This is a genomic window from Streptomyces sp. NPDC002577 (genome assembly GCF_053594815.1).
The window spans coordinates 1-55,492 of sequence record NZ_JBSFWK010000042.1 but is presented as its reverse complement, the minus strand read 5'-3'; the positions used below and the strand labels follow the sequence as shown (position 1 = coordinate 55,492).

51 protein-coding genes and 8 pseudogenes (1 of these 59 cut by a window edge) are annotated in these 55,492 nt (G+C 70.6%); 27 read left to right on the top strand and 32 right to left on the bottom strand.

Features of this window, described 5'->3' with window-relative positions:
- From ACWD4J_RS34875 to ACWD4J_RS34860, 4 genes and pseudogenes are all read right to left on the bottom strand, one after another.
- Positions 1-1,093 carry the 5' portion of a family 78 glycoside hydrolase catalytic domain gene (locus ACWD4J_RS34875; RefSeq protein WP_451399496.1) on the bottom strand. 611 nt of this gene lie to the left of the window's left edge, so only the first 1,093 of its 1,704 coding nucleotides appear in the window; its start codon is at positions 1,091-1,093; its stop codon lies beyond the left edge, outside the window.
- 101 nt (positions 1,094-1,194) lie between these two features.
- Positions 1,195-1,715 (bottom strand): annotated as a pseudogene (locus ACWD4J_RS34870) (dihydrofolate reductase family protein).
- A gap of 129 nt (positions 1,716-1,844) precedes the next feature.
- Positions 1,845-2,105, bottom strand: a pseudogene (locus ACWD4J_RS34865) (hypothetical protein); the annotation flags it as partial.
- Between the two features lie 209 nt (positions 2,106-2,314).
- Positions 2,315-3,106 carry an SDR family NAD(P)-dependent oxidoreductase gene (locus tag ACWD4J_RS34860; RefSeq protein ID WP_451399495.1) on the bottom strand — a complete coding sequence of 264 codons (792 nt, stop codon included), beginning with the start codon at positions 3,104-3,106 and terminating at the stop codon, positions 2,315-2,317.
- Between the two features lie 85 nt (positions 3,107-3,191).
- Here ACWD4J_RS34860 and ACWD4J_RS34855 point away from each other — a divergent pair, with 85 nt between their 5' ends.
- A complete protein-coding gene (locus ACWD4J_RS34855; protein WP_451399494.1) occupies positions 3,192-4,043 on the top strand; it encodes a helix-turn-helix transcriptional regulator in 852 nt (283 codons plus the stop codon).
- 905 nt (positions 4,044-4,948) lie between these two features.
- Positions 4,949-5,107: a hypothetical protein gene (locus tag ACWD4J_RS34850; protein ID WP_451399493.1), complete on the top strand. Its 159-nt coding sequence runs from the start codon at positions 4,949-4,951 to the stop codon at positions 5,105-5,107.
- On the opposite strand, the gene ACWD4J_RS34845 is transcribed toward ACWD4J_RS34850, so the two are convergent.
- Positions 5,097-5,780, bottom strand: coding sequence for a TetR/AcrR family transcriptional regulator (locus ACWD4J_RS34845; protein ID WP_451399492.1), 684 nt, complete (start codon positions 5,778-5,780; stop codon positions 5,097-5,099). The genes ACWD4J_RS34850 and ACWD4J_RS34845 overlap by 11 nt on opposite strands.
- 157 nt (positions 5,781-5,937) lie before the next feature.
- Here ACWD4J_RS34845 and ACWD4J_RS34840 point away from each other — a divergent pair, with 157 nt between their 5' ends.
- Together ACWD4J_RS34840 and ACWD4J_RS34835 are read left to right on the top strand one after the other, a co-directional pair.
- A complete protein-coding gene (locus ACWD4J_RS34840; protein ID WP_451399491.1) occupies positions 5,938-7,290 on the top strand; it encodes a serine hydrolase domain-containing protein in 1,353 nt (450 codons plus the stop codon).
- Positions 7,291-7,371: 81 nt separating this feature from the next.
- Positions 7,372-7,617 (top strand): annotated as a pseudogene (locus tag ACWD4J_RS34835) (restriction endonuclease); the annotation flags it as partial.
- A gap of 292 nt (positions 7,618-7,909) precedes the next feature.
- Here the strand turns inward: ACWD4J_RS34835 and ACWD4J_RS34830 are convergent.
- On the bottom strand, positions 7,910-8,971 hold the full coding sequence (locus ACWD4J_RS34830) for a CU044_5270 family protein (RefSeq protein WP_451399490.1): 1,062 nt from the start codon (positions 8,969-8,971) through the stop codon (positions 7,910-7,912).
- Complete coding sequence (locus tag ACWD4J_RS34825) at positions 8,968-9,573, bottom strand: RNA polymerase sigma factor (protein ID WP_451399526.1); 606 nt, start codon at positions 9,571-9,573, stop codon at positions 8,968-8,970. Before ACWD4J_RS34825 ends, ACWD4J_RS34830 begins: the two co-directional genes overlap by 4 nt.
- A gap of 305 nt (positions 9,574-9,878) precedes the next feature.
- Here ACWD4J_RS34825 and ACWD4J_RS34820 point away from each other — a divergent pair, with 305 nt between their 5' ends.
- Positions 9,879-10,211 carry a hypothetical protein gene (locus ACWD4J_RS34820; protein ID WP_451399489.1) on the top strand — a complete coding sequence of 111 codons (333 nt, stop codon included), beginning with the start codon at positions 9,879-9,881 and terminating at the stop codon, positions 10,209-10,211.
- Between the two features lie 10 nt (positions 10,212-10,221).
- On the opposite strand, the gene ACWD4J_RS34815 is transcribed toward ACWD4J_RS34820, so the two are convergent.
- A complete protein-coding gene (locus ACWD4J_RS34815; RefSeq protein ID WP_451399525.1) occupies positions 10,222-11,229 on the bottom strand; it encodes a S66 peptidase family protein in 1,008 nt (335 codons plus the stop codon).
- Positions 11,230-11,835: 606 nt separating this feature from the next.
- On the opposite strand from ACWD4J_RS34815, the pseudogene ACWD4J_RS34810 reads away from it, so the two are divergent.
- Positions 11,836-13,023: pseudogene (locus ACWD4J_RS34810) on the top strand (MFS transporter); the annotation flags it as partial.
- A gap of 602 nt (positions 13,024-13,625) precedes the next feature.
- Here ACWD4J_RS34810 and ACWD4J_RS34805 read toward each other — a convergent pair.
- The 3 genes and pseudogenes from ACWD4J_RS34805 to ACWD4J_RS34795 form a co-directional block, all read right to left on the bottom strand.
- Positions 13,626-13,805, bottom strand: a pseudogene (locus tag ACWD4J_RS34805) (thioredoxin-disulfide reductase); the annotation flags it as partial.
- Positions 13,802-14,221 carry an arsenate reductase ArsC gene (locus tag ACWD4J_RS34800; RefSeq protein WP_451399488.1) on the bottom strand — a complete coding sequence of 140 codons (420 nt, stop codon included), beginning with the start codon at positions 14,219-14,221 and terminating at the stop codon, positions 13,802-13,804. The gene ACWD4J_RS34800 and the pseudogene ACWD4J_RS34805, both read right to left, overlap by 4 nt.
- Before the next feature lie 57 nt (positions 14,222-14,278).
- Positions 14,279-14,890, bottom strand: a complete 612-nt coding sequence (locus tag ACWD4J_RS34795) for an arsenate-mycothiol transferase ArsC (RefSeq protein ID WP_451399524.1) — start codon at positions 14,888-14,890, stop codon at positions 14,279-14,281.
- 126 nt (positions 14,891-15,016) lie between these two features.
- Between ACWD4J_RS34795 and ACWD4J_RS34790 the strand changes: the two genes are divergently transcribed.
- The 3 genes and pseudogenes from ACWD4J_RS34790 to ACWD4J_RS34780 form a co-directional block, all read left to right on the top strand.
- Positions 15,017-15,325, top strand: a complete 309-nt coding sequence (locus ACWD4J_RS34790; RefSeq protein ID WP_451399487.1) for an ArsR/SmtB family transcription factor — start codon at positions 15,017-15,019, stop codon at positions 15,323-15,325.
- Positions 15,322-16,413, top strand: a complete 1,092-nt coding sequence (gene arsB, locus ACWD4J_RS34785) for an ACR3 family arsenite efflux transporter (RefSeq protein WP_451399486.1) — start codon at positions 15,322-15,324, stop codon at positions 16,411-16,413. Before ACWD4J_RS34790 ends, arsB begins: the two co-directional genes overlap by 4 nt.
- Positions 16,410-16,532 (top strand): annotated as a pseudogene (locus ACWD4J_RS34780) (FAD-dependent oxidoreductase); the annotation flags it as partial. The gene arsB and the pseudogene ACWD4J_RS34780, both read left to right, overlap by 4 nt.
- 32 nt (positions 16,533-16,564) lie before the next feature.
- Here ACWD4J_RS34780 and ACWD4J_RS34775 read toward each other — a convergent pair.
- Together ACWD4J_RS34775 and ACWD4J_RS34770 are read right to left on the bottom strand one after the other, a co-directional pair.
- A complete protein-coding gene (locus ACWD4J_RS34775) occupies positions 16,565-17,071 on the bottom strand; it encodes an N-acetyltransferase family protein (RefSeq protein WP_451399485.1) in 507 nt (168 codons plus the stop codon).
- Between the two features lie 27 nt (positions 17,072-17,098).
- Positions 17,099-17,470, bottom strand: a complete 372-nt coding sequence (locus tag ACWD4J_RS34770; RefSeq protein ID WP_451399484.1) for an ArsR/SmtB family transcription factor — start codon at positions 17,468-17,470, stop codon at positions 17,099-17,101.
- Positions 17,471-17,549: 79 nt separating this feature from the next.
- Here ACWD4J_RS34770 and ACWD4J_RS34765 point away from each other — a divergent pair, with 79 nt between their 5' ends.
- Positions 17,550-17,948: a Tn3 family transposase gene (locus tag ACWD4J_RS34765; RefSeq protein ID WP_451399523.1), complete on the top strand. Its 399-nt coding sequence runs from the start codon at positions 17,550-17,552 to the stop codon at positions 17,946-17,948.
- Between the two features lie 3 nt (positions 17,949-17,951).
- On the opposite strand, the gene ACWD4J_RS34760 is transcribed toward ACWD4J_RS34765, so the two are convergent.
- The 3 genes from ACWD4J_RS34760 to ACWD4J_RS34750 are packed head-to-tail and all read right to left on the bottom strand — an operon-like array spanning position 17,952 to position 19,282.
- On the bottom strand, positions 17,952-18,560 hold the full coding sequence (locus ACWD4J_RS34760; RefSeq protein ID WP_451399483.1) for a sulfocyanin-like copper-binding protein: 609 nt from the start codon (positions 18,558-18,560) through the stop codon (positions 17,952-17,954).
- Positions 18,557-18,835, bottom strand: a complete 279-nt coding sequence (locus ACWD4J_RS34755) for an SHOCT domain-containing protein (RefSeq protein WP_451399482.1) — start codon at positions 18,833-18,835, stop codon at positions 18,557-18,559. Before ACWD4J_RS34755 ends, ACWD4J_RS34760 begins: the two co-directional genes overlap by 4 nt.
- 33 nt (positions 18,836-18,868) lie before the next feature.
- A complete protein-coding gene (locus ACWD4J_RS34750; protein WP_451399522.1) occupies positions 18,869-19,282 on the bottom strand; it encodes an FAD-dependent oxidoreductase in 414 nt (137 codons plus the stop codon).
- Positions 19,283-19,392: 110 nt separating this feature from the next.
- Here ACWD4J_RS34750 and ACWD4J_RS34745 point away from each other — a divergent pair, with 110 nt between their 5' ends.
- The 4 genes and pseudogenes from ACWD4J_RS34745 (at position 19,393) to ACWD4J_RS34730 (ending at position 23,353) form a co-directional block, all read left to right on the top strand.
- Positions 19,393-20,766: an NAD(P)-binding domain-containing protein gene (locus ACWD4J_RS34745; protein ID WP_451399481.1), complete on the top strand. Its 1,374-nt coding sequence runs from the start codon at positions 19,393-19,395 to the stop codon at positions 20,764-20,766.
- 28 nt (positions 20,767-20,794) lie between these two features.
- Positions 20,795-21,253 carry an ArsI/CadI family heavy metal resistance metalloenzyme gene (locus ACWD4J_RS34740; protein WP_451399480.1) on the top strand — a complete coding sequence of 153 codons (459 nt, stop codon included), beginning with the start codon at positions 20,795-20,797 and terminating at the stop codon, positions 21,251-21,253.
- Between the two features lie 123 nt (positions 21,254-21,376).
- A pseudogene (locus ACWD4J_RS34735) lies at positions 21,377-21,730 on the top strand (MFS transporter); the annotation flags it as partial.
- 525 nt (positions 21,731-22,255) lie between these two features.
- On the top strand, positions 22,256-23,353 hold the full coding sequence (locus ACWD4J_RS34730; RefSeq protein ID WP_451399521.1) for a MerR family transcriptional regulator: 1,098 nt from the start codon (positions 22,256-22,258) through the stop codon (positions 23,351-23,353).
- A 426-nt stretch (positions 23,354-23,779) separates the two neighbouring features.
- Here ACWD4J_RS34730 and ACWD4J_RS34725 read toward each other — a convergent pair whose 3' ends face one another.
- Positions 23,780-25,288, bottom strand: a complete 1,509-nt coding sequence (locus ACWD4J_RS34725; protein WP_451399479.1) for a hypothetical protein — start codon at positions 25,286-25,288, stop codon at positions 23,780-23,782.
- Positions 25,289-25,469: 181 nt separating this feature from the next.
- On the opposite strand from ACWD4J_RS34725, the gene ACWD4J_RS34720 reads away from it, so the two are divergent.
- Together ACWD4J_RS34720 and ACWD4J_RS34715 are read left to right on the top strand one after the other, a co-directional pair.
- Complete coding sequence (locus ACWD4J_RS34720; protein ID WP_451399478.1) at positions 25,470-26,486, top strand: MsnO8 family LLM class oxidoreductase; 1,017 nt, start codon at positions 25,470-25,472, stop codon at positions 26,484-26,486.
- Between the two features lie 110 nt (positions 26,487-26,596).
- Positions 26,597-28,969, top strand: coding sequence for an ATP-binding cassette domain-containing protein (locus ACWD4J_RS34715; RefSeq protein ID WP_451399477.1), 2,373 nt, complete (start codon positions 26,597-26,599; stop codon positions 28,967-28,969).
- 230 nt (positions 28,970-29,199) lie between these two features.
- Here the strand turns inward: ACWD4J_RS34715 and ACWD4J_RS34710 are convergent, their stop codons facing one another.
- The 5 genes from ACWD4J_RS34710 to ACWD4J_RS34690 form a co-directional block, all read right to left on the bottom strand.
- Complete coding sequence (locus tag ACWD4J_RS34710; RefSeq protein WP_451399476.1) at positions 29,200-30,129, bottom strand: lysophospholipid acyltransferase family protein; 930 nt, start codon at positions 30,127-30,129, stop codon at positions 29,200-29,202.
- Positions 30,126-30,914: a GNAT family N-acetyltransferase gene (locus tag ACWD4J_RS34705; protein ID WP_451399475.1), complete on the bottom strand. Its 789-nt coding sequence runs from the start codon at positions 30,912-30,914 to the stop codon at positions 30,126-30,128. The genes ACWD4J_RS34710 and ACWD4J_RS34705 overlap by 4 nt, the downstream gene beginning before the upstream one ends.
- A gap of 277 nt (positions 30,915-31,191) precedes the next feature.
- On the bottom strand, positions 31,192-31,941 hold the full coding sequence (locus ACWD4J_RS34700) for a succinate dehydrogenase/fumarate reductase iron-sulfur subunit (RefSeq protein WP_451399474.1): 750 nt from the start codon (positions 31,939-31,941) through the stop codon (positions 31,192-31,194).
- Positions 31,938-33,896, bottom strand: a complete 1,959-nt coding sequence (locus tag ACWD4J_RS34695) for a fumarate reductase/succinate dehydrogenase flavoprotein subunit (RefSeq protein ID WP_451399473.1) — start codon at positions 33,894-33,896, stop codon at positions 31,938-31,940. The genes ACWD4J_RS34700 and ACWD4J_RS34695 overlap by 4 nt, the downstream gene beginning before the upstream one ends.
- 2 nt (positions 33,897-33,898) lie before the next feature.
- Positions 33,899-34,570 carry a succinate dehydrogenase gene (locus ACWD4J_RS34690; protein WP_451399472.1) on the bottom strand — a complete coding sequence of 224 codons (672 nt, stop codon included), beginning with the start codon at positions 34,568-34,570 and terminating at the stop codon, positions 33,899-33,901.
- A 131-nt stretch (positions 34,571-34,701) separates the two neighbouring features.
- Between ACWD4J_RS34690 and ACWD4J_RS34685 the strand changes: the two genes are divergently transcribed.
- A complete protein-coding gene (locus ACWD4J_RS34685) occupies positions 34,702-35,577 on the top strand; it encodes a LysR family transcriptional regulator (protein WP_451399471.1) in 876 nt (291 codons plus the stop codon).
- Between the two features lie 72 nt (positions 35,578-35,649).
- Here ACWD4J_RS34685 and ACWD4J_RS34680 read toward each other — a convergent pair whose 3' ends face one another.
- From ACWD4J_RS34680 to ACWD4J_RS34670, 3 genes are all read right to left on the bottom strand, one after another.
- The gene (locus ACWD4J_RS34680) at positions 35,650-37,785 is read right to left on the bottom strand and encodes a putative bifunctional diguanylate cyclase/phosphodiesterase (RefSeq protein ID WP_451399470.1); all 2,136 of its coding nucleotides are present in this window, start codon (positions 37,783-37,785) and stop codon (positions 35,650-35,652) included.
- Positions 37,782-38,594 (bottom strand): SAM-dependent methyltransferase, encoded by an 813-nt coding sequence (locus ACWD4J_RS34675; RefSeq protein WP_451399469.1) that lies wholly within the window; start codon positions 38,592-38,594, stop codon positions 37,782-37,784. Before ACWD4J_RS34675 ends, ACWD4J_RS34680 begins: the two co-directional genes overlap by 4 nt.
- Positions 38,595-38,930: 336 nt before the next feature.
- The gene (locus ACWD4J_RS34670) at positions 38,931-39,887 is read right to left on the bottom strand and encodes an SCO0930 family lipoprotein (protein ID WP_451399468.1); all 957 of its coding nucleotides are present in this window, start codon (positions 39,885-39,887) and stop codon (positions 38,931-38,933) included.
- Between the two features lie 722 nt (positions 39,888-40,609).
- Here ACWD4J_RS34670 and ACWD4J_RS34665 point away from each other — a divergent pair.
- The 3 genes from ACWD4J_RS34665 to ACWD4J_RS34655 all read left to right on the top strand — a co-directional run bounded on the left by ACWD4J_RS34665 (position 40,610) and on the right by ACWD4J_RS34655 (position 41,863).
- Positions 40,610-40,777, top strand: coding sequence for a hypothetical protein (locus tag ACWD4J_RS34665; protein WP_451399467.1), 168 nt, complete (start codon positions 40,610-40,612; stop codon positions 40,775-40,777).
- Between the two features lie 15 nt (positions 40,778-40,792).
- Entirely contained in the window at positions 40,793-41,560 is a 768-nt protein-coding gene (locus tag ACWD4J_RS34660) for a bestrophin-like domain (RefSeq protein WP_451399466.1), read from the top strand.
- 72 nt (positions 41,561-41,632) lie between these two features.
- Positions 41,633-41,863, top strand: coding sequence for a hypothetical protein (locus ACWD4J_RS34655; RefSeq protein ID WP_451399465.1), 231 nt, complete (start codon positions 41,633-41,635; stop codon positions 41,861-41,863).
- A gap of 501 nt (positions 41,864-42,364) precedes the next feature.
- On the opposite strand, the gene ACWD4J_RS34650 is transcribed toward ACWD4J_RS34655, so the two are convergent.
- Complete coding sequence (locus tag ACWD4J_RS34650; protein ID WP_451399464.1) at positions 42,365-43,336, bottom strand: hypothetical protein; 972 nt, start codon at positions 43,334-43,336, stop codon at positions 42,365-42,367.
- Positions 43,337-43,721: 385 nt separating this feature from the next.
- Here ACWD4J_RS34650 and ACWD4J_RS34645 point away from each other — a divergent pair, with 385 nt between their 5' ends.
- Positions 43,722-44,393 (top strand): class F sortase, encoded by a 672-nt coding sequence (locus tag ACWD4J_RS34645; RefSeq protein WP_451399463.1) that lies wholly within the window; start codon positions 43,722-43,724, stop codon positions 44,391-44,393.
- 67 nt (positions 44,394-44,460) lie between these two features.
- Here ACWD4J_RS34645 and ACWD4J_RS34640 read toward each other — a convergent pair whose 3' ends face one another.
- Positions 44,461-45,336 (bottom strand): polysaccharide deacetylase family protein, encoded by an 876-nt coding sequence (locus ACWD4J_RS34640; RefSeq protein WP_451399462.1) that lies wholly within the window; start codon positions 45,334-45,336, stop codon positions 44,461-44,463.
- Between the two features lie 222 nt (positions 45,337-45,558).
- Here ACWD4J_RS34640 and ACWD4J_RS34635 point away from each other — a divergent pair, with 222 nt between their 5' ends.
- Positions 45,559-46,020, top strand: coding sequence for a universal stress protein (locus tag ACWD4J_RS34635; RefSeq protein ID WP_451399461.1), 462 nt, complete (start codon positions 45,559-45,561; stop codon positions 46,018-46,020).
- A 140-nt stretch (positions 46,021-46,160) separates the two neighbouring features.
- Positions 46,161-47,606, top strand: a complete 1,446-nt coding sequence (locus ACWD4J_RS34630; protein WP_451399460.1) for an amino acid permease — start codon at positions 46,161-46,163, stop codon at positions 47,604-47,606.
- A gap of 9 nt (positions 47,607-47,615) precedes the next feature.
- Here ACWD4J_RS34630 and ACWD4J_RS34625 read toward each other — a convergent pair whose 3' ends face one another.
- Positions 47,616-48,809, bottom strand: coding sequence for a CapA family protein (locus ACWD4J_RS34625; protein WP_451399459.1), 1,194 nt, complete (start codon positions 48,807-48,809; stop codon positions 47,616-47,618).
- 242 nt (positions 48,810-49,051) lie between these two features.
- Here ACWD4J_RS34625 and ACWD4J_RS34620 point away from each other — a divergent pair, with 242 nt between their 5' ends.
- On the top strand, positions 49,052-49,594 hold the full coding sequence (locus tag ACWD4J_RS34620; protein ID WP_451399458.1) for a sigma-70 family RNA polymerase sigma factor: 543 nt from the start codon (positions 49,052-49,054) through the stop codon (positions 49,592-49,594).
- A gap of 133 nt (positions 49,595-49,727) precedes the next feature.
- On the top strand, positions 49,728-50,243 hold the full coding sequence (locus tag ACWD4J_RS34615; protein WP_451399457.1) for a hypothetical protein: 516 nt from the start codon (positions 49,728-49,730) through the stop codon (positions 50,241-50,243).
- A 49-nt stretch (positions 50,244-50,292) separates the two neighbouring features.
- On the opposite strand, the gene ACWD4J_RS34610 is transcribed toward ACWD4J_RS34615, so the two are convergent.
- The 4 genes from ACWD4J_RS34610 to ACWD4J_RS34595 form a co-directional block, all read right to left on the bottom strand.
- Complete coding sequence (locus ACWD4J_RS34610) at positions 50,293-51,504, bottom strand: sensor histidine kinase (RefSeq protein WP_451399456.1); 1,212 nt, start codon at positions 51,502-51,504, stop codon at positions 50,293-50,295.
- Positions 51,501-53,090, bottom strand: coding sequence for a sodium/solute symporter (locus ACWD4J_RS34605; RefSeq protein WP_451399455.1), 1,590 nt, complete (start codon positions 53,088-53,090; stop codon positions 51,501-51,503). The genes ACWD4J_RS34610 and ACWD4J_RS34605 overlap by 4 nt, the downstream gene beginning before the upstream one ends.
- Positions 53,087-53,425: a hypothetical protein gene (locus ACWD4J_RS34600; protein WP_451399520.1), complete on the bottom strand. Its 339-nt coding sequence runs from the start codon at positions 53,423-53,425 to the stop codon at positions 53,087-53,089. Before ACWD4J_RS34600 ends, ACWD4J_RS34605 begins: the two co-directional genes overlap by 4 nt.
- A 131-nt stretch (positions 53,426-53,556) precedes the next feature.
- Positions 53,557-54,309 carry a LytR/AlgR family response regulator transcription factor gene (locus tag ACWD4J_RS34595; RefSeq protein WP_451399454.1) on the bottom strand — a complete coding sequence of 251 codons (753 nt, stop codon included), beginning with the start codon at positions 54,307-54,309 and terminating at the stop codon, positions 53,557-53,559.
- A 172-nt stretch (positions 54,310-54,481) separates the two neighbouring features.
- Between ACWD4J_RS34595 and ACWD4J_RS34590 the strand changes: the two genes are divergently transcribed.
- Positions 54,482-55,138 carry a zf-HC2 domain-containing protein gene (locus ACWD4J_RS34590; RefSeq protein ID WP_451399453.1) on the top strand — a complete coding sequence of 219 codons (657 nt, stop codon included), beginning with the start codon at positions 54,482-54,484 and terminating at the stop codon, positions 55,136-55,138.
- Between the two features lie 33 nt (positions 55,139-55,171).
- A pseudogene (locus tag ACWD4J_RS34585) lies at positions 55,172-55,492 on the top strand (hypothetical protein); the annotation flags it as partial.

Genomic DNA, 55,492 nt, shown 5'->3' with positions numbered 1-55,492 from the left:
TGTCCCAGCGTTCCCAGACGGTGGTGGCGCCCACCGTCACGGGATACAGCCAGGAGGGGCACCCCTTCTCCAACAGCAGGCGGTGTGCGAGGTCGGGGAATCCGGCGGAGGTGAGGGCGTCGGTCATCAGTGGTGTGCCGACGAAGCCGGTGGCGATTCCGAAGCCGCCGGTGCGGACGAGATCGGCGAGCCTGTGTCCCGCGGCCTTGCGCTGCTGCGGGGTGGCCAGCAGGTCCCATTGCAGGGCCATGGCATACGCGGTCGGCGAGTCGCCCAGGGTACGGCCCGCCTGAGTGACGTACGTGCGGGCGAACGCCTCCCGGGTGCGGTCGGCGAGCGCGGAGTACTGCGTCACGTCCTCGGGACGGCCGAGCACCTGCGCCGTGCGGGCGACGACGTCCGCACACCGGGCCAGGCACGCGGTGGCGACGACGTCCGCGGGAGTGCGGGCGGCGAACAGGTCGTCCGGCGGGGCGGCCGGGTCGAGCCAGTCGCCGAACTGGAAGCCGCCCGCCCAGACTCCGTCGGTCGTGAGTGAGGCGATCTTGTCGACCCATCGACGAGCGCTCTCGAACTGCCGGCGGAGGATGCCGAGGTCGCCGTACCGCTCATACAGCACCCAGGGCACCACCGGTGCCGCGTCGCCCCAGGCTGCGGCGGTGGGGACCTCTGTGTCCAGGACATCGGGGATCACCCAGGGCACTGCGCCGTCGGAATGCTGGTCGGCGGCGGGATCGGCGAGCCAGGAGGACAGAAAGCCGGCCGTGTCGAAGAGGAAGGAGGCGGTCGGGGAGAAAACCTGGATGTCGCCGGTCCAGCCGAGCCGCTCGTCACGCTGAGGGCAGTCCGTCGGTACGTCGAGGAAGTTGCCCCGCGTGCCTCGGACGACGTTCTCGTGGAACTGTTCGAGATCCGGGTCGGAGCACGCGAACCAGCCTGTACGGCGCAGGTCGCTGCTCACCACGACGGCTTGCAGATCCTCGGGGGCCAGGTCGGGGACGCCGGTGACCTCGGCGTACCGGAAGCCGTGGAAGGTGAGCGAGGGTTCGAGGACGGTCTCGGTGGCATCGGCCAGGAGCCGAACCGGCGACATCCCCCGCGCCGCCCTCGTCCTCAACTGACATTGGAAGTGATCTTCACCGAGAAGGCGTCACTGACTGGCCCGTTCTTCCCAGGGATCGGCGGACGAGCCGGCTAACGCGCCACGCGGTAGCGGAGGTAGACGACTCTCGAGCTGAAGGTGCGGGTCTCGACGAGTTCGAGATCCACCCGGCGCTCGCGCTGGGGAAAGAACGGAATGCCACCGCCAACCAGCACCGGGTAGACCCTGGCCCGGTACTCGTCGATCAGACCCAACGCGGCCGCCTCGGCGGCGAGAGTCGCGCCGCCGATCGCGATGTCGCCCTCCCCCGGCTCGGCTCGCAACCGCTCGATCTCCTCCGCCAGGCCGCCGGAAGCCAGGCGGGCGGGAGCGGCTTCCAGAGCGCGGCCCACTCGAGCGTGGAGTCGTCGAGCGATGGATCCTGGCCGGCTGTCTCCCAGTACAGCATCGTCTCGTACAGCCGTCGTCCCAACAGGTGGACGCCGACCTCCCGAATCTCGTCGATCCAGGAGCGAAAGACCTCCTCGTCGGGCGCCGTCCAGTCGAAGTCGCCGTCCGGCCCGACGATGTAGCCGTCAAGTGAGACGTTCATCGAATAGGTCACGCTGCGCATCAGAAGTCCTCCTCGGTAACGGGTTCGACAGTACGACCGCCGGACGCCGCAGAACTCATCGCGACTCGCGGGATCCCCTGGGCCGAGTCACCTCATGAGGTCATTTCGTTGAGAAAACCTCACTGGGACTTATGGCGTAAGGTGAAGTGAACTTATGACATAAGGGCGTGTCTCACGTGGCGAGTTTCGCGAGTTTTTTGTAGCGGTGTGGGCGGTGGCCAGGCCGAGGAAGGCGAGGAAGTGACTGCCCTTTCGTTCGTACCGGACGGTGAGGCGGCGGTAGCCGAAGAGCCAGGCGATGGACCGCTCGGTCTTCCAGCGGTGTCGGCCGAGCCGTTCGCCGGACTCGATGCCGGGGCGTGCGATGTGGGGGACGATGCCGCGCGTCCGAAGCCAGGCTAGGTGGCCGGATGCGAGCAGCCCATTGAGCTCGTCTACCGACCCCACCGCCTGGCCCGCGCACCGTGACCAGAAGACCGCCATCAGGGCGGACCGCCCGGACCGCTGTACCGGACCTTGAAGTTCTCGCTTTGGCTGAGGACCCGGGCTGTTGCTGAGGTAGGGCGCGGTGCGGCCACGGCTTGCCCAGACTCTCCCTTTCAGGCGCCGGCGCCGCCGTCGACCGGGACGATCGCGCCGGTCACCATCGAGGCACGGTCGCTGAGCAGCCAGGCGGCGACCTCGGCGACCTCGCGGGGCTCGGCCATGCGGCCGAGCGGGGTGGCCGCGTTGTTGGCCTCGATGATGCCGGGGGTCGCCGCCTCCCACGCGTCGATCATCTCCGTGGCGGTGCCGCCGGGGGTGAGGCCGTTGACCCGGATGCCCTGGGGGGCCCAGGTCACGGCGGCGGTCTCGGTGATGCTGTTGAGTGCACGCTTCATTGCGGCGTAGGCGGGAAGGACGGGGTTCGCGCGGCGGCTGCCGATGCTCGAGGTGTTGACGATCGCCCCGCCACCGCCCCGTCGCATGAGCGCGGCCTCAGCGTTCATGGCGGTCCAGTGCGAGCGGAAGTTCACGGCGAACTGGTCGTCGATGTCCTCCTCGCTCGTGGTGTCGAGCGGGCCGGGCTGCTGGATCGTCGCGCCGTTGTTGAACGCGCCGTCGAGCCGTCCGTGCAGCTCTTCGACGCGGTCGACGGCGGCGCGGATGCTCGCGCGGTCGGCGAGGTCCAGGGTGACGGCGTCGGCGACGCCGCCGTCGGCACGGATCTCGGTGACGATGCGGTCGAGGGCGTCGGTGCTGCGGGCGGCGAGCACGACAGTGGCGCCCTCGGAGGCGAAGAGCCGGGCCGCGGCGGCCCCGATGCCGCGGCTGGCGCCGGTGATGAACAGGACCTTGCCGGTGAGCAGGCCGATGGGTGCGCTGTCGGTGGTGTTCGTGTTGTTCGTCATGGCAACAGCGTCCGGCCGGCTGCCAGCCGGATACAGGCACAGGCTGTACCAGGATCCGCCGCCGCGCCGCGCGCACACTGGGCGTATGGACAAACAGGAACTCGGGGCGTTCCTCCGCAGCCGTCGCGAGCGGCTCCGCCCGCAGGACGTCGGCCTCCCCTCCGGCACGCGACGCCGCACACCAGGTCTTCGCCGCGAGGAAGTGGCGGTCCTCGCGCACATCTCCACGGAGTACTACATCCGGCTCGAGCAGGGCAGGGCGCCACGCCCCTCGGGCGACGTCCTGGCCGCGATCGCGGGAGCGCTGCGGCTCACCGACGCAGAGTCCGACCACCTCCACGTCCTCGCGGGCACCGCGCCGAACCGTACCGGACTGCACCGGCGCGACGTCCGCCCGAGCATCCTCGCGCTCCTTCAGCGGCTGCCGCAGACAGCCGGCTTCGCGATGTCCGCCGCATGCGAGGTCCTCGCCTGGAACGACCTCGCGGCCGCGCTCATGGAGGACTTCGCCCCGCTCGCCCCCGAGGACCGCAACCTCGCGCGCCGGGCCTTCCCCGGGCCGCAGCGCGCCGATGCGACGCTCTACGGGATCTCCGACGCCGCCGAGTTCCGGCTGAGCGTCGTGATGCAGCTCCACACCACCCTCGCCCGCTACCCCACCGATCCCGCGGTGACCGACCTCGTCGACGAACTCCGCGACACCAGCCCCGACTTCGCCCGGCTCTGGGAACGGCACGACGTGCAGGCCGCGCCGATGCTCACCAAAACCTTCCGCCACCCGGCCGTCGGCGACGTCACCATCGACTGCGACACCCTCACCCTCACCGACCGTGACCAGTACCTCGTGCTCTTCAGCGCGCCGCCGGGATCCCCCGGTGCCGAGGCCCTCGCCCTGCTGAACGTCCTGGGAGCAGAGGCCAGTCACTACCTGCCGTAGCGCCACAGCCAGCCACCCGAGCACCATCGCCGACAGGGCGACTGCTGATCCGGTCGGCCGTGATCTCCTCGTCCGGCACTGCTGGCGGTGGGTGTGCGCCGAATTCGGCCGACGTCTCCCTGGCCGGGGTCTCACCCTCAGGGGCACTTTGGCGAACCGACGAAATGCGGCTCGCAGGGTAACGGAATGCGCGGAGTGGGGTCAGCGGGCCGGTCGGCCGCCGCGGGTTCGTCGGCGCTCGCTCTGTGATGGGTTCCCAGTCTGGGAACGCTGGTCTGCTCAGGGATCTTGGGGCGTTCCTGGAAGGTGAACTCGGTGGCGAGCGCGGGAGCTCGGCGGGCCTCCCTCGGTGGTGGTGGAGGGCTGATTGCCGCCCAGTTCGTACAACTCCCGCAGACGGTTCACGATCCGTCCAGTCTTGACCGCTCCGAGGCGGACTGGCGGGCGCTTCGGACGGGGCTTCGCTGCGGACTTCGCGGTCTTCCTCACCACGATCGAAGTCTTCGCCACCAGCTGGTTCCCAAGCTGGGAACCAGCTCTGACTACCCAGACCGACGACATCCGCGTACGGAAGTTCACCGGGAATCTCCACGTCTTCACGCGGGGCCCTCACTCGGTAGCGGCCGCATTTCAGTAGGTCAGCGCATACCGTCGGTTGGCCTCTTTGACGCACATCTGGGTCACACCCCCACTTCACCCGCGGCGCGGGGAGCCCCGCCACCCTGGCGATGATGTTCAAGCTGGTCGAGTCCGCCCAGGCCCGCTGGCGCGCGTCACGGGAGCCCATCTCGAGCGGCAGGACCAAGCCGCATGAACCCCTACGACGCCCCGAAGGAGGGGCCGGCCGAGCACCTGTTCTGCCTACCTGCGCGAGCTCGCGCAGGTCACCGGCCGAGGAGACGGCTGTGGTCAAGAAGGTCCTCACCGATCCAGACCAGACCATGACCCAGTCCGCTGTGCTGCGGCACCTGGACCGCCGGGCCATCGCCCTCCGCTCCGGCGCCGCCTTCGAACCGTGGGCCGGGCATACCTTCCCGGATGATCGTGTGATGGTCACCGAGTAGGCCCGCGCTGCAGCGCTTCCAGCCCGTCGAGGATGACCTGGAGGCCGAACTGGAAAGTGTTGTCGGGCACCGCGCCGTAGGCAGCGCTGTGGGTGTCCAGGCGGGCGCGCAGCCGAGGGAACTGTGCGGCGATCTCACGGGCCTCGGCCTTGGCGTTACTGATGACCTGTTCGGCGTTGCTGCTGCCTTCGCGCCGCAGTTTGCGGGTGAGTGAGGCTGCCGCGGCTGGGCCGAGGGCGTTGCCGAGGACGAAGGTGAACACGGCGGCCGCGGCCTGGTCGGCTGCGGAGCCGATGAATCCTGCGGCCTCGTAGATGGCGAGGAGGTGGTCGTCGTGGCGGGCCTTGCCGGGGCCGAACACGAGGAAGGAGCCGAAGGCCTGCAGCAGCCACGGGTGACGGGTGAGCATTGCATGCAGGTCGGTGGCCATGGTGGTGGCTGCCGTGCGCCAGTCGACCAGGTCAGGGTCGGGCAGCGTGATTTCGTGCCACAGCTGGTCGCTGGCGAGGGCGATGAGGTTGTCCTTGCTGCCCACGTGCCAGTAGACCGCGGTGGCCGCCGAGCCCAACCGCTGGCCCAGTGCCCGCATGTTCAGGCCCTCCAGCCCTTCGGTGTCCAGTAGGGCGATAGCGGCAGTGAGGATCTGTTCGCGGGTCAGCGTGTTGCGGGGCATGGATTCACGATAGCCGTCGACTTGCACGGCGTTCAAGAAACTTCTTGCACGGCGTTCAAGTCGTTCACTAGCCTTCACTTGAACAAAGTGCAAGTCGCCGCGTCGCCCGGTGGACTCGGGGTCGTGCGCGAACCACACCGACCGAGAGGGAATCGAGATGTCACGCGATGCGCTGGCGGAGTTCGTCGAGGCGAAGGCCAAGGAGTTCGACATCCCGGGTGCAGCGGTGGGGGTCTGGGCGGACGGACGGGAGCTGACCGCCTGTCACGGCGTGACGAGCATCGACAACCCGCTGCCCGTCGACCGGGACACGCTGTTCGTGCTGGGCTCGGTCACCAAGACCTACACGGCGACCGCGATCATGCGCCTGGTCGAGGCGGGGCGGGTCGAGTTGGAGGCGCCGGTCCGCCGCTACGTTCCCGAACTCCGGCTCCCCGACGAGGACGCGGCCGCACAGATCACCATCCTGAACCTGCTCAACCACACCGCCGGGCTGGACACCCGGATGGTCTTCGACAGCGGAGACGGAGACGACGCGCTGGCCGGCGAGGTGGCCAAGATGGCCGAGGTGACGCTGATCGGTCCGGTCGGCGGCCGTGCCTCCTACAGCCAGCTCGGCTACAACCTGCTCGGCCGGGTCATCGAGAACGTCACCGGCGAGACCTACGAGGGCGCTGTCGCCTCACTCGTCCTGGAGCAGGTCGGCCTGGCCAACAGCGTATTCACCGCCGGACAGGCCATCACCCGCCGGTTCGCCGTGGGCCACAACCTCAGCGAAGGGGCGCTCAAGGTCGCCCGGACATGGAAGGACACGCGCGGCAACAACCCGGGCGGCGGCCTGGTGTCCTCGGTCTCCGACCAACTGCGCTGGGCCCGGTTCCACCTCGGCGGCGGTGACCTGGCGCGGCGGATGCAGGAGCCGACGGTGGAGTTGCACGGCTCCACGCTCGGTGACGCCGTCGGCCTCGGCTGGTTCCTGCGCGACGTGGACGCTGTGCGCACCGTCGGGCACGGCGGATCGACCAATGGCCAGTTCGCCAACCTGCTGCTGGTTCCGGAGCGGGACTTCGCCATCGTGGCGGTGTCCAACGCCGGCCCCGACAGCGGGCTGGAGTTCAATCAGGCCGTGCTCCGCTGGGCGCTCGAACACTACCTCGGCGTGGTCGAGCGCGACCCCGAGCCGCTCCCGTACGACCCGCAGCGCGCTCAGGAGATCATCGGACACTACGAGAACGAATTCATGACGCTGATCATCGACACCGACGGTGACACGATGACAGTTGAATGCCGGATCAAGCCCGAGATCCGCACGGCGTCCGAGAAGGAACTGCCGCCAGACCTGCCGCCGGCCGGGCTCGGCCTACTCCCCGGAAGCGGCGACGAGTACATCGTCACCGGCGGCGGCTTGATCGGCCAGCGCGGTTTCCTCACCCGCGACGCCGACGGCGCCATCATCGGGGCGGACCTGGCCGGACGGCTCTTCAACCGGGCTCCGACACCCGCCGAGTGACACCTTGGCCCCCCGGAGAGCACCGCAGGCGAGGCAGTGACAGCCTCGCCTGGGTCCACAACATTTGCGCAACGGGGCCCGGGGTCGGCGGTGGGCACGCCGGATCTGCAGGTGCTCAACGGGACGGCCCGGCAGGTGCACGGGGCTGACGTCGCGGTGATCGTGACGAACGGGCGGGTGACCGCACCGGCCGTGGCGTTCGCCAAGCAGCAGCGCCTGCATGTCGTGGACCGCCAGACGCTGGCCGTATGGGCGTCGGGCTCGCGTCCGCTGTGGGAGCTGCTGCGGGCGGTGCCGCCGCCACGTCGGTCAACGCCTTTGAGCTGAAAGGTGCAGCTTGTCCACCTCTGCGGATGGGCTGTGGCCCGTGGTCAAGGGGAACCCGGCACATTTGCCGGGTTCCCCTTAACCGTGCGGGTCGTCCTCCACGACCTCCGCGTCAATGACGTCGTCAGCTGGGACGATGACCTTCGCGAGGATGCGACCGACTTTGCGGAGCCGCTTATCCGGAGTCCGGGGACCCGTCCCCGCCCACCGTCATAGCCGACGGCGCGCGGGCGTTCGACTCGCTCGACGACTTTCGAGGGGCACGCCGGCGGCCGACCTGGGCACCGGACGGTCAGCTCTGGGGCTCGGTCCGTGTCCGCTCCGCGTCCGCGGGCTGTTGGCCGGCCTTGTCGACGACGGCGAGTTCCAGCTCGGCCTCGCTGGACAGCAGCGTTCCGGCCTTTCCGTACGAGGTGTCCTTGGTCAGATAGCTACGGGAGCCGAGGAAGGAGAAGTCCTTCTCGTCGAAGACCCACTCGGTCCGGATGTCGTAGCGCGTGTCGTCGCGGGCGATGCCGAGGCCCCGGCGGCCGATCGCGTCGCGGGCCTGCGGGGCCGGGGCGACGCCGGGGATCTTCGCCGCGGCCCGGTAGAGGGCGGCGGCCGTGCGGGGCGGCATCACCCCGCCGAGCAGGGACCCGATCTGCTCGAACACCGCCTGGTCACGTTCCCGGCCCTCAGCTTGCGGGGTCTTGGCATACAGAGAGGCCAGCAGCTTGTCGGGGTCGGTGGGCAGCGAGCTCAGCCAGCGGTAGGTGGGTCGGTTGATGCCGGCCGGGGTGCCGTCGGTGTCACCGAGTTCGGCGTTGATGGGGAAGGTCTCACCGTCCTCCCGGATCAGGCCGAGCTTGTGCAAGGGCCCCGGCTCCTGCGCGGCCCACATCTCACGGTCCATCAATGGGCCGAGGACGGCCTTCCCACTGGTCAGGTCGGCTCCGCGGGTCTTCTCCCGGGTGTAGACGAACTGGTCGTCCCGCACGGTGGGCGTGGCGCGTTCCTCCGCGACGTCGGAGATCCGGTCCAGGAGCGCCGCGGCGGGCTGCATGTCCGTGGCCGCACGATGCGAAGCGGTGCCGGAGGGTTCCCGGTCGCTGCCGTTCAGGGCGATTCCCGCGGCCAGCGCGCAGGCCAGGGTCAGCGCGGTCGCCGGCGCCAGGAGCACGGGCCGCAGCAGCCGACGGGCCGGGCGGGTACGGGTCGCCTGGTCTCGGTCGATGTGGTGCATCAGCAGTTCCTTGTGACGAAGGTGCTGCTCGCGCGGAAGGTCCCAGTCGGCCGGGGCCGGCAGCAGGCGGGCGATCTCTTCGCGGTCGCCGTTCCGCTCCGGGGAAGCGCCGGTGGTCTTGTCGTTCATGTGAGCTCCTCCCGTACGGGCAGGGCCGCGATCGCGGCCGCACTTGTCATCTCTCCGCGGGTGGTGGGTGGTTCCCGGTCTTCTTCCGCGAGGTGGGCGAGCTTCTTACGGGCACGCGAAAGGCGGGAACGTACGGTGCCGACGGCGATGCCCAGGGCTTCGGCCGTCTGCTGGTAGTCCAGGCCGGACCACACGCACAGGGCCAGTACCTCCCGCTCCTGGCGTCGCAGCCGGCCCAGGGCGGCCTGCACGGCACGCAGGCGCCGTGCGTCGTCGATGCGCCCGACCGTCCGGGGCGCAAAGTCCTCCTCGGCAGGTGGCTGCGACTGACGCGCCAGGAACAGCTGGCGTCTGCGCAGTCCCCGGCGGGCGTTGTCCGCCTTGTGGGTGGCAATGCCCAGCAGCCAGGGCAGCAGGGAGCCGCCGTCCTCGCGCACCCGTGCGCGGGTCCGCCACGCGGTCAGGAACGTTTCGGACATGATCTCTTCGGCTGTCGACCAGTCGCCGGTCAACCGCAGCCCGTGGTTGTACACGGCGCGGGCGAACTCCTCGTACAGCTGGGCGAACGCCTCGCGGTCCCCCTCGCGGACGCGGCGGCGCACATCGTTTTCTGAGTCCCTCACGACCACTTCTCTCCGCGACACGAGAGGAGTTCCTGTGGCCTGTGTCACGCACCGGTACGGTCCCTGAAGCAAGGCCATGGCCGCAGGAGGCACCTGGGCCCTCACCGTCAACACCCCCGCCGGCGAGCAGCACCCATCATCTCTCCGTCGCCGGCATCTCCCGGGCACTCGCCAAACACGCCAGGCGCGAGGCGTACCCCGAAGCCGTCGAACAGGCCCACGCCGACCACGCCGCCCTCCATGCCGGCGAACTCCCCGGCCCCCGGGCTGAGCCGGAGGACGAGTTGCAGGCGTTCTTCGACCACGCCGATGACGAGGTAAGCCGGGTCCGGGGCCGTGGCCGCAAGGGGTGGTTGCCTGCCTTCCGCGACGCGATGCTGTTCAAGACTGCATACGCCTACGGGCTGCGGCGCAACGATACGAGGATGCTGGATGTCGCCGATTTCGGCCGCAACCCCGAAGGCCCGGAGTTCGGCGAGTACGGCGTCTGCTACATCCGCCACGGCAAGGCCAAGAAGGGCTCACCCCCCAAGCGCCGCAGCGTACTGACGGTATGGGAGTGGTCCGCCGAGATCCTCGACCAGTGGATGAGTGAAGTCCGGCTGTCGGCTCACTGATCCGCATTGCTCAGCCGACCGGTCCCGTCATCGTGTGCGGCCGTACCGCCGGTTCGAGCAGCGACAAGCTCCGCTGCTGCGCATCGAGGGCGACGCGGATGCCGACCGGCATCGGCAGATTCGGGCCGGCGTGTCCGAACTCGACGTTGCCCAGGACCGGGATGTCACGGTCGCCAAGGACGTCGAGGACGATCTCGGACAGGGTCGGGGACGCGTCGGTCGAGCCGAGTCCGTCGATCGCGTACGGGACGCCCACGACCATGCCGGAGATCCGATCGAGGATGCCGCAGTGCCGCAGTACCTGTAGATAGCTCCACACATACGATGCTTGGCCGCCGATCTCCTCCCAGAACAGCACCGCGCCGTCGAACCATTCGAGCGGCAGCGCGTAGGGCATCGCCTGCGCCAGCACGATGCGATTGATCACCCCGCCGATCAGCCGGCCTTCGGTGCGACCGGCACGCCAGCACTCCCACGTCGGGGTGGCCGGCAGCGCACCGATCGGCTCCGTACCGGTCAGCAGCGTCGAGTAGAGCTTTTCAAGTTCCGCTCGGCGTGCTGCGGGCGCGGCCTGCCAGTGCCCGCCGAGTCCAGGGGTGGCCAAGTCGGTATGGAAGCCGACCAGACCCGTGCGCGCATAGAGCACCAGATGCAGCAGCGAGATGTCGCTGTAGCCGAGGATCGGCTTGGGGTCGGCAGTGATCGCCTCGACGTCGATCAGGTCGAGGTAGCCGAGCGCCGTCTGGCCGCCGTCATGCGCGATGATGGCGCGCACCTCAGGATCACGCAGAAGAGCATTGAATTCCCTGGCGATCTCCGCCGGCGTAGCCGCGCTCCACCAATGATGCCGCCCTGCTTCGAGCAGCGGTGCCCGACGCACACGGAATCCCATCCGCTCGAGCACGACTACCGCCTGCTCGAGGTCGGGCTCGTAAGCGGCATGGAGCGGCCCGGACAGCGATGCGATAACGACGAGATCTCCGGGCCTCAGGGCACGAGGTCGAAGCAGTTGAGGCAGCGCAGTAAGGGGCACCGAGGCAGTATCCCGACACCCTCAGCACCACGCGACACATTTACCGACCGACCGTCCAGCACGCCTTGCCTGCATACCCAGGCTGGTCCCCATACCTGAGCCACTACGGCGTCTGTCCATGAAGCCCCTGGGCCCAGAGCAAGCCGCCCTCCGGGGCCACTTCACGACGCCTGATCTTCGCGAATCATGTCCAAACTGGAGCCAGTTGGAGTCGCCCCGGGTGGAGCCGAATAGCGCCGCCCTAGCCAGAGCAGGTGGTCATCGCGGCCGCCGTCCTCATCCTCCGGAAGTCCACCGGCCAGGACAACACCGCCCCCGAAAACGTCATCCCGCTCCACCCGTCCACCAGTTGAGCGGACTGGCTGCAGGCCCTCCGCTCGTTGTGACACGCCAGCAGGTTCGAACAAGCGGCTGAGCACAGAAATCCGTACGCGGTGGTGCATGAGGAATTCGTACGCGGCTGCGCACCTTCAGCGGTACGTCTCTCTCCTCCTCCAGGCGGGGCTGATGTTCTGAAGGGGTGCTCACGATTTTCCACAGGCGCTGGAAATCCCCTGAGTTGTTGTCAGTGCCGGCCTTTAGCGTCGTCTCATGACTTACCGCGACGTCGCCTCCAAACAGGTCCTGATCTGGGCCTGCACCACCATCGGCGCCCGCATGCCCGTGGCCATGGCCCCGCTGGCCCTGGTCTTCCTGGTGCGCGAGCGGCCGGGCGGCTACTCGCTGGGGGCGATCCTGGCGGCGGCCTACGTCATGGGTGAGATCGTCGGCGCCCCCGTCCTCGGGATGCGCCTGCGCCCCGACCGCGCCCGCGCTCACCTGGCCGTCGGCCTCGCGGCCGGGGCCGCCGCCTTCGCAGGGCTCGGGGTGTTCCCCGACGCGCACCCGACGGTCCTCGCCGGGCTCGCGTTTCTCGCCGGTGCCGCCCCGGCCGCCGCCACCGGTGGCCTGCGCACGCTGCTCACCGTGCTCGTCCCGGAACGTGCGGCGCCGCAGGCGCTGTCCGTCGAGTCGATACTGACGGCCGGCGTATGGGCTGTTTCCCCGGCCGCGGTCGCCGGCCTGGCCCTCGGCGTCGCACCGCCCGTCCCGCTGCTCCTCGCCGCCGCCCTGATGACGTCGTCGGTCGCGGCCCTGTGGCTTCTTCCAGCCGGCTGGGGCGCGGACGACACGGGCGGGGAGGGTCGGACGGGCGAGTCGCTGCTCCGACTGCTGACCGGCGCCTGGCCGGTGTACGTCATGGGCGCGGCCAGTCTGGCCCTGCTCGGGATGGCCGAACTCGTGCTGCCGGCCATGCTCGAACAGCGCGGCGTCGGCGTTGGCTGGTCCGGTCCGCTGCTGACGGGGATGGCGGTGGGCGGGGGGCTCGGTGCCTTCGTCCACGGTCTTCGCTCCTGGCCGGGGCGGTTGCCCACCCGCAGTGTGGTGCTGATGTGCGGGACGTCGGTCTGAGTGGCCCTCGCCGCGCTGATACCGGACACGGCCGGGATCGCCGTCGCGCTGGTCGTGGGGGGCACGCTCCAGTCGTGCGCGATGCTCACCCGCAACCTGTCCCTGCGCGAGGCACTTCCGCCGGGCGCTCTGGCCGCGGGCTACTCGGTGATGTACGCGGCGGCGGGTGCGGGTTACGCGGCGACGGGGTCGCTCGCCGGTGCCCTCCTCAAGGTGGTGGCACCGTCCACGGCCATCCTGGCCGGAGTCGGCCTCACCCTGGTGCTGACGGGCGTCGGCTGGTGGGGCGAGGTGCGCTGGGCCGGCCGTTCAGCGCCGGGAGCCGACACCGCCGTAACTTTCCGCTCCGCCAGAGGGTCCAGGCCGCTGCCCGCCTCCAGCACAGTGATCCGCCGCAGGCCCGGCTTCATATCCTCGATCATCCGGGTGACCGTGACGCCTTCCAGGACCCCGCGGACCCGGTCGCCGTCCCCATCGACCCGTTGGACCACGAACAGGTCGCGCACCTGGCGTCGCAGCGTGCGCTGCGCTCTCGCCACGATCCCCGGCCGCTCCAGCAGCAGATAGGGGCCCCAGCGCCACAGAGTGCGGCCTCGGGTCCCCGGCGGCCCAATGACAGCGACCGGAGGCACCCGGCCACCGGGCTGCAGGAGCACAACTGCAGTGCCGTCCTCCGGCTGGGAGGACATGTCCCAGTTCTCTTCGTGCAGGAACAGGTAGGCCAGTCGTATCTCGTCGCCCGGTACCCGGAACTGCCCGACGAATACCAATGGCTCACCGGTACCGGGATGCAGCGGCCAGGTCGGCTCGGATAACCACACCGGCTGCCCGCCGATACTTCGACACTGGATCGGTGACTGGCCCCTCCGGAGCGCGCAAGGACATCTGCAGTCGCGGCAGGAGCGCGGCATCGTAGGGACCTTTGGCCGGAAGCCGGGGAAGTTCTCCACCTCGGTCGTGGTGGTCAGCGAGCCGCCGACGAAGATGCTGCTGCCGAACAGCAGGGGCTTCAGCTGCGCGCGGGCGGCATACAGGGGCGGCGGTGTATCCGGGGGGCCGGAGCCGATGACGATGGCCTCGCGTATGCCCTTGTCCGTCACCGAGGTCACGCCTCCTGCTTGGCGTCGATCTCGGCGATCAGGGCCTCGATGCGGGACTTGATCTCGTCGCGGATCGGGCGGACGGCCTCGACGCCCTTGCCCGCCGGGTCCTCCAGGGCCCAGTCGAGGTACTTCTTGCCGGGGAAGATCGGGCAGGCGTCGCCGCAGCCCATGGTGATGACGTAGTCGGACGCGTGGACGGCCTCGGTGGTGAGGATCTTCGGCTTGGCCGCGGAGATGTCGATGCCGACTTCCTTCATGGCCTCGACCGCGGCGGGGTTGACCTGGTCGCCTGGGATGGAGCCGGCGGAGCGGACCTCGATCCGGTCGCCTGCGAGGTGGTTGAGGAATCCGGCGGCCATCTGCGAACGCCCGGCGTTGTGTACGCAGACGAACAGTACGGAGGCGAGCGGGCTGGAGGACATCAGTTCTTCCTTCGTAAGTGGATCAAGCAGGTTGTGCGGGATATGGGACCGGTGGGTTCAGGTGCTCGGCAGGGAGGCGAGCAGCTTGGTGACGTGGGCGTCGATCTCGTCGCGGATGCCGCGGACGAGCGGCGATCGGGCGCCCTCGGGGTCGGTGACGGGCCAGTCCAGGTATCGGCGGCCGGGCACGATGGGGCAGGCGTCGCCGCAGCCCATCGTGATGACGATGTCGGCGGCTTGGACGACCTCGTCGGTCAGCGGCTTGGGGAACGCGTCCATGAGGTCCACACCGGCCTCTGTCAGCACCTGGGCGACGGCGGGCTCGACTTCGGCGGCCGGGTGCGTGCCTGCGGAGGAGACGACCACGTGTCCTCCGGCTCGGTGCGCGAGGAGGGCGGCGGCCATCTGCGAGCGGCCGGCGTTGTGGCTGCACACGAACAGCACACGGGGCAGACCGCTACCGGGCGCGCCCTCGATGTGGGCGGGCGCGTCGAGCCGCTCGGTGGCCAGGTGCTCTGCCAGCACGACCAGGTGGGTGCGGACGCGGGCATGCTCGGCGAGACGTGCGTACGAGTCGGTCACGACGCCCTGGATGGTCTCGGGCGAGAAGTGGCCGCGGTGGCGAAGAGCCAGGCGGGCGATGCCGGCGGCGAGGCGGTCGTCGGGCAGGACAGGGGCGGGGACGCGGTCATGGGAATCCCCTTCGGGTCGTGGGCCCCAACGGATGTCGCGATGCGGTTCCCAAGGATCACTCCTGACTGGTATCAGTTCGGAGTGATGTGAGAGTATCAGTCCATGATGACGTCAGTCGACACTGACCTGCTCCGGGTTCTGGCCGACCCGCTCAGGCTCCAAATCGTGACCCTGCTCGCCCGCGAGACGCTGTGCACCACCCACCTCGTGGAGGAGACCGGTGCCCGGCAGACCAACCTCTCCAACCACCTGAGAGTGCTGCGCGAAGCCGGGGTCGTCGAGACGGAGCCGTGCGGCCGCTACACGTACTACAAGCTGCGCCCGGACGTCATCGCCTCGCTCGCCGGCCAGTTCGCCGACCTGGCCGAGTCCGCCCGTAACGCCGCCGACAACAAGAGGGCCTGCCCGTGACCCGCACCGAAGCACCCCCCACCGCCGAGGAGTCCTCGGTCGTCGCGAAGCTGTCGACGCTCGACCGTTTCCTCGCCGTCTGGATCGTGCTCGCCATGGCTCTCGGTCTCGGCCTCGGCAGACTCATCCCCGGCTTGAACGACGCCCTGGCCAAGGTCGAGATCGGCGGCATCTCCCTGCCGATCGCCATCGGCCTGCTGATCATGATGTATCCGGTCCTGGCCAAGGTCCGTTACGACAAGCTCGACGCCGTCACCGGCGACCAGAAGCTCATGGTGTCGTCGCTCGTCATCAACTGGATCGTCGGTCCGGCGGTCATGTTCGCGCTGGCCTGGATCTTCCTGCCCGACCTGCCCGAATACCGCACCGGCCTGATCATCGTCGGCCTGGCCCGCTGCATAGCCATGGTCATCATCTGGAACGACCTCGCCTGCGGCGACCGCGAAGCCGCAGCCGTCCTGGTGGCGCTGAACTCGGTGTTCCAGGTTCTGGCGTTCGGCCTGCTGGGCTGGTTCTACCTCGACCTGCTGCCCGGCTGGCTGGGCCTGGGTGATGGCGAGCAGCTGAACATCTCGATGTGGAAGATCGCGCTGAACGTGGTCATCTTCCTCGGTATCCCGCTGCTGGCCGGGTACCTCACCCGCCGCATCGGCGAGAACAAGCTCGGCCGTGAGGCGTACGAGCAGCGCTTCCTGCCGAAGATCGGCCCCTGGGCGCTGTACGGACTGCTGTTCACGATCGTCATCCTCTTCGCGCTGCAGGGTAAGACGATCACCTCGCAGCCGCTGGACGTGGCCCGGATCGCGCTGCCGCTGCTCGTGTACTTCGCGGTGATGTGGTTCGGCGTCTTCGCGCTCGGCAAGGCGATCGGCCTGGCCTACGACCGCACGGCGACCCTCGCGTTCACTGCGGCGGGCAACAACTTCGAACTGGCCATCGCGGTCGCGATTGCCACGTTCGGCGTCACGTCCGGCCAGGCTCTGTCCGGTGTCGTCGGCCCGCTGATCGAGGTGCCGGTCCTGGTCGCGCTGGTGTACGTGTCTCTGGCCTGGCGGCGGAAGTTCACCGCGGCGCAGCTGGGTTCATGACGCAGAGCGTGGATGTGGTGGTGGTCGGCGGCGGCCAGGCAGGGCTTGCCGCCGGCTACCACCTGCGCCGCCAGGGCCTGGAATTCGCGGTCCTGGACGCCGATGCGGCGCCGGGCGGCGGGAGTCTGGTGTCTGGGTGTGGACTCGCCGCCTACGTGATGGCGGGGCTGCGGCGCTCGACGAGGACGACGTCGCGCCAGGCGCCGTGGTGGCGGCCGATGCGCTCGCGGGTACCGATGACGCGGAAGCCTTGGTGCTGGTGCAGGGCGAGGCTGGCGGTGTTCTCGGGGAAGATCCCGGATTGGATGGTCCAGATCCCGGCCTGCTCGGTGGAGTCGATCAATGCCTTGAGGAGGGCGGAGGCGATGCCGCGGCCGCGGACGGCGGGGTGGACGTAGACGGAGTGCTCGACCACGCCCGCATACGCGCACCGGTCCGAGACGCGGCTCGCGGCGACCCAGCCCAGCACCGCCCCGTCCTCGTCGAGGGCGGCGAAGCGGTGCTCGGGCAGCTTCGCGGCGTCGAACGCCTCCCAGCTCGGCGCGTTGGTTTCGAAGGTGGCGTTGCCCTCGTCCATGCCCGCCTGGTAGATCGCCAGTACCTGGTCGGCGTGCTCCACCGCCAGCGGCACAACCACCGCCCTCGTTGCCCCGCTCACCGCTTTCCCCTTCTGTCCGTCCTGTCGTCAGGCAGCGGCCGGCATGGCCAGCAGCTTGCCCATTGCGGCGAGCACCGACGGCTCGACCCGGTAGTACACCCAGGTGCCGCGCCGCTCGGAGGTCAGCAATCCGGCCTCCTTCAGCTTCTTCAGGTGGTGGGACACCGTGGGCTGGGAGACGCCGACATCGGAGATGTCGCACACGCACGCCTCGCCGCCTTCGTGGGAGGCGACGGCGGAGAACAACCGCAGGCGGACCGGATCGCCGAGCGCCTTGAACATCCGCGCGGCCGTCTCGGCCTCCTCCGCGGTCATCGGGCGCTCGGCCAGCGGCGGGCAGCACGGCGCCACACCCTGACCGTCGGCTTCGAGCAGCGGCAGCACCTTGACATTCGACATGCGTCTATGTTGACACACGTCGAACCAGTGCGGCGAGGTCCGTCACCGGCGCGCGAGGTAGGCGGCCAGGCGCCGGGCCATCCGGTACCTCGCCGGCCCCGACCTGCGCCGCGAGATCCACGGCGGACTCCAGGTCGGGGAGAACTGGAACAGCGCGAACGCCGTCATCCGCCACGGCAAGGATGGCGCCTTGACCGGCCCGGACAAGGAACACCCCGAGACCTCGATGCTCGCCCTCCGTCTGCTCCACTCCGCGCTCGCGCACGTCAACACCCGGCTACTTCAGCAGGTCCTCGCCGGACCGGCCTGGGCGAAGAAGCTGTCCGATGAGGACCGGCGCGGGCCGACCGCGCCGTTCTGGTCGAACATCAGCCCTTACAGCGCCTTCCGCCTCGACATAGGCAGGAGGCTCGTTCTGCTGCCGGCCACCGCGCCCGGTCCCCGCCAGGCGGGCCAGGACATGGCCCCGGCGGTTTGAGCGTCACCGTGTGACGTCCAGTTCGGTGTACATCCCGGCGGCGTAGTGGCCGGGGAGGTTGCACACCAGCTCGTAGCGGCCGGGCGGGAGCGTCACCGTGGTCCAGGCCATGGCGCCGGAGGTGATGCCCTCGCCTTCCCCGGCGCCGCAGCTGCGCGAGGCTTCGCCCAGGCTTCCGGTTTCAGCGATGCGCCCCTGAGTACCGATGGGCCGCTCTCCGACGGCTTTGCCGGCTGGCAGCGGGAGCACGACGACCTCATGCGTGAGGGCTCCGGTGTTGAACACGCGCAGCGACACCGTGCCGGCAGGGACCGTGCTCGGGCTGGTCCGCAGCCACATCATGCCCATGCCCTGCCAGCCAGGGCCGCCGCTCCGGGTGTGACTGTAGGGGCCACCCATCATGGCGCCCATCATGTCGCCGACGGTCACGTCCACAACATGGCCTGGCAGTGCGGGCGGGCTGCACCGTGCGCCCGACGTCGTCCAGCCCGCCGGCGCGGGGTGGCGGAAGGCGCCGGTGGTGGCGAGCGTTGCCGTCGTCGCGATGCCCAGGACCAGGGCTGCCAGCGCCCCGGCGACGGTCCACCACATGCGGCGGCGGTTGGCGGTCACCGGTGCTCCCGCAGCAGCGCAAGGCGGCGTTCGTACTCGTCCTCGTCTATCTCCCCGCGGGCGAACCGCTCGGCGAGCAAGTCCTCCGCTCGCCGGCCTCCCCAGCCGGGCTCCCCGGAGGAGGAGGGCGGGCCGCCCTGGTGGCCGTGATGGCGGGCCGTGAGGTAGCGGACGAGCGCGACGATACCGGCGATCACCAGCGCCCAGAACAGCACCATGAAGATGGCCATGAAGAACCAACCGCCCCAGCCCCAGCCGCCGTCGTACCACATCATGCCGATCACCTTCCTCGGCTGGTGGGCAAAGCCTCACCTCCAGAATGCGTCACCGGAGGCCGCCAAGCCTTGCCTGCTCACACCCTCCCGCAGGGCAGAGGGCCGGAGAAGAGGCCGTTCGGGCCGCACTCGCCGACAACCGGCCCACGATCTTTGGCCGCGGTTGGGATACAGGTCGGCCCGGCCGCCGTTGCGAGCAGGCCATGGCCGCCAGCCGTGAAAGTGACCGCTTTCCGAGCGCGGCGCGGACCTTGTCCGAGACTGCCCAGGCCCGGCCCGAACTGGCAGCCGCCTGTCTCCTCGCTCGCGGCCATCTGAATGCCCGGATCCGGCCGTGCGGCCCGACGCCTCCAGCACCACCAGCCGAAGCCCGCGGCACTGCAGGGCATGGGCGGTGGCGAGTCCGGACTGTCCACCACCAATCACGACGACGTCGGCGTGCTCCATCTGCGATCCCCCATTGATTCGACGAATGTCTATGTTGACGCTCATCAATACAGGTGCCATGCTGGGCCCCGCAAGCCATCGACAGACGTCGAAACACGCAAGGAGTCGCCGTGAACGCGCCCGCCACCCCCGAGCTGCCCGTCATCGTGATCGGAGCCGGACCCGCCGGCCTGGCCGCCGCCGCCCACCTGACCAGCCGCGGCATCACCCCGCTGGTCCTGGAGGCCGGCACGGCCGCCGCAGCGGCGGTGCGCGACTGGTCGCACGTGCGCCTGTTCTCCACCTGGGGCGAAGTGGTCGACCCCATCGCCGAGAAGCTCCTCGCACCGACCGGCTGGACACACCCCGACCCGGCCACGTACCCCTCGGGCGGCGACTGGGCGGAGCAGTACCTGCAGCCGCTCGCCGACACCCTCGGCGAGCGCGTACGCCTGGGCGCCACCGTCACCGGCGTCTCCCGGGCCGGCCGCGACCGGATCGTCGACGCCGACCGAGCAGCCCAGCCCTTCGTCGTGCACGTCACCTACACCGACGGCCGCGAAGAGCGCATCTTCGCCCGCGCGGTCATCGACGCCTCCGGCACCTGGACCACCCCGTCCCCGGCAGGCGGCAGCGGACTGCCCGCGCTCGGCGAGAAGGCCGCGGCCGACCACATCACCTACCGCGTCCCCGACCTCAAGGACCCGGCTGTCCACGCCCGATACGCGGGCAAGCGCACCGCCGTGATCGGCTCCGGCGCCTCCGCCTTCACCGCGCTCGCCTACCTCGCCGACCTCGCCAAGTCCGACGACGGCACCGGAACAAAGGCGGTGTGGATCCTGCGCCGCGGCATCTCCGGCTCCACCTTCGGCGGCGGCACCGCCGACCAGCTGCCCGCCCGCGGCGCCCTCGGACTCGCCGCGAAGGCAGCCGTCGACGACCGCTACGCCGACGCGGTCACCGGCTTCCGCACCGAGGCAATCGAACGCGACAGTGACGGCCGGCTGGTGCTGGTGGGCGAGGACGGCCGACGCCTGGAACCGGTGGACGAGGTAATCGTGCTGACCGGGTTCCGGCCCGACCTGTCCTTCCTGTCCGAGGTCCGCCTGAACCTGGACGAGCGCCTCCAGGCCCCGGTCGAGCTCGCCCCCCTGATCGACCCCAACCAGCACTCCTGCGGCACCGTCTACCCACACGGCCACCGCGAGCTGGCCCACCCCGAACAGGACGTCTACCTGGTCGGCATGAAGTCCTACGGCCGCGCCCCGACGTTCCTGGCCATGACCGGGTATGAGCAGGTCCGCTCCGTCGTCGCCGCGATCGACGGCGACCTCGACTCCGCCGACCGCGTCGAACTCACCCTGCCCGAGACCGGCGTGTGCGGAGGCGCAGGCCTGTTCGACGCCTCCGACGCCGCCCAGGGCAGCCAGGACGGGGGCTGCTGCGCTGCCCCGGCCACCCTCCAGATCGGCATCGGCGCCCCGGCTACCTCCGGCGGCTGCTGAACCCCACACCCACACGAGGAGGTCCGTCATGTCCCGCGTACAACTCGCCCTCCGCGTCCCCGACCTGGACGCCTCCGTCGCCTTCTACAGCAAACTGTTCGGCACCGAGCCCGCGAAGCTCCGCGACGGCTACGCCAACTTCGCCATCGCAGAGCCCCCTCTCAAGCTCGTCCTGGTCCAGGGCGCGGCAGGTGAGGCAACGCGCATGGACCACCTCGGCGTCGAGGTCGAAAGCACCGAGGACGTCCACGCCGCCACCACCCGCCTGAGCCAGGCCGGCCTGGCCACCGACGTGGAGAACGACACCACCTGCTGCTACGCCCTCCAGGACAAGGTCTGGGTCCACGGCCCCGGCCAAGAGCCCTGGGAGGTCTACGTCGTCAAGGCCGACGCCGACACCCTGGCCAAGCAGCAGAACAGCACCTGCTGCGCGGGCCCCACCGAGGCCGACACCAAGCAAACGGCCGCCACAGGCGGCTGCTGCTGACCCACGATGGCCCACCTTCACACCAGCGGGGCCGTGACCGGGACGGGGGACCGGTCACGGCCCCGCGCCGCGCTGCCCGCACTGTGCGCCACCCAGATCACCAGCTGGGGAATCGTCCCAACCACCACCCGCACGGTCACCCTCATCGCCCTCGGCGGCGCCACCACCGCCGCACTCGCGCTCGCCCCCGGCCCGTATCCCCTGCTGGTCGACCTCTCCGTCGCGGCCGGCATGGCCCGCGGCAACCTCACCCTGCTCCAGGCCACCGCCATCACCGACCGCTGGAGCACCACCCACTACGGCCACCTGGCCGGACTCCTCACAGCTCCGGTGACCGCGGCGTCAGCTCCCGCCCCGTTCGCCGGTGCCGCTCTGGCTGAACCGCTCGGCGGCTACCCACACCTGTTCACCCTGCTGGCACTCGTCTCCGCCGCCGCCGCCCTCATCGCCGCTGTGGCCACAACGTCGAAACCATAGGAGCAGCAAGTCAGCCGCTTGCGGGGCCCCTCCAGCAGCACAGGCAGATGGCCCTGATGCCCGCGGCCGACGTCGGCGCGTCGTAATTCAGGCTCCGCACTTCTCCGAACTCTCCGGCCCAGGCGAGGTGCTTCCTCGCGCGTCACAGTTCCTTCCGCCGAGAAGGCAGGCCAAGCTCCATCGGCCCGCCAGGAGTCGCGGCGTCAATCTGGCTGATCTTGGACTGGGTCGCCGGCCAGGCTGACGCGGAGCCCTTCGATCTCGCCGAGCCAGCCTTCGCGTTCGGCCTCGGCGATGCGGGCCGATCAGGTTGTCGCGGATGTCGGCAAGTCGTATCCGCTGGGCCGGGTCCGGTCGATGGAGTGAGCGTCTGACACAAGCTTCTCTGAACTAGACCATCGCTCTGGCTTGCAGGAGTCGCCTCGGACCACCGCTTCGCGTTCGGCTCTTGCTGCCGTGAGTGAGGCTCTTGACCCTCACGTGGCGTCAGGCTGCATAGTCGGTGCCGTGGAGGATCACTGGACCGTGGGACACGTGGCCGAGCTGGCCGGCGTGAGCGTCCGCACGCTGCATCACTATGACGAGATCAGGCTCGTTCGGCCGTCGGCGCGGACCGCGGCCGGGTACCGGGCCTATTCGGCGGGCGACGTGGAGCGGTTGCGGGAGGTACTGGCCTATCGGCGGTTGGGCTTCGGGCTGCGGGAGGTTGCGGAACTGGTCGGCGACCCGTCCACCGATGCGGTCGCGCACCTGCGCCGACTGCGCGGCCTGCTGCTGGAGCGGCGTGATCGCGCTGACGCCATGGTGGCGGCCATCGACAGGGAACTTGAGGCACGGGCGAAGGGACTGGCGGTGACACCGGAGGAGCAACTGGAGATGCTCGGTGCACGGCTGTACGACGCGATCGGCGGTGCTTACACCGCGACGCGGCGTACCGAGCCGCGGATCGCCGCGCAGATCTGGGACGCGCTCGGGGACGCGCAGACGGTGCTGAACGTCGGGGCCGGTACCGGCTCCTACGAGCCTGCTGATCGCGACGTGACGGCGGTGGAGCCATCGGCGGTCATGCGGGGTCAGCGGCCTGCCGGCTCGGCGCCGTGCGTGGCCGCCGCCGCGGAGAGCCTGCCGTTCGAGGACCAGTCCTTCGACGTCGCGATGGCCGTCTCCACCGTTCACCACTGGGGGGACCCGATAGCGGGGCTGCGCGAGATGCGGCGCGTGGCCCGCCGCGTGGTGGTGCTCACGTTCGACACCGACGAGCCCGGATGGCAGGACCGGTTCTGGCTTACCCGCGACTACCTGCCCGAGTTCGCCGCCGTCCTCGCAGAATTTCCCTCGCTTGCCGGGATGGCCGACGCGATCGGCGCCCGCGCTGAGCCGGTGCCCATTCCGTGGGACTGCGCTGACGGCCTGTTCGAGGCGTACTGGCGCCGACCGAGGGCGTATCTGGAGGATCACGTGCGCCGTGCGATGTCGGTGTGGACGAGGGTCGGGCCGGAGGCCGAGCAGCGGGCGGTGCTAAGCCTCAGCGACGACCTCGACTCCGGCCGGTGGGCCGAGCGCAACAGCGACCTCGCCGACCTCGACGCGGCAGATCTCGGCCTCCGCCTGCTCATAGCTTGAACCGCGCCGCAGTGTCAGCGTCATGGCGGCTCCTGGACAGTCCGCCGGTCATGTGCGGCACTGGGCGGGCATGGCGCTGTTGACAGGACAGCGAGCAGCTTGTCCCGGATCTCCTCCAGGCGGGCGCGTTGGGCCGGGTCGGGTCGGAGGAGCGAGCAACGAACACAAGCGTGTGCATGAACACAAGGGCTTGAAAAGGCACGAGCGCAGATGCCGATGGGTACCTTGCGCTTCTCGAAGTGCGCGAGGAAAACGTCCGAGGAAAACGTCCCACCTTCAGCGCCACGGACAAGAACACCCAGAAGTCTTTTCGTAGCGGGTTGCGATGCCGCGCCACTGCTTCAAGCGATTGATGCACCGCTCGACCGTGTGCACGCAGTTACCGCCGCACCCCCACCCCCGCGACCGGCAACGACGCGCCACAGATCACGAACTGCAGCTGCCGTGTCGGTGCGAGCGCTTCCAGCGCCACGCGCCCAGGGCCGCGGCGAGGACGAGTATCGCGAGGACGATCGCCGCCGCCACGTAGTGGCCGGGAGTGGCCCAGGAGGGGCCCGGCCAGACTGCCACGGCTACCTTGGCGGTGTCATTGGCGGTCGTGGCGTCATGGCTGGGACGCCCGGCCTCGCCGTCGGAGACGGTGACTCGCCCACCGTGGTGGGCGACATCCTTGTCAATGCGGAGGGTGAAGGGGAAGGTCGTCGTGGTTCCCGAAGCTCCGGCCTTCGCCGTACACACGTACCGACGTGCCGTCGGCTGTTTCGCGGACGGAGCGGTCAGGGGCGTGCCCTCCGGGGCGAGAGCGCGGCAGTCCTGGTCAACCAGTTCCTCCTCTCTTTCGAAATCGTAGGGGGAGGACACGACGGTGGTGCCCGGCGGCACCGTGAACTCGATCCGCACCGAGGCGGGCAGCGCACCGGGACCGTCGTTGCGCACGCCGACGCGCACCGTGGCAAGGCTGCCGATCGGTCCTTTGGCGGTGCCGGCGACGGCGACCAAGTCGGTGTGGTTGTGCACCGATACCTTCAGTTCCGAAGAGCTTCTGTTCACCGTCCCCGCACCCCGGGCGTCGGCGGGTACCAGGCGGAGCGCGGATCCGTCGCCAGGTCTGTACTGCGACGCCAGCTGATCCGGGGGTACGTAGTCGGTCCCGAGGGCGGCGGCCTGGAACGAGACGCTGGGGTACGTGGCATCATGGCCGACCCTGAGGACTTCCCGCGCGCCGAGGCGGTAGGACGCGCCAGGGGGGATGACCACATCGGCAGCCGGCAGGCGGCACCACGTCGATGTGCTGCCCCGGTAACGGCAGTTGCTGTGCTTGTCGGTCGGCGCGAGGCCGTCTCGCGTGTCCATGAAGAGCGCGACTCCGCGGGCGGGCACGTCGCCGGTGTTGCGTATGGTCAGTGAGACGGCGAGGCTGCCGCCTGGGTCGACGTGGAGTCGATCGGGGTGTGCATCGACCACCAACGCCGGCCTGCCGATCACGATGAGGGAGCTTCCAGTGACGGTGGGCAGGCCGGGCGAGGTCACCCGATAGCGCAGCACCGCCGAGTCACCCGCCGTGGTGCCCTGCGCGGGACTGAGGTGGAAGTACTGGTGGTTCCCTCCCCGGGAGGCGTCCCCGTCCTGCCCCTTGCACTGGAAGACCGGCAGATGGACGGGACAGTCGTCCATCGCCGGTTTGATGATTGCGATGCCCTTCAGGTCGCCGGCGTCGAAGGTGACCGTGACGCGGGCGGCCTGCTTCTCCTCGATGTGCAACTTGGTGGTGCTGTGTGGATTGCGCGAGACGTAGAAGACCGATGGCGCGACAAGCTCAGGCCCGGAAGACGGCGCGCAGCCGACGAGGCCCGCCAGCACCGCGACCAGGAGAAGGATCGGCCCGACGGCCGCGCGGAATAGCTCGATTGGGGCGGCAGCTCTCTTTCGTCCCACCCTGAGACGGCACTTGGCTCCCTCACACGTGTCCACCGGGATCACTCTGCCAGGAGGACATCACGTCCGTGCATGCGTACTGACCCGCCTACGGGAACCCAGCCAGGGCCGATTGCGGGCGACCACGGGCATCCGGCGCGGCTGCGGGAATCCCCGCGCGGCCCATGCGTTGAACTGATGTGTGAGCTCAGTGACCGCATCGACCCGGTTCTCCGTTCTCGACCGTTCACGCATCCGCGAGGGGCACGACGGCCCGGCCGCGCTGCGTGACACGGTCCGCTTCGCACAGCTGGCGGAGGAGCTGGGCTACCACCGCTTCTGGGTCTCCGAGCACCACGGGGTGCCCGGCGTCGCGGGCTCCGCGCCCACGGTCCTGGCGGCCGCCGTCGCCGCGGCCACCCGCCGCATCCGGGTGGGCACCGGCGGCGTGATGCTGCCGAACCACCAACCGCTCGTGGTGGCCGAGCAGTTCGGCGTACTGGAGTCCCTGTTCGCCGGACGGATCGACATGGGACTGGGGCGCTCGGTCGGCTTCACGAGCGGTGTGCGCAGGGCGCTGGGCCGAGACAAGGACGATGCCGACGACTTCGCGGCGCACCTCGCCGAGCTGCTGAGCTGGTTCCGCGGCACTTCGCCGACCGGGGTGCACGCCCGCCCCTCGGAGGGCCTGACCGTACCGGCGTATGTGCTGGCGACCGGCGAGGGCGCCACCATCGCCGCCGAGGCGGGCCTGCCGCTGGTCATCGGCGACATCAGGGGACGTGAGCGGTTGCTCCGCGCGACCGACCGCTATCGGAACGCGTTCAGGCCGTCGTCGTGGGCGCGGGAGCCGTACGTGGTCGTATCGGGCACGATCGCCGTGGCCCGTACACCGGAGGCGGCCCGCCGTCTGCTGATGCCGGAGGCGTGGGCCATGGCGTACTCGCGCACGCACGGCACGTTTCCCCCGCTCGCCCCGGCCGAGCGCATCGAGACGCTGCCGATGACGGCGAAGGAGCGGACGTATTACGAGGCCGGGCTGGCCGGTCACATCCACGGCACCGAGGAGCAGGTCGCCGAGGAGCTGGAGGCGCTGATCAAGGAGAGCGGGGCACAGGAGGTACTGGTCACGACGAGCACGTATGACCGAAAGGGGCTGCTGGAGTCGTATCGGAGGCTGGCCGGCGTCGCGGGACTCGGACAGACCGGAGCGGCCTAGAATCGTGGGGTTTGCCCCCGCCAAGCAGTCACCCTGAGTAGTCGCCTCGGCCAGTCGCCCGAGCAGCCGCCCGGGCAGTCGCTCCCGATCAGCAGTACGGAGTCCCGTCCATGTCCCGCCGCCCCCACGATCCGCACGGCTCCGCGCCCGGCCCGCACGATCCCTTCGTGCGCGTCCGCGGTGCCCGTGAACACAACCTGCAAGGTGTGGACGTGGACATCCCGCGGGACGTACTGGCGGTCTTCACGGGCGTTTCCGGCTCCGGGAAGTCGTCGCTGGCGTTCGGGACGATCTACGCGGAGGCACAGCGGCGCTACTTCGAGTCGGTCGCCCCGTATGCGCGGCGGCTGATCCATCAGGTGGGTGCGCCCAAGGTCGGGGAGATCAGCGGGCTGCCGCCGGCCGTGTCGCTCCAGCAGCGCCGTTCGGCGCCCACGTCGCGGTCCTCCGTGGGCACGGTCACCACGCTGTCGAACTCGCTGCGGATGCTGTTCTCACGCGCGGGCGACTACCCGGCGGGCGCCGACCGTCTGGACTCGGACGCCTTCTCGCCGAACACCGCCGCCGGGGCCTGCCCGGACTGCCACGGCCTGGGCCTCGTCCACCGGACGACCGAGGAGCTCCTGGTCCCCGACCCGTCGCTGTCCATCCGCGAGGGCGCCATCGCCGCCTGGCCGGGCGCCTGGCAGGGCAAGAACCTGCGGGACGTACTGGACGCGCTCGGCCATGACGTCGACCGTCCCTGGCGGGAGCTGCCGCAGCAGGAGCGCGACTGGATCCTGTTCACGGACGAACAGCCGGTGGTCACCGTGCATCCGGTGCGTGACGCGGACCGCATCCAACGCCCCTACCAGGGGACGTACATGAGCGCCCGGCGCTATGTCATGAAGACTTTCTCCGACACCAAGAGCCCCACGCTGCGCGCCAAGGCCGAGCGTTTCCTGAGCAGCGCGCCGTGTCCGGTGTGCGGCGGCAGCCGGCTGCGGGCCGAGGCGATGGCCGTGACGTTCGCGGGGCGCACCATCGCCGAGCTGGCCCGGCTGCCGCTGTCGGAGCTGGCCACGGTACTCCGGGACGGAAGCCGCGCCGAGACCGCGCGGCTCCTCACCGACGACCTCCTGGCCCGCATCGCGACCGTCACGGAGCTGGGCCTCGGCTATCTGAGCCTGGACCGCGCCACGCCCACGCTGTCCGCGGGCGAGCTGCAGCGTCTGCGGCTCGCGACCCAGCTGCGCTCGGGCCTCTTCGGGGTCGTGTACGTCCTGGACGAACCGTCCGCGGGCCTGCATCCGGCGGACACCGAGGCCCTGCTCGGCGTGCTCGGCCGGCTGAAGGCCGCGGGCAACTCCGTCTTCGTCGTGGAACACCATCTCGATGTCGTACGCGATGCAGACTGGCTGGTGGATGTCGGTCCCCGTGCGGGCGAGCACGGGGGCCGGGTGCTGCACAGCGGCCCGGTGGCGGACCTGGAGGGGGTCGCGGAGTCGGCGACGGCTCGGTTCCTGTTCGACCGCTCCCCCGCCCCGGCCCGGCAGGTGCGGACGCCCCGCGGCTGGCTGAAGGTCGGCCCCGTCACCCGGCACAACCTGCGCGAGGTGACGGCCGAGCTCCCCCTGGGCGCGTTCACGGCGGTCACGGGTGTCTCCGGATCCGGGAAGTCGACGCTGATCGGCGAGGTCACGGACGAACTGGCGGGCGTGGAGCGTCTGGTGTGCGTCGACCAGAAGCCGATCGGCCGCACCCCTCGCTCCAACCTGGCGACGTACACGGGCCTCTTCGACGTCGTACGGAAGGTCTTCGCCGCCACCGACGAGGCGACGGCGCGGGGCTTCGGGGTCGGGCGTTTCTCGTTCAACGTGGCGGGCGGGCGCTGTGAGACCTGCCAGGGTGAGGGCTTCGTCTCGGTCGAGCTGCTCTTCCTCCCGAGCACGTACGCACCGTGCCCGGACTGCCAGGGGGCGCGCTACAACCCCGAGACGCTCGAGGTGACGCACAGCGGGCGGAACATCGCCGAGGTCCTCGACCTGACCGTCGAAGCCGCCGCGGACTTCTTCACGGACACGCCCGCCGTCGAGCGCAGCCTGCGGACACTGCTCGACGTCGGGCTCGGGTATCTGCGCCTCGGCCAGCCCGCGACGGAGCTGTCGGGCGGCGAAGCACAGCGGATCAAGCTGGCGAGCGAGCTGCAGCGGGTGCGCCGCGGCCACACGCTCTACCTCCTCGACGAGCCGACGACAGGGCTGCACCCGGCCGACGTCGAGGTCCTGATGCACCAGCTGCACGGCCTGGTCGACGCCGGGCACACGGTGGTGGTCGTCGAGCACGACATGTCGGTGGTGGCGGGTGCCGACTGGGTCGTGGATCTGGGTCCGGGCGGGGGCGACGAGGGCGGCCGTGTCGTGGCGGCGGGACCGCCGGGTGAGGTGGCGCGCGCCGCGGGCAGCCGCACGGCGGCTTATTTGTCTCGCGCGCTGGCGCTCTGAGGCGGGCGGGTAGCCGCGCCACCGCTGGTCCCTGGCGGCCGACCCGCCTGCGCCGCCGCGGACGCGGCGGCCTGGAGGTCACCGGGGTGGCAGTCCGGACAGCGGCAGAGCTGGTTCCGGGCGAAGCGCTCCGGCTACGGCTCCCGCGTGTGGGGCGGGCTCGCGTCCTTGTGTCGACGGGTGGGCAACGTACGAAGGTGCGGCCGAGTGGCTCAGCCGGCGAAGGCCCGTCAGAGGGCCTCCACCGCATGTTGGCGGGCGTGAGGTGTCTGGTCAGCTGGTGCGCGTATGCCAGGCCCCGATGCGCGGAGGTCCGCGTCGGCATGGGAGCGGGTGCCCGCACGCGGGCTGGGCTCTCGGCTGACTCCCTGTCCCGTCGCCGATTCGGCCGCGAGGGCGAGGCTTCGCCGGTCCGGGTGGGCGCCCGGTGCCAGGGGCAGGAGTACGGCCACCTCCGCGACGAGGCCGCGTGCCGAGGCGACGCGCCATAGGGAGGCGACGAGGCCGTCGTCCCCGACGAAGGCGGGCGCGGTGCTCGTGGTGTCCCCGTGCTGCCGGTAGCGGATACGGACCGGCTGGACGGGCACGCCGGCGTCCAGGGCGGCCTGGAAGACGGCGCGCCGGAAACGGCCCCGGGCCCGGCCGCACCAGGTGCTGCCCTCGGGGAAGGCCACCACCGCTGCTCCCCCGCGCAGGGCGGCGGCGATACGGGCGACCGTCTCCGGCAGGGCGCGCAGCCGGTCGCGTTCGATGAAGAGGGTGCCGCCGCGGGCGACCAGCGCGCCCGCCACCGGCCAGTCCCGGATCTCGGTCTTGGCGAGCATCCGGGCCGGGCGGACGGCGGCGAGCAGGGGTATGTCGAGCCAGGAGATGTGGTTCGCCACGAGCAGTACGCCGCCCGTGGGCGCCTCACCGCCTGTGATGGCTACGCGCACGCCCGCGGCACGTACGACCGCCCGGCACCACCCTCGGACGAGCCGGTCGCGCCGCGCCGGGGACAACCGCGCCCGCGCGACCAGCGGGAACAGGGCGATCCCGGGGAGCGCGACGGCCGCGACCGCCGCAAGGCGGAACACAGCGCGCGGTATGGCCGCCGCGGATCTCGCGGAGTCCACGCACGCCCCCGGGGTGCAGGGCGCGGTGGGCAGCCAGACGCTCACCAGGCCGGCGCGAGGGAGAGGAAGTGCCGCAGGTAGCGCGCGTTGACGCGGCTCATCGACAGCAGCACGTAGAAGTCGGCCACGCCGAAGTCCGGGTCGTGGGCGGGCTCGCCGCACACCCAGGCGCCGAGCCGGAGGTAGCCGCGCAGGAGCGGCGGCAGCTCGGCGTTCGCGGGCCGCGCCTGAGGCTCGTTCTGGCTCTTGGGGATCCAGGGCAGCAGCGGCCGGACCCGGCATTCCTCCGGCGAGAGGTGCTTGTCCCGCACGCGGTTCCAGGTGGCCGCGGCGAGCTCCCCGCCGTCGGCGAGCGGCACGGAGCAGCAGCCGGCCAGCCATTCGTGGCCGCCGTTGACCATGTAGCGGGCTATGCCGGCCCAGATGAGGCCGATGACGGTGCCGTCGCGGTGGTCGGGGTGGACACAGGAGCGGCCGACCTCGACGAGGCCTGAGCGGATCCGCGCGAGCTGACCTAGGTCGAACTCGCCCTCGGAGTACAGCCGTCCGGCGATCGCGGCGCGGTCGGGCGGCAGCAGGCGGTACGTGCCGACGATCTGTCCTGTGACGTTGTCGCGTACCAGCAGGTGGTCGCAGTACGCATCGAAGGCGTCGATGTCGTAGCCCGGCTCGGGAGACGCCAGCAGGGCGCCCATCTCGGTGGCGAAGACGTCGTGGCGCAGCCGCTGAGCGGCCCGGACCTCCGCCTCGTTGCGGGCGAGCGTGACGGTGTAGCGGACGCCCGGGGCGGACAGTGGCGCGGGGGTTTCGAGGGCGGGGACGGCAGTCATGGCTCTCTCCTGGTCACGGCCTGAACGGCAGGACGGCGGCAGGCCCGCGCGTGCGTGCCTGCGTACTCCTGTTGTCCCGGCGTCTGCTGGCGCGGACATGACCTACGGCAGGAGAGAGAGTGTGCGGTTGTTGAATGGCTGGCGGGGCGGCGGCTGAATCCGGCCCGCCAGGCTTGGCGGGACCGGGGCGAGGCCCCGAACATGCCTGGCGGGACCGGGGCTGAGCACCTGGCCCCGGTCCCGCCCGTCCACCCCTTGGTGGGCGAACGACCTACGGCTAGCGCTTGCCCGCCTTGCGGGTCGCGCGCAGCCACTCCTTGTTCATGCTGGTGATGGACATCAGAGGGATGCCCTTCGGGCAGGCGGTGGCGCACTCTCCGGTGAGGGTGCAGCCGCCGAAGCCCTCGTCGTCCATCTGGGCCACCATGTCCAGGACGCGGGACTCGCGCTCGGGCGCGCCCTGCGGCAGGACGTTCAGGTGGTTGATCTTGGCGGAGGTGAAGAGCATCGCCGCGCCGTTGGGGCAGGCGGCGACGCACGCGCCGCAGCCGATGCACTCGGCGTGCTCGAACGCGTAGTCGGCGTCCGGCTTGGGCACGGGCGTGGCGTGCGCCTCGGGCGCGGTGCCGGTCGGCGCGGTGATGTAGCCGCCCGCCTGGATGATCCGGTCGAACGCCGACCGGTCCACCACCAGGTCCTTGATGACCGGGAAGGCCGAGGCGCGCCACGGCTCGATGTCGATCGTGTCGCCGTCCTTGAAGGACCGCATGTGGAGCTGGCAGGTGGTGGTGCGCTCCGGGCCGTGCGCGTCGCCGTTGATGACGAGCGAGCACGCGCCGCAGATGCCCTCACGGCAGTCGTGGTCGAAGGCGACCGGGTCCTCGCCCTTGAGGATGAGCTCCTCGTTGAGGGTGTCGAGCATCTCGAGGAAGGACATGTCGGAGGAGATTCCGTCCACCTCGTACGTGGACATGGCGCCTTCGGCGTCGGCGTTCTTCTGCCGCCAGACGCGCAGGGTGAGCTTCATGCGTAGCTCCGCTGAGTGGGGTGGACGTACTCGAAGACCAGGTCTTCCTTGTGCAGGGTGGGAGCCGTGCCGGTGCCGGTGAACTCCCAGGCGGCGGCGTAGGAGAACTCGTCGTCCTTGCGGGCGGCCTCGCCGTCCGGGGTCTGGGACTCCTCGCGGAAGTGGCCGCCGCAGGATTCGGCGCGGTGCAGTGCGTCGAGGCACATGAGCTCGGCGAGCTCCAGGTAGTCGATGACGCGGTTGGCCTTCTCCAGCGACTGGTTGAACTCCTCGCCGGTCCCGGGCACCTTGATGCGGCGCCAGAATTCCTCGCGGATCTCGGGGATCCGCTCAAGAGCCTTGCGCAGGCCGGCGTCGGTGCGGGCCATGCCGCAGAACTCCCACATGAGCTCGCCGATCTCCCGGTGGAAGGAGTCGGGCGTGCGGTCGCCGTCGACGGCGAGCAGCTTCTCGAGCCGCTCCTTCGTCTCGCGGACGGTTTCGATGGCCGCCGGGTGGGTGTCGTCGACCTCGTCCTTGTGCGGGTTGCGGGCGAGGTAGTCGTTGATGGTGGACGGCAGCACGAAGTAGCCGTCGGCCAGGCCCTGCATCAGCGCGGACGCGCCGAGGCGGTTGGCGCCGTGGTCGGAGAAGTTGGCCTCGCCGATCGCGAACAGGCCGGGGATCGTGGTCTGCAGGTCGTAGTCGACCCACAGGCCGCCCATCGTGTAGTGCACGGCGGGGTAGATCCGCATCGGCACCTCGTACGGATCCTCGTCGGTGATCCGCTGGTACATGTCGAAGAGGTTGCCGTACTTGGCCTCGACGGCCTTGCGGCCCATGCGCTGGATGGCCTCGGCGAAGTCCAGGTACACGCCCTGGCCGCCGGGACCGACGCCGCGGCCCTCGTCGCACACGTTCTTCGCGGCGCGCGAGGCGATGTCGCGCGGCACCAGGTTGCCGAAGGACGGGTAGATGCGCTCCAGGTAGTAGTCGCGCTCGTCTTCGGGGATCTGGTTCGGCGGCCGGTCGTCGCCCTTGGCCTTGGGCACCCAGATGCGGCCGTCGTTGCGCAGCGACTCGCTCATCAGCGTCAGCTTCGACTGGTGGTCGCCGGTGCGCGGGATGCAGGTCGGGTGGATCTGCGTGAAGCAGGGGTTCGCGAAGTACGCGCCCTTGCGGTGCGCCCGCCAGATCGCGGTCGCGTTGGAGTTCATCGCGTTCGTCGACAGGTAGAAGACGTTGCCGTAGCCGCCGGAGGCGAGGACCACGGCGTCCGCGAAGTAGGTGTCGATCTTCCCGGTGACCAGGTCGCGGGCGACGATGCCGCGCGCCCGCCCGTCGACCATGATCAGGTCGAGCATCTCGGTGCGCGGATGCAGCTCGATGTTGCCGGCCGCGACCTGCCGCGACAGCGCCTGGTAGGCGCCGAGCAGCAGCTGCTGGCCCGTCTGGCCGCGGGCGTAGAAGGTACGGGAGACCTGCACGCCGCCGAAGGAGCGGTTGTCGAGCAGACCGCCGTACTCGCGGGCGAACGGAACGCCCTGCGCGACGCACTGGTCGATGATCTCGACGGAGATCTGCGCGAGCCGGTGCACGTTCGACTCGCGGGCGCGGAAGTCGCCGCCCTTGACCGTGTCGTAGAAGAGGCGGTGGACGGAGTCGCCATCGTTGCGGTAGTTCTTCGCCGCGTTGATGCCGCCCTGCGCGGCGACCGAGTGGGCGCGGCGCGGGGAGTCCTGGAAGCAGAACTGCACGACGTGGTAGCCCTGCTCGGCGAGCGTCGCGCCCGCGGAGCCGCCGGCGAGGCCGGTGCCGACAACGATGATCTTGTGCTTGCGCCGGTTGGCCGGGTTGACCAGCTTGGCCTCGAAGCGGCGGGTGTCCCAGCGCTCGTTGACGGGGCCCTTGGGCGCCTTGGTGTCGACGACCGGTTCCCCGGTCGCGTAGGCGGCGTATTCGGCGTACGAGGTCATATTCAGCTCACCACTCCGGTCATGACGCCGACGGGTACGGAGATGAAGCCCACGGTCAGCACGAGCGCGAGGACGTTGGCGATGGTCTTGAGGACGCGGTCGCGGGTGCGGCTGCCCACACCGAGCGTCTGCGCGGCGCTCCAGAAGCCGTGCCGGACGTGCAGGCCGAGCGCGAGCATCGCGACGATATAGATGACGTTTCCGTACCACGTGGAGAAGGTGTCCACGACGTTCTGGTACGGGTGTCCGGACTGGAAGCCGCCGGAGTGCACGGTGCCCGTCGTCAGGTCGAGGATGTGCCAGACGATGAACAGGGCGAGGATGATCCCGCCCCAGCGCATGGTGCGCGTCGCGTAGCTCGCGCGCGGCCGCTTGTGGACGTACTTGCTCGGGCGCGCCTTGATGTCACGGCGGCTCAGCTGGTACGCGGAGGTGGCGTGCGCGATCACGGCGACGATCAGGACGACGCGGATGACCCACAGCGTCCACTCGTAGTGCATGAAGGGCTCGCCGATGGTGCGAAGCCAGTGGGCGTAGTGGTTGAACTCGCCCGACCCGAAGAAGATCTTGAGGTTGCCCATCATGTGGACGACCAGGTAGAGCAGCATGATCAGGCCGCTCACGGCCATCACAGTCTTCTTACCGACGGACGAGTCCCAGATGGTGCGCGTCATGGACGGCCGTCGGTCCGTCCGCGTTGCCAGAGCCATGACTCAGCACGCTAGGGCCTTAGGTCCCGATCGGTCCAAGAGATCGTACGGCTCATTTCGATAGGCAACGTCTATGCAGGCGTATCGTGGACGGTATGCAGTTCCAGCAGCTCCAGTACTTTGTCGCGGTGGCGGAGACCCGGCACTTCACCCGGGCCGCCGAGCTCGTACATGTGGCGCAGCCGTCGCTGTCGCAGCAGATCAGGGCGCTCGAGCGGGAGTTGGGGGCGGATCTGTTCCTGCGGGCGCGGGGCAACATCGCCCTCACCGATGCCGGTGAGGCGCTGCTGCCGCTCGCGCGCCGGATCCTCGCGGACGCCGACACCGCGCGGCAGGAGGTCCAGGAGCTGGCCCAGCTGCGGCGCGGCCGGCTCCGGCTGGGAGCGACGCCCAGCCTGTGCACGGGCCTGCTCCCGGAGGTGCTGCGCCGGTACCACGAGCGGTATCCCGGGATCCAGCTGATGATCGAGGAGAGCGGTTCCCACGACCTCGTACGGGAGCTCGCGCGCGGCGCGCTGGACCTGGCGCTGGTGGTCCTGCCGCTGCCCACGCCGTCGCCCGCGCTGACGACGGTGGAGGTGCTGCGCGAGGACCTGGTGGTCGTCTCCTCGCCCGACGCGCCCGCGCCGGGGCGGGGAGGGCGGGTGCGGATCGCCGATCTCGAGGGCGAGCGGCTCGTCATGTTCCGGCACGGGTACGACCTGCGGGAGCTGACGGTCGCGGCGTGCCGGGCCGAGGGGTTCGAGCCGGAGTTCGCGGTCGAGGGCGGGGAGATGGATGCGGTGCTCGGGTTCGTGCGGGCGGGGCTGGGGGTCGCCGTCGTGCCGCACATGGTGGCCGAGCGGGCCGGGGGGCTGCGGGTGACCCCGCTGGCCCGGCCCGGGCTGCACCGGACGATCGCGCTGGCGCACCGGAGTGATGTGGCTCCGCCACGGGCTGCTCGGGAGCTGCAGCGGATGCTGCTGCTCTGACTGCGTGGGCGTGGTTGGCGTTGCGCGTCAGGGCGCGGTAATGGGTTGGCTGTGCCCACAGCAGTCAGCAGCTCAGCCCACCGCGTCCACCAGCGCCAGCTCGTGCAGGCGGTCCGGCGGCCCCGGGCGGGCGTAGTACCAGCCCTGGGCCGTGTCGCAGCCCAGGATGCGGAGCTGTTCCGCCTGGGCGCCCGTCTCGACGCCCTCGACGGTGACGGCGAGGTCCAGGCTGTGGGCGAGCGCGACGATGCCTTCGACGATCTTCAGGTCGACGGGGTCCGCCGGGAACTGCTGCATGCCCCGCGTGAAGGACCGGTCGAGCTTCAGCACGCTCACCGGCAGGCGGCGCAGATTGGCCAGGTTCGAGTAGCCCGTGCCGAAGTCGTCGAGCGCGATGTCGACGCCCATCTCGGCGAGCCTCCGCAGCGGCTTGAGCAGATCGTCGTCGGCACCGATCAGCGCGGACTCGGTCACCTCCAGGCAGAGCGCGTCCGCGTCCAGTCCTGCGGCCTCCAGGATGGCGACGGTGTCGGCGACCAGTCCGGGGTGGGTGAGCTGGCACGGCGAGAGGTTCACGTTGATCCGCAGGGGTCCGCCGTCGGTGTGCCGCTCCTGCCAGCGGCGGGCCTGCTGCACGGACTGCTCGAGGACCCAGCGGCCCAGCGGCACGATCAGGCCCGTGTGTTCGGCGAGCGGGATGAACCGGTCCGGGCCGAGCACACCGTGCTGCGGATGCAGCCAGCGCACCAGCGCCTCCGCGCCGCGCACACTGCCGTCGCCGAGGTGCACGAGCGGCTGGTACTCGATGAAGAACTCGCCCCTGTCCAGGGCCGACGGCAGCGCGGTGGTGAGCCCGTGCCGGGTGATGGCGAGCGCCTCGGCCTCCGCGTCGGCCGTCTCGAAGCGGTTGCCGCCCGCCGCCTTGGCCCGGTACATCGTGATGTCGGCGCTGCGCAGCACCTCCGCCGGGCCGCGTTCGCCCGCGGGGCCTTCGACGACGCCGATGCTGCCGCGCACCGTGAGCTCCCGGCCGTCGACGCTGATCGGGGCGGCCAGGGCGTGCATGATGCGCCGGGCCAGCTCGATCACTTCGGTCTGTGTGTCCGGTCCCGTGGTGAGCGCCACGAACTCGTCGCCGCCGAGCCGCGCGACCATCTCACCCGGCGCGGTGGCGCAGGCCCCCAGTCGGTCGGCGACCTCGACGAGAAGCCGGTCGCCGGCCGCGTGTCCGAGGCTGTCGTTGACCGTCTTGAAGCCGTCGAGGTCGAGGTAGCAGAGTCCGAAGCGCTGCCCTTCACCGGCGGACAGAGCCTTCTCCAGGCGCTCGAAGAACAGGGTGCGGTTGGGCAGGCCGGTCAGTGCGTCGTGCGTGGCCTCGTAGCGCAGGCGCAGGTTGAGCAGCCTGCGCTCGGTGGTGTCCTCCATGAGCGCGAGCTGGTACTGGGGCCGGCCCTCCGCGTCGCGCAGCAGGGAGACGGTGAGATTCGTCCACAGGGCGGTGCCGTCGGGTCGGCTGAAGGGCTTCTCCACTCGGTAGTGGTCTCGCTCGCCGCGCACCAGCTCGTCGTAGAGCCGCCATACGTGGGGTGCGTCTTCCGGATGGTGCCATTCCATCACGTTGGTACCGCGCATCAGTTGCTCGGAGATGCCGAACATGCGGATCAGCGCGTCGTTGACCTCGAGCACCGAGCCGTCGAGGTCGGCGATCCCGACTCCTATGGCGGCTTCCTGGAACACCGCGCGGAAGCGTGCCTCGCTGTTGTGCAGCGCCTCCGCCACGGCTGCGCGCGCTTCGAGGGCGGCCCGGTAGATGGCCTCCTGTTCGGCGCGTGTCCGCTCGCGCAGGGCCTGGGCGAAGCCTGCCGCTGCGGCGTGCTGCAGCCGTGCCGAGCGCACCCGCTGCTCCTCCTGGGCGCCTTCCGTGCCGCAGTACAGCACGAGGTAGGCGTCCACGACGTCGAGCGTGCGGCTCAGCGCTTCGGGTTCCGTGCAGTGCGCGTCGACAAGCGCCGCGCCCACGGCCTTTCCGGCCGCCGAGTCGAAGGTCCGGGCGCGCAGCGCGTCGCGCAGCCGCCGGGCGAGCGGCAGCAGTTGCTGCTCGAACTCCGGCCGGGTCAGTGACGTGGCCGTCACCGGGAAGATCGCCCGGCTCCAGATCGTCGCGAACCGGCGCAGTCTGTCCTCCGGTCCGTCCGGCGTCGCGGTCACGCGATGCGCCCCACGCCGGCGAACCCCGAGAAGGCGTAGGGATCCTCGTCCTCGGGCACGGTGTCGGGCCGCCAGAGAGGCATCGCCACGAGCCCCGGTTCCACCATCTCGAATCCCTCGTAGAACCGCGCGATCTCGTCGCGGGAGCGCATGACGAGCGGATTGCGGATGTCCTTGTAGACGCCGACGGTGCCGCCCGCCTGCTCGGGCGGGAGCGGAATGCCTTCGTACGAGGCGTGCGTGGTGACGAGGAGGCTGCCCGGTGCGAGGGCGTCACGCAGTTCGGCGACCGCCTCGTACGGCTTGTCGGCGTCCTCCAGGAAGTGCAGCACCGCGACGAGCAGCAGTGCCACCGGACGGTCCAGGTCGAGGAGCCGGGCCACCTCGGGGCTGCCCAGGATGTCCCGGGGTTTGCGCAGGTCGGCGGCGACGATGTCCGCGTTCTCGGTGCCCTCGAGGACGGCTCTGCTGTGCGCGACGGCGACGGGGTCGTGGTCGACGTACACGACGCGTGCGCCCGGGCTCGCGGCCTGGGCGACCTCGTGCACATTGCCGAAGGTGGGTATACCGGAGCCTATGTCGAGGAACTGCGTAATGCCCTGCTCGACGGCGTAGCGCACGGCCCGGCGCATGAAGGCACGATTCGCCTGCATGATCTTGGGGAGTCCCGGCATGAACTCCATCGCTTTGCGTGCCGCTTCCCGGTCGACCTCGAAGTTGTGCGAACCGCCCAAGTAGTAGTCATAGATGCGGGACACACTCGGCACCGCGATATCGATGCCCTGCGGGGCCCAGGCGGGACGCTCCATCTAAGTCTCCAAGGCGTTTGGCGATCCGGTGTTCGAGCAGAGGTTACTGATCGCCCGCCAACTGAGCGAGTCCAAACGGAAATTGGCGGTCCGTTCTCGGTCACTGCCTCGGGCAAGTGCCGACGGAATGTCACCCGATAACAACCCGAAGTATTCGGAACAGATCTCAAGGGATCCGAGCGGCTTCCCGGGGACGCGAGGGTACCGGGAGCTCTCCGGGGAACGGGAAAGCCGGTCCGTTCCCTCCGTGCGGCGCGGAGGGAACGGACCGGCGGGGCCGGGCGTGTCGTACTGATCTCCGTGTGGCGTCCAACTCCCTTTGTTTCCCGGTGATCTCTACTTGGACACGCCGACCGGCTTTCCGTCGGGCGACACGGCGTACCAGGTGCCGCCCACGCCCTGACCGTTGGTGTCGCCCGGCTCCTTGTCGCCGGAGAACGTGTACAGCGGCCAGCAGTTGAGGGCCTGCTGCTTGAGACCGTCGGGGCGGTTGAACGTGACGAAGCCCTTCTTCACGATCCCCTTGGTGTCACTCTTGGCGACCGGCTCGACGACGGGCCACTTCTCGACGCAGGCGCCGGTGCAGGCGGTCTTCATCGGCCAGGCCGAGTCCTTCATGAACCGGTAGACGGTCATGCCGTTCTTGTCGACCACGATCTCGCCGAGCTCCGGGTCCTGGCGGGTGGACAGTCCTGGCAGATCGGCGGCACCGGCCCCGGCCGCCTCCGGGGACGCCTTCTTGCCGTCGGGCGCGGCGGCGAACCAGGTGCCGCCCACGCCCTGCCCCTTGGCCTCGCCGGGCTTGGCGTCCTTGGCGTACCGGTACATCGGCCAGCCGTCGACCGTGAGCTGCTTGGTGCCGTCGCTGCGGGTGACCTCGCCGAGCAGCGACTCGTCGGCACCGGGCGCGGCCGTGGCGCCCGAGGCCGGCACCGGCGGCCAGGCCGTCGCGCAGTCGCCGTCGCAGGTCGACTCGGGCGGCTTCGCGGTGTCCTGGTCGAAGCGGTAGAGGGTGAAGCCCGCGCTGTCGGTGAGCACCTCGCCGAGCTTCTTGCTGTCCCAGACGGCCAGCTGGCCTGCCTCTTTCGCCTCGCTCCCCGAGGCCTGCTCGTCCTTGGCGCCCGCCCCGGACCCGTATCCGTCGCCCGCGCCGTATCCGCCGTCGGCCGCCGGGGCCGCTGCGCCCACGGCTCCGGCCGGTGTCTGGTCGCCCTGCTCCTGACCGCACGCCGTCGTCAGCGCCAGCACGGCCGCAGCTGTCGCTACGAGCGAGGCGCTCCGCCAGGTCTTCATTGCCAACTCCCGTTGTCTGCTCGCGGGTTGCGACGCCAGGATGCGCCGCGCATGGCCCTAGGTACGGCCGGGAGCGGCTGTTGTGTTCAACCTGCTGGGGAAAATCTGTCTCCCGGCCGCCTCACCGGCCGGCGTCCGCCCCAACCGGCCTCGGTGGGTGGCGCAACCGCGGGCAGGACTCGGGTGCGGCCGGGCGCGCGGCAAACCTGGGGGCGCCCAGCTCCCCATGTTCGTGCCAATCGGCGTCCGCTTCGGCGTACCGGACCCCATGGCCGATCATGCTCTCCGCCGTGTACGGATCACATCGGGCGCGGTCCGCCCGTCTCGTACGGGGGTTGGCGCTGTGCACTCTGGGCGCTCTCGCCCTGCTGCTGGGCTCATCGACGGTGGTGGCAGTGGCCGCGGTACCGGCCGACGCCTGTGCGTACGCCTCCGTCGGCGGCGGGGCGGCCGGGGACGCGGTCGCGGTCGCCGGGGGCGACGCCGACTGCTGGAGCCCGACGCCCAGCCCGCCGGAACCCACACCCCCGCCCACCCCTTCGCCGCCTTCTCTTCCTACGCCGACCTGTCCCCCGTCCCCGACCCCACCCGCGCCGACTCCACCACCGCAACCGACGCCGACACCGTCTCCGCCCTCGAAGTCGCCGACTCCGGCGCCGCCACCGCGGCCGCCGGCTCCCGCTCCTGCCCCCAGCCCGCCCGTCACGGCGCCGGAGCCCAGCGTGCGCCCCAAGCCGTCGCCTTCGCCGACCCCGTCCCGCGTGCGTTTTCCGCCGTACCGCCAGCCCCACCTGCAACGGCAGCCCCGAAGCGGCCCGTCACTGGTCTCCCTGACCCTGCTCATCACCGCGCCCGCGGTGCTCGCCGTGGCCGCGCTGCGGCCCCGCTGACCCCCGGAGGTCCTCTTGCCGGAATGGCTTGTTCTCGCCCTCGCGATGGCCGCCGCGTGCGCCGTCGTCCTCGTCATCACGGTCATCCGGCACCGCCGGGTCGGCGACGACGACGATCCGTCCGAGACCCCGGACGTCATCGAGTACATCACGATGATGATCGGCGTCGTGTACGCCATCGTGCTGGGCCTGGCCATCGCGGGCGTCTGGGAGGCCCGCGGCGCCGCCCAGGACCATGTCCGCGCCGAGGCCCAGGCGCTGCACGAGATCTCCGAGCGTGTCCGCGTCTACCCGGACGACGTCCGAGACCGCATCCGGGCCGATGTCGACGCGTATGTCGGTCACGTCGTCACCACCGAGTGGGACACGATGGCCACCAGCGGGCAGCTCACCGCCCGGGGAACCGCACTCCTCGCACGCCTCCGCCACGACGTCACCGACTACCGGCCCGCGAACGATTTCGAGGCACAGGCCTATCAGCCGCTGCTCGACCAGGTCGCCGCGGCCGACGACGCACGTGGTGCTCGTGCCGACTCGACCGGCGCCACGATGCCCGGCGTCGTGTGGTTCGGCCTGATCACCGGCGGACTCGTGACCATCGGCATGGTCTTCGCCCTCCAGATCCGCCACACACCGCGCGAACTGGTCCTCGCCGGCCTCTTCTCCGCCCTGATCGCCTTCCTGCTCTTCCTGATCTGGGACTTCGACGCTCCCTACAGCCGGGGCATCCCCGCGACCGCCGAGCCCTTCCACATGCTGTTCCCCGGCCTCGGGAAGCAGTGAGCCGGGCCGACACCGCGTGCGCCGGACCGGCACGGCTGTACGCCGGGCCTGGCCCCGGCGCACTCTGGGGGTATGGCCTGGAAAGCACCCATCGTCGTGCACCCGCCCACCGTCGGGGACGGGCGGCGGGTCACCGTGCGGGGGCACGCCCTGGGCGTCGCGCACAACGACCGGGACCTGGTCGAACTCCTGCGGCGGGCGGGGCTGAGCAAGGCCGACATGGCGCTCGACGACCCGCATCTCGTCGAGTGGCGGGGCGGCCGGCCGCACGTCTGGCGGCCCGACGAGGCGACGGCTCCCTGACCTTCTCCCGGTCGCGGCGGGCATGCCCGCGCCCCGTATGCCCGCGCTCTTCATGGCCGGCTGCTCTTCATGACCGCGCCGTTCACACTGCTTCCCCGACTCGAACCATGCCTCGCCACGCCGCGCACATCCCCCGCCCGTACGCACCGCATCCCTCGTCCGGCCCACGCGGTTGCCCCATATGCCTGATCCCGATCGCGCCATCTCCCCGGCCTCCCTAGCGTTTCCGGCATCGAGGTGCATTTCTGTCGTGAGCGGATCGAGTTCCGCGGCTGCTCCTCGAGGACCGGAGGAACCCCCTTGCACGCGATACGCGTGGCCTCGGCCGCACCGCAGGGCATAACCGTCCTCACCGCCTGCACCGCCGCATACGCGGCAACGCGCGTGACGACCCCCCGCGGAGCCCTGCGCCGGACAGCCCTTCGCCCCGGACCTCATCGGATGCCGGCCGGGGCGAAGGGCTGTCGTGTGCGGTCTGTCTCCATGGTGCCGTGCTGGTCCTCAGCCCCTCCGTCGACGCAGCCAGAACACACCACCACTCGCTACCGCGGCGGCCACCATTCCGCCGCCGATGGCCATGTCGGGGGCGGTCGCACCGGAGAGGCTGCCGCCGAGACCGGCACGCACACCATTTCTGGGGCCTTCGTTGCCGCGGTTGCCGCGGTTGCCGCGGTGGTCGTCGTCGCCGCCGCCGATGCCGCCGAGCCTGTTGCCCGGGCCGATGCCTGGCCGACCGCCGCCGCCCGGCAATCTGCCGCGTTCGGCGCCGACCCTGTTGCCGACGACAGCGAGCTCGTTCCCGCTGACGAAGGTCCTGTCCCCGCAGTGGGCGATGACTCCGTACACACCAGGCCTGGCGTTCCGGTTGATGTTGACGGCGGCGCTCGCGGTGATACCGCCGCTGGAGCGCAGCCGGGTCCTCGGAAAGGCGCCCGCAGGCGTCGACTCGACCGTGCTGCCTGCGAGCTGGCACGCGATGCCCGCCACGTTGCCCCGGATGGTGACCGTCACATTGTGCTCGCCCGGCCGTACGACTCTGGGCGCCACGGAGATCTCGTCGGCGATGCCCGAAACGCCCCCGAGGCCGCTGCCCGGGAACCGGCCGCCGTCGCCCCCGAATCCGCCGACACCGCCGCCCGGGAACCGGTCGCCGTCGCCCCCGAATCCGCCGAGGCCGCCGCCCGGGAACCGGTCGCCGTCGCCCCCGAATCCGCCGAGGCCGTTGCCCGGAAATCCGCCGAGGCCGCCGCCCGGAAAACCGCCCAGGCCGTTCCCGGGAAATCCACCGAGACCGCCGGGGCCGGAATCGTTGAAGCCGGGAATGCCGTTGAGGCCTGGACCGTTGGGACTATTGCCGTTCGGCAGGCTTCCGTTGTTGTTTGAGTCGTCCCCCCCGGCCATGGCCGACGGTGCGGCGAGCCCGAGCGCGACGACCGCGGCGGCTGAGACCGCCAGGGCACGAGTAGTACGCATGTGAGTCCTCCGGGGAAGGCGCCCCGGGGATCGTCCCCAGGAAGGTCGGCGAGAGCGCCCTCTCACACCGACCCTCAGACTCCCAGCTCAGAGCCGCATTTCGAGACTCCTCCGTCCCGGTGAGGAGACACGCCGGTGGAATTGCGATCAACCTGATATTGCCGCAGGTCACGCACTGTCAGAAATTTCCGGCCGAATGCGACTCGGATGGCGCACGAAGATTTCGGCCACCACCCGTTCGCCTTTCCTCGGTCGCCGCCCGCGTGCGGCCGACCTAACGTTCTCGTACACGCAATGGACGTGGCGGGCCCAGCCATGCCTGGGGGCACCTCCCAGGCCCTTGAGGCGCTGGGGGGGAGGGCTGCCGTGTCAGAGGGGATGGAGAATGCCTTCGTTTCAGCCGGCCGAAGAGGAGGAGGTAAGACGCAGGAAGCGTGCGCCCTGGGGCGTCATCGCGCTTGTTCTGCTGACCGGCCTCGCTTTGATGCGGAATGGCTCAGGGGAATTCAACGAGGGCCCTCCGCAGCCCGCCGTCGCGGCGGCCCCGGACGGCCGCGCCTCCACCGCGCCGGCCCTGCCCAAGGCGACGCAGGATGCGCTGCCCTTCTCGATGGTCGAGCGGGTGCGGATCCCCGCGATCAATGTCAACGCGCCCGTCACGACCGTGGGACTCGACCCCGACGGCTGGGTGCAGGCACCGCCACCTGACGACTCGAACCTTGCCGGATGGTTCACCGGCGCCGTGGCCCCTGGCCAGAAGGGCACCGCCGTGATCGTCGGCCACGTGGACAACAGCAAGGGCCCGGCTGTCTTCTACGGGCTCGGTTCACTCAAGAAGGGAAACCGCGTGGAGGTCCGGCGTGCGGACCACAAGACGGCGGTTTTCGAGATCTACGGCATCGAGGTGTTCTCGAAGGCCAACTTTCCCGGACAGCGGGTCTACGGGAACACCGGACAGGCCGAACTGCGCGTCATCACCTGCGGAGGCGGATTCACCAAGCAGTTCGGATACGACGGCAACGTGGTGGTCTTCGCCCGCCTGGTCGACGTCCGCTGAACCTACCGGCGAAAAAGGCGGGCGCCTGCCCGCCTTTTTCATGTCCTGTGACTTCGGATCTCGCGGCTCAGATGCTCCTCCTGCGCGGCACGGTGAGGCCGTAGCCCTTGTCCAGCAGGTCCGGGAGATAGCGCCGCAGTGCCGCGACGCTCTGGGACCGGTCGCCGCCCGCGTCGTGCGAGAGCACCACCACGCCGGGCGCCGCGCCGTCGATGACGGTGCTGACGATGGCCCCCGTGCCGGGGGTGGTCCAGTCGAGGGTGTCGACGGTCCAGGCGAGGGGCTCCATGCCGAGTTCGGCGCCGATCTGGAAGGCCGAGCGGTTCCAGGCCCCGTACGGAGCGCGGAACCAGAGCGGCGCCTCGCCCACCGTCTTCTCGATGAGCTCGCTGGTCCTCTCGATCTCGTCGCGCACCTCCGAGCGCGAGAGCGATGTGAGCAGCGGGTGGGTCCACGTGTGGTTGCCGATGACATGCCCGTCGTCGGCCATCTCGCGCAGCAGGTCCTTGTTGTCGGTGGCCATCTCGCCGCAGACGAAGAACACCGCGCGCACGTCGTGCTTGCGCAAGGTGCTCAGGATGCCGGGGGTGTAGCGCGGGTCGGGGCCGTCGTCGAAGGTGAGCACCATCCGACGGCCGATGCCGGACAGCCGCAGGATCGGCGCCCGCCGCACCGGTGTACGAAGAGGGGCCTTGCGCGGCGGGCCGTACCCCGTGAGGGGCTGGAGCCGGTAGGTGGACGCGCTGACGGAGCGCCGCGTGGGCAGCGGGGGGCCGGCGGCACCCGTCTCGACCGGTGTTCCCGGCGTCGGGGCCGGCTTGCGGGCGGCGCCCCGGATGACGGTCGGCTCCACGGCGAAGATTCCGGCCTGGCCGGCGGCCGCCAGGACGACGGCGCCCGCCAGCAATACCCCACGCCGCGAGAGCATCTGATCCTTATTCATGACTAATTCGTCGCCCGCCCGGGGATCGCTGCCGCCGGGCAGTACCTGTACGGGCGAAGGAGAGCACTCGTTGGGGCCAGCGCCACAGCCCGCGCCACACGCCCTGGCCGGACGGCCGGTGCCACCCGCCGAACCGCCGCTCGCTCCCCCGCACCGCGCGCCCGTTCTGCCGATGCCCCGCACCGGGGCCGCGACCTGCGTGTTTCCGCTAGCCTCACGACTGTGACCGATCAGCAGTCCACACAGTTCGAGCGGGGCACGGACGGCCCCAAGGTGATCGTGGTGGGAGTCGACGGCTCCGACTCCTCGCTGCGTGCCGCGGCCTATGCCGGGGGCCTGGCCCGGCGGCAGCGGGCACTGCTCGCCATCGTCTATGTGCAGCCCGTCATGGCCACGGGCGCCGCGCTCGGCGTCCCGGTGGCGGAGACGACCGACGAGATCGCCGAGGAGCTGATCGCCGAGATCCGCGCGGCCGCCGAGCGCGTGAAGGGCATATTCGAGGTGCGCTGGGAGTTCCACACCTTCCGCGGCGACCCGTACAACGGCCTGGTCACCGCCGCCGACGAACTCAAGGCGGACGCCGTGGTGGTCGGTGCATCGGAGCAGGCGGGCCACCGCATCATCGGTTCGGTGGCGGTACGGCTGGTGAAGGCGGGGCGGTGGCCTGTGACGGTGGTTCCGTAAGGGAAAAGCGGGCACCACTCGTACGTGTGAGGGACATGGCCTCGTACGTGTGAGAGGCGTGGCGCCTCCCGTCACCGCTTCTCCCGACCCATTCTGATCGGCCCATCAGTCGGAATGCAGTCCGCGAAGAGGTGAGGCCCATGGCCAGGCTCCGCATGGGTGAGGGCGTGCTCCGCCGCAAACCCATCGAACACATCGAGGAGGCCGACGCGGGCCTGGCGAGCGAGAGACTCACCCGCACGCTGGGCCTGTGGCAGCTGACCGCGATCGGCGTGGGCGGCATCATCGGCGCCGGGATCTTCACGCTCGCGGGCACGGTCGCCAACGGCACGGCAGGGCCGGCCGTGGTCCTGTCGTTCCTCATCGCCGGTGTCGCGAGTGCGGCGGCGGCGTTTTCGTACGCGGAGTTCGCGGGCCTCATCCCTCGGGCCGGGTCGGCGTACACGTACGGCTACGCGGTGCTCGGGGAGTTCGCGGGCTGGTTCATCGGCTGGGATCTGCTGCTCGAGTACACCGCGATCGTCGCGGTGGTCGCGATCGGCATCTCCGGCTACTTCGGCTTTCTGCTGGGCGAGACCGGAGCGAACCTTCCGGCCTGGATGCTGGGTGCGCCCGGCACCGGAGCGGGGCACCGGGTCGATCTGTTCGCCGCGCTGCTGTGTCTGCTGATCGCGTACCTGCTGAATCTCGGGATCAAGAACGCCGCGCGGTTCGAGACGGTCGTCGTCGTCCTCAAGGTGCTGGTCGTGCTGCTGGTGATCGGCGTCGGGCTGTTCCACATCAACACCGCCAACTACCACCCGTTCTTCCCGTACGGGATCAGTGGTGCGTTCACGGGTGCGGCGACGGTCTTCTTCGCGGTCTTCGGGTACGACGCCATGTCGACCGCCGCCGAGGAGTCCAAGGACGCGCAGCGCCATATGCCGAGGGCGATCCTGTACTCGCTCGCGATCTCGATGGTGCTGTACGTGGCGGCCTGCCTGGTGCTGACCGGCATGCAGCACTACACGGAGATCGACCCGGAGAGCGGGTTCTCCACCGCCTTCAAGGCGGTCGGTCTCAGCGGGCTCGCGGACATCATCGCGGTCGGGGCGATCATCGGCATCCTCACCGTGATGTTCACGTTCATGCTGGGCGTCACGCGTGTGTGGTTCGCGATGAGCCGCGACGGGCTGCTGCCGAAGTGGTTCGCGAAGACGCATCCGACGCGGCATGTGCCGACGCGCGTGACCTGGATCGTCGGTTTCGCGTCGGCCGCCATCGCCGGGTTCCTGCCGATCGGCGAGGCGGCCGAACTGACGAACATCGGGATCCTGCTGGCGTTCGTCGTGGTGTGTACCGCGGTGATCGTGCTCCGCTACCGCAGGCCGGACCTGCCGCGCACCTTCCGCACTCCGGGGATGCCGTTCGTGCCCGCCCTCGGAGTCGTCTTCTCCCTCTGGCTGATCACGTTCCTCGAGTGGCAGACCTGGGTGCGGTTCGTGGTGTGGTTCGTCATCGGCCTCGTCATCTACTTCGGGTACTCGTACCGCAATTCGGAGATGGCGAAGGCCGAAGGGGTGCCCGGCGGTGGTACGACGCCGTAGCCGGCCGGGCTACTTGCCCATGGCCAGCCCGTCCTCGGCCGCCCCGCGGCTGAGGACGATCCGGCGGATCCGGTCGCGTACGTCCTTCAGGCCGGGGTCCGTGGCGGCGTCGAGGCGGACCACCCGGCCGGTGTCGGGGTCGAACCACTGCGGGATGAACTCGGCCTTCGCCACCACCCACCGGCCGCCCGGCCGCGCGGGCGGTGCGAAGGTGAAGCGGGCGATGCTGCTCTGGTTCCCGCGGGGGTCGTGCGCGCCGTCGTAGTTGTACATGTGGCCGGCGACCTGGTCGCCCATGCCGTAGACGATCCATGTGCCGTTGACCTTCTCGTACGCCTGCGGGATGTGCGCGTGCGTGCCGATGATCAGGTCGATGTCCGGGCGGCCGCCGGTCTTCGACGCCGTCAGCTGCCGGCCGAGCGACAGCTGGCGCTCGTCCGGCTCGTCCTGCCACTCGGTGCCCCAGTGCAGCGAGACGACCACCACGTCGGCTCCCGCTCGGCGGGCGGCGCGCGCGTCCGCGACGATGGTGCGGCGGTCGATGAGATTGACGGCCCAGGGCTTCCCCGTGGGGCGCGGGATGTCGTTGGTGCCGTAGGTGTACGAGAGGTGGGCGACCCTGGCCGTGCCGGCGCGCAGCCACGCCGGTCGCCTCCCCTCGGCGGCCGTGCGCGCCGAGCCGGTGTGCCGGACGCCCGCCGCGTCGAGGGCGTCCAGGGTGCGGCGGATGCCGCCGAGGCCGTCGTCGAGGGTGTGGTTGGAGGCGGTGGAGCAGGCGTCGTAGCCGGTCTCGGCGAGGGCCTCGGCCACTTCCGGCGGCGACTTGAACATGGGGTAGCCGCTGTAGTGGCCGTCCGCGCCGTACACCGTCTCCATGTGGCAGATCGCCAGGTCGGCCTTGGCCACGACGGGCTCGGCGGCGGCGAGCATGGGCCGGAAGTCGTAACCGCTGCCGCCGTCGTCGGCGTTCGCCTGGCGGATGACGGAGGAATGCGGCAGTACGTCCCCGGAGGCGACGAGCGTGAAGCCGCGCTCCATGCGGCCGGCGGCGAGGGACGGAGCGGGGTGCTGCCGCAGGGCCCTGCCCGGCTGCGCCGGGTCCTCCGGGGCCGGATCTCCCGCCGTGCAGCCCGCCACGGCTCCGATCAGCACCGCCGCCCCGAGCGCCCTTCCCCGGTACCTGCGTCGCGTGCGCTGTGTCATCTCGACCCGGCCTCCACCTGAAGGGAATATTTACCGCGTAAGTCCACGTACGGGAGAAAACCGGGTCAATTACCCATACTGCAGCAGTCCCTGAAACGGGGTCCGCTTCGCACACCGCCGATGAGCCGACCGGCCGCACCAGTGGACCGTTCACCGCACCGCTCGTCGACCGCATCGACCGCCCGTCGCAGATCCGCGTCCGCGATCTGTCCGTACGCGGCCGTGTGCGCTGCCATACGCCCATGACCGGCACGACCACAATGACGAGGACGACCGGCGAGCGGGAACTGGCCGAGTTGCAGCGCGAGCACGGCGGGCCCCTCTTCGCCCTGCTGCTCAGGCTCTCCGACGGGGACCGGCAACGTGCCGAGGACCTCGTGCAGGAGACGTTCGTCCGCGCCTGGCAGCATCCCGAGGCACTGCGCGCCGACACTTACGAGTCCGTACGTCCCTGGCTGTTCACGGTCGGCAGACGGCTCGCCATCGACGCGCGCCGGGCGCAGCAGGCCCGGCCCGCCGAGGTCGGGGACGCCGTCCTGGAGAACGCCCGCGTGTGCGCCGACCACGCGGAGCGGTCGGCGGCCACGCTCGACGTACGTGAGGCTGTGAAGACTCTCACTCCGGAGCACCGCGCGGTTCTGTTGCATGTGTATTTCCGCGAGGCGAGTGTGGCGGAAGCCGCCGAAGCTCTGGGGATTCCGCCGGGTACGGTGAAGTCCCGTGCGTACTACGCACTGCGCGCCCTGCGCAGGGTTCTGCCGGAATACGCAACCGACCTGCAATGAAACGCCAGGCCGGGTCAAACCTCCGTAAAGCGCCTTGCTCTGAACCCCGATTGAGTAATCCGCTGTTCTCATCCGTGTTCCGGATGAGGGCCCGGGGCCCGAGACGCGCTTGGACCGGAGGAGGCAGGACACGATGCTGCACAGAAGTATGGGCAGTGCCGGCGGTACGGGGGGCGGCGAACTCGCCGTGCCCATGGCCTGGTTGTACGCCGAGTACATCGCGGACGAGCTGCTGCGCAGCGGCGATCTCATGCCGCCCACGTGCTTCGAGTTCCGTGCCGGGCGGGACGCATTGGCCCTGACGATCTTCCTGTCCGACACCGGCGGTGAGCTCCCCGGCATCCGGGTGGTCACGCAGCTGGAGACCTGGCTGTCGCTGACGGCCCACGACCAGCCGTGGCAGGAGTGGGTGCGTGAGCGCATGGCGGGGCTGACGGCCCAGGCGCGGGAGACCGGCGGCCCCGCACCCGATCTGGAGCTGGCGGCCGCGGCCTGGCGCTGGCTCGAGGAGACCGAGCTGCTGGCACCGGACCTCGACGCCGTCCCCGGCGGCGGGGCCGTCCCGGGCGAGGACGAGACGCCGCAGGTGTGGACGCCGGCCTGGCAACTGGGGCTGCCGCTGGGGCATCTGGCGATCCACCTGTTCTGACCGCTCCGGTACGTGGGCGGTCCTCTCCGGTGCCGTCGGGCGTCCGGTCTTACGACGGGTCGTGTGCGGGCGGCGAGGAGTGCACGCCCGCACGGTACTTGGGGATCCGTACCGTGATCTTCATGCCCGCGCCGACGCCGGTCTCGATGACGAGCCCGTAGTCGTCGCCGAAGACCTGCCGCAGCCGCTCGTCCACGTTCGAAAGACCGATGCCGGCCGACGGGCCGGCATCCCCGCGCAGGATCCCTCGCAGCGCCTCCGGGTCCATGCCGACCCCGTCGTCCTCGATGACGACCTCCGCCTCTGCCCCCGCGTCCTGAGCGCTGATCGTGATGCGGCTGCGGGTGACGGCGCCCTCCAGGCCGTGCTTGACGGCGTTCTCCACCAGCGGCTGCAGACACAGGAACGGCAGCGACACGGGCAGCACCTCGGGTGCGATCTGCAGGGTGACCGCGAGCCGCTCGCCGAAGCGGGCCCGGACCAGGGCCAGGTACTGGTCGATGGAGTGCAGCTCGTCCGCGAGCGTCGTGAACTCGCCGTGCCGGCGGAACGAGTAGCGGGTGAAGTCGGCGAACTCCAGGAGCAGCTCGCGGGCCCGTTCGGGGTCGGTGCGGACGAACGACGCGATGGCCGCGAGTGAGTTGAAGATGAAGTGCGGCGAGATCTGCGCCCGCAGCGCCTTGATCTCCGCCTCGATCACGCGGGTCCGGGACCGGTCGAGCTCGGCGAGCTCCAGCTGGACGGAGACCCAGCGGGCCACCTCGTCGGCGGCCCGGGCCAGTACGGCGGAGTCGCGGGGCGCGTACGCGATCAGAGCGCCGAGGACCCGCTGGTCCACGACGATCGGCGCGGCCACCGCCCAGCGCAGCGGGCAGTCGACCCGGTCGCAGCCGCAGTCGAAGGCGGCGCCCCGGCCGGTGGAGAGCAGGCCGGCGAGCCGCTCCATGACCTGCTTGGCGTGGTGTTCGCCCGTGCCGTCCCAGGCCAGCACCGCGGACCGGTTGGTGAGGCACAGCGCGTCGGTGCCGAGCAGGGAACGCAGCCGCCTGGCCGACTTGCGGGCGGTGTCCGCGGTGAGCCCGGCACGCAGCGAGGGCGCCGCGAGGGACGCGGTGTGCAGGGTCTCGAACGTGGCGTGCTCGACGGGCGAGCCGACGTCGCTGCGCCCGGCAGGATGAGCGGTACGGCGCCCCAGCAGGAACCCGCCCGCGAGCAGCAGCGGGCAGAGCGCGAGCAGCACGGCGGCGGCGGTCCCGGTCATGGTGCCTCCCGGTGGGTTCCTGTGCTGCCGCCCTCGGCCCGGGTGCCCGTGCTGCCACCCTCTGCCGCAGCGGCCGTCTGGCGGACGGTCAGGGATTCCGGCAGGTGCAGCCGCGTCATCGTGGCGCTGGTGTGCGGCGGGATGTGCCCCGGCGTGGCGAGCGAGACGAGGATCATGGCCAGGAAGCCGACGGGCACAGACCAGATGGCGGGCCAGGCCAGCAGCGTGTGCAGCCAGCCGGACCGCACCACCTCGGCGAACGTCAGCGTCACCGCGGCGAGCGCCGAGCCGCCGCCGAGGAGCAGCCCGGCCAGCGCGCCGGGCGGGGTGAGCCGCCGCCACCAGATGCCGAGGACGAGCAGCGGACAGAACGAGGACGCGGACACCGCGAACGCCATGCCGACCGCGTCCGCCACCGGTACCGCGCTGACCAGCAGCGTCCCGCCGAGCGGCACGGTCATCGCAAGGACGGTCGCAAGGCGGAAGTGCCGTACGCCGCGCGGGGGCAGCACGTCCTGGCTGAGCACGCCGGCCACGGCCATGGTGAGCCCCGACGCGGTCGACAGGAACGCCGCGAACGCCCCGCCCGCGACGAGCGCGCCCAGCAGGTCACCGCCGATCCCTCCGACGGCCCGGCCCGGCAGCAGCAGGACGGCGGCGTCCGCGTCCGGGGTACGGGTGAGCTCCGGCGCGTACAGGCGGCCGAGCCAGCCGTACAGCGGGGGCAGCAGATAGAAGGAGCCGATGAGGGCGAGCACGACGACCGTGGTGCGGCGCGCGGCGCGCCCGTTGGGGCTCGTGTAGAAGCGCACGACGACATGCGGCAGTCCCATGGTGCCGAGGAACGTGGCGACGATCAGCCCGTACGTCGCGTACAGCGGGTGCTCCGCGCGGCTGGTGGCGATCGGCTGCCCGGCGCCGGCCCCGGAGGACGGCAGCTCGGGCCCCCCGGGGAACGCGGGCGGCGCACCGCCGTCGCGGTGCCAGGCGAGCAGCAGGAAGAACACCGGGACCAGCAGCGCGGTGAGTTTGAGCCAATACTGGAAGGCCTGTACGAAGGTGATGCTGCGCATGCCGCCCGCGGCCACAGCGAGTACCACGACGGCCGCCACGAGCGCCCCGCCCAGCCAGCGCGGCGCCCCGGTGAGGATCTGCAGGGTCAGCCCCGCGCCCTGCAGCTGGGGCACCAGATACAGCCAGCCCACGCCCACCACGAGGATGCTGACGACCGTGCGCACCTGGCGCGACTCCAGGCGCCCTTCGGCGAAGTCGGGCAGGGTGTACGCGCCGGACCGGCGCAGCGGCGCGGCCACGAAGACGAGCAGGACCAGGTATCCGGCGGTGTAGCCGACGGGGTACCAGAGCATGTCGGGGCCGTGGACGAGGACCAGTCCTGCGACGCCCAGGAAGGACGCGGCGGAGAGGTACTCGCCGCTGATCGCGGCCGCGTTCAGCGACGGGCCCACGGTGCGCGACGCGACGTAGAAGTCGGACGTCGTACGGGAGATGCGCAGCCCGAAGCCGCCGATGAGGACGGTGACGAGGACGACCACGGCGACCGCGGGTATGGCGTAGGCCTCGTTCACGACGGCCCCGGAGGGTCGGCGCCGCGCACGAGGCGGGCGAAGGCGCGTTCGTTGCGCTCGGCGCGCCGCACGTACCACCAGGCGATGAGGACGAGCAGCGGGTAGCAGCCGAAGCCGAGGACCGCCCAGACGACGGTGGCGTTGCGCAGCGCGCCGAAGAACAGCGGCAGGGTGACGACGGGCAGGGCGAGCACGGCGAACGCGGTGATCCCGGCGCGCAGCTGGCTGCGCATGAGGGAGCGGACGTAGGCGGCGCCGAGCGTCGTCTGCTCGTCGATCTCCCACTGGGTGCGGTGCCGCGGCAGCCGGTGCACCCTGCGGGGCTCGCCCGTCACGACCTCGCGGCGGGGTGCTGGATCGGCGCTGGCGGACACGGCGTGGAGTGTAGGCAGCGCTCCGGCCTGAGCGGAAGGGGCAGGTCAGGGCAGCTGGTTGACGAGGGTCAAGGTGCTTGCCGCCCCGGTGGTCAGGAGCCCGCCTGCCGCATCAGCAGCTCGCGGACCCGGCTCGCGTGCCGCCGGCTGACGGCGAGGACGGCCTCGCCGACCCGGACGCTCATGCCGCCCCCGTCGAGCCGCAGTTCGTCGATGCGGTGCAGGGCGACGAGATGCCGCCGGTGTATCCGTACGAATCCGTGCGGCTGCCAGCGTTCCTCGAGCGTGGAGAGCGGGATGCGGACGAGGTGGCTGCCGTCGGCGGTGTGCAGACGCGCGTAGTCGCCCTGGGCCTCGGCGTACGCGATGTCGGCGACGTTCACGAGGCGGGTGACGCCGCCGAGTTCGACCGGGATGCGGTCGGCGGACCGGTCGATGGCGGGCGGCCGGACGACCGCTGCCTGTTCGGCGACCCGGCGCACCGCCTCCGCGAGGCGCTCCCTGCGGACGGGCTTGAGGACGTAGTCGACGGCCTTGAGGTCGAAGGCCTGCACGGCGAAGTCCTCGTGAGCGGTGACGAACACAATGAGCGGCGGCCGTGCGAAGCCCGCGATGAGGCGGGCGACGTCGAGCCCGGTGAGGCCGGCCATCTGGATGTCGAGGAACAGCACGTCGATCGCGTCGCCGCCGTCGGGGCCCGCGTCGAGGGCCCGGCCGATCCGGCGCAGCGCCTCGGTCGCGTCGGTGGCGCCCTCCGCGCTGCGCACCCGCGGATCGGCCCGGAGCAGGTAGAGCAGCTCGGCGAGCGCGGGTTCCTCGTCGTCGACGGCCAGTACGCGCAGCATGCGGCTGGAGTCTAGGTGGTCACTCGGGCGTGGCCAATCCGGCCGCGGATTGAGTGATTCGCCGGTTTGGTGCGTACGTGAGGGCGAACGACGCCGCCACGGCGAGCAGCACCGCCCCCGACCACCGGGGCCGTGACCCCCTGACCCAGCAGCACCGGCACGAGGATTCGGCATGAGGTCCGTTGAACGCCATCGCGACGCAGGCGCCTACGCGCTGGGCGTCCTGGACGCGGCGGACGCCTTCCGCTTCGAGGAGCATCTCATGGAGTGCCCCTCCTGTGTGGCACAGTTGAGTGAATTCAGCGCGCCCGTACGGCAGTTGATGCTGTACGCACGGGCGACACCGCTCGGCGTGGCGCCGCTGGCCCTGCCGCCGCGCGCCCGGCTCCTGGACCGGCTGCTGGGCGAGGTGGCGGTGGTCGAGCGGGCGCGGCGCCGGCGGTGGCTGTGTGCGGCAGCGGCCACGGTGGTGCTGGCCGTGGCGGGCCCTGCGGCGGCGATCGTCGCGGGGTCCGCATCGGATACGGCGGCGCGGGTGAGTGCGCATGACGGGCGTACCGGCGTGGCGGCGACGCTGACGACCCAGGACCGCACCTGGGGGACGCAGGTGGGGCTGGCCGTGTGGGACGCGGTCGGCCCGCGGGTGTGCGAACTGGTGGCCGTCGGCAAGAACGGCACCGAGCAGAAGGTGGCGAGCTGGACGGCGACGGGCAATGCGAGGACACCGATGACGACGGATGCGGGCACGGCTCTGCACCCGGACGAGATCGACCGTTTCGAGATACGCACGGCCGACGGACAGAGGCTGGTCGTGCTGGGGCAGCCCTGATGGCCTTTTCAGCCCGTCCGGCTTTAACCGGCGATGGCCGCAGCTCTCAATCAGCAGTCGGAGCGTCCCGGAGGACCGGGCGGCCAATCCTCCCGAGCCATCCGGAACGAGTGTGTCGCCAAGTCCAGGGCCGTACACCTGCACAACAAGGCCACCGGCCGGAAGGCCACGTGTGGCCCGGCTCAGCTCGACAAGATGCTGACCGAGGCCCGCACCCGTACGCCGTGGTTACGTGAGGGTTCGTCAGTTCCCCAGCAGTAGACCATCCGCGACTTCGGCCGCTCCCGCGCCAAGGCGCACAAGGACATCACAGAGCGCCTGCCCATGGCACGCCGGGCCGGGATGCCGAAGTGG

Excerpts from the sequence above, each read along its gene's own strand:
- ACWD4J_RS34860 (WP_451399495.1), bottom strand. The coding sequence starts at position 3,106 with ATGACGAACAACACGAACACCACCGACAGCGCACCCATCGGCCTGCTC.
- ACWD4J_RS34855 (WP_451399494.1), top strand. The coding sequence starts at position 3,192 with ATGGACAAACAGGAACTCGGGGCGTTCCTCCGCAGCCGTCGCGAGCGG.
- ACWD4J_RS34845 (WP_451399492.1), bottom strand. The coding sequence starts at position 5,780 with ATGCCCCGCAACACGCTGACCCGCGAACAGATCCTCACTGCCGCTATC.
- ACWD4J_RS34840 (WP_451399491.1), top strand. The coding sequence starts at position 5,938 with ATGTCACGCGATGCGCTGGCGGAGTTCGTCGAGGCGAAGGCCAAGGAG.
- ACWD4J_RS34830 (WP_451399490.1), bottom strand. The coding sequence starts at position 8,971 with ATGAACGACAAGACCACCGGCGCTTCCCCGGAGCGGAACGGCGACCGC.
- ACWD4J_RS34800 (WP_451399488.1), bottom strand. The coding sequence starts at position 14,221 with ATGTCCTCCAGCCCGCTCGCCTCCGTACTGTTCGTCTGCGTACACAAC.
- ACWD4J_RS34790 (WP_451399487.1), top strand. The coding sequence starts at position 15,017 with ATGATGACGTCAGTCGACACTGACCTGCTCCGGGTTCTGGCCGACCCG.
- ACWD4J_RS34770 (WP_451399484.1), bottom strand. The coding sequence starts at position 17,470 with ATGTCGAATGTCAAGGTGCTGCCGCTGCTCGAAGCCGACGGTCAGGGT.
- ACWD4J_RS34755 (WP_451399482.1), bottom strand. The coding sequence starts at position 18,835 with ATGATGTGGTACGACGGCGGCTGGGGCTGGGGCGGTTGGTTCTTCATG.
- ACWD4J_RS34750 (WP_451399522.1), bottom strand. The coding sequence starts at position 19,282 with ATGGAGCACGCCGACGTCGTCGTGATTGGTGGTGGACAGTCCGGACTC.
- ACWD4J_RS34740 (WP_451399480.1), top strand. The coding sequence starts at position 20,795 with ATGTCCCGCGTACAACTCGCCCTCCGCGTCCCCGACCTGGACGCCTCC.
- ACWD4J_RS34715 (WP_451399477.1), top strand. The coding sequence starts at position 26,597 with ATGTCCCGCCGCCCCCACGATCCGCACGGCTCCGCGCCCGGCCCGCAC.
- ACWD4J_RS34705 (WP_451399475.1), bottom strand. The coding sequence starts at position 30,914 with ATGACTGCCGTCCCCGCCCTCGAAACCCCCGCGCCACTGTCCGCCCCG.
- ACWD4J_RS34700 (WP_451399474.1), bottom strand. The coding sequence starts at position 31,941 with ATGAAGCTCACCCTGCGCGTCTGGCGGCAGAAGAACGCCGACGCCGAA.
- ACWD4J_RS34695 (WP_451399473.1), bottom strand. The coding sequence starts at position 33,896 with ATGACCTCGTACGCCGAATACGCCGCCTACGCGACCGGGGAACCGGTC.
- ACWD4J_RS34690 (WP_451399472.1), bottom strand. The coding sequence starts at position 34,570 with ATGACGCGCACCATCTGGGACTCGTCCGTCGGTAAGAAGACTGTGATG.
- ACWD4J_RS34685 (WP_451399471.1), top strand. The coding sequence starts at position 34,702 with ATGCAGTTCCAGCAGCTCCAGTACTTTGTCGCGGTGGCGGAGACCCGG.
- ACWD4J_RS34675 (WP_451399469.1), bottom strand. The coding sequence starts at position 38,594 with ATGGAGCGTCCCGCCTGGGCCCCGCAGGGCATCGATATCGCGGTGCCG.
- ACWD4J_RS34670 (WP_451399468.1), bottom strand. The coding sequence starts at position 39,887 with ATGAAGACCTGGCGGAGCGCCTCGCTCGTAGCGACAGCTGCGGCCGTG.
- ACWD4J_RS34655 (WP_451399465.1), top strand. The coding sequence starts at position 41,633 with ATGGCCTGGAAAGCACCCATCGTCGTGCACCCGCCCACCGTCGGGGAC.
- ACWD4J_RS34650 (WP_451399464.1), bottom strand. The coding sequence starts at position 43,336 with ATGCGTACTACTCGTGCCCTGGCGGTCTCAGCCGCCGCGGTCGTCGCG.
- ACWD4J_RS34645 (WP_451399463.1), top strand. The coding sequence starts at position 43,722 with ATGCCTTCGTTTCAGCCGGCCGAAGAGGAGGAGGTAAGACGCAGGAAG.
- ACWD4J_RS34640 (WP_451399462.1), bottom strand. The coding sequence starts at position 45,336 with ATGAATAAGGATCAGATGCTCTCGCGGCGTGGGGTATTGCTGGCGGGC.
- ACWD4J_RS34630 (WP_451399460.1), top strand. The coding sequence starts at position 46,161 with ATGGCCAGGCTCCGCATGGGTGAGGGCGTGCTCCGCCGCAAACCCATC.
- ACWD4J_RS34625 (WP_451399459.1), bottom strand. The coding sequence starts at position 48,809 with ATGACACAGCGCACGCGACGCAGGTACCGGGGAAGGGCGCTCGGGGCG.
- ACWD4J_RS34620 (WP_451399458.1), top strand. The coding sequence starts at position 49,052 with ATGACCGGCACGACCACAATGACGAGGACGACCGGCGAGCGGGAACTG.
- ACWD4J_RS34615 (WP_451399457.1), top strand. The coding sequence starts at position 49,728 with ATGCTGCACAGAAGTATGGGCAGTGCCGGCGGTACGGGGGGCGGCGAA.
- ACWD4J_RS34610 (WP_451399456.1), bottom strand. The coding sequence starts at position 51,504 with ATGACCGGGACCGCCGCCGCCGTGCTGCTCGCGCTCTGCCCGCTGCTG.
- ACWD4J_RS34595 (WP_451399454.1), bottom strand. The coding sequence starts at position 54,309 with ATGCTGCGCGTACTGGCCGTCGACGACGAGGAACCCGCGCTCGCCGAG.
- ACWD4J_RS34590 (WP_451399453.1), top strand. The coding sequence starts at position 54,482 with ATGAGGTCCGTTGAACGCCATCGCGACGCAGGCGCCTACGCGCTGGGC.